This window comes from Streptomyces sp. DSM 41931, assembly GCF_050271085.1.
GTDB lineage: Bacteria > Actinomycetota > Actinomycetes > Streptomycetales > Streptomycetaceae > Streptomyces > Streptomyces albogriseolus.
Window position 1 is genome coordinate 6,194,245 of sequence record NZ_CP189902.1, and the last position, 56,824, is coordinate 6,251,068.

Here is a 56,824-nt window from a genome sequence, read left to right on the forward strand (position 1 = left end):
GCGCGGGAGCTCGACGAGTCGATGGTCGGGACCGCCCCGTCGGACGAGCCGGTCTCCACATGGACCGACCTGGCGCGGGACCAGGGGATGACGGAGCTCGCGCGGGTGACGCTGATCCGCGAACTCGACAGCATCGTCATGGACCAGAGCAGACTCCGCCGCCCATGGGCGCCCCACACCCTGGACACGGCTCCACTGAGCGCGCTCGCCCAGGACTTCGAGGAGCTCGGCGACCTTCCCCAGGCGCTCCGCGCCCAGCGCCTGTACGCCGCTCTCCAGGAGACGGCATGGGACCGGGCCTCGGCCTGGCACACCCTCGCCCGCCTGGAACGGGAGGCGGGCCGGCTGCCGCAGGCGGTGGACAGCCTGGCCACCGTGCGCGAGGCCCTGGCCACCCCGGGCGACGACTCGCTGCGCCACTGGCAGCGGGTCAACCTCGGTCGCTTCATCGCCGAGGAGCACTACCGGCTCACCCTCGCCCTCGTCGACGCGGGCCGCTCCGAGGAGGCCCGTACCCTCCTCACCGCCGCTGACGCCGTACTCGACGAGCTCTCGGACAACGCCGCCAAGGGCGTGCGTGAACTCGCCGAGCGGACCACTGCACGCGTGCGAGAGGCCGGCTGAGGACGGACGCGGCGGGCTGCCGGCCCGCCGGGAAGCGTTGACTGCCGAAACGGCCTCCTCGTCCGCTGCTCCGAGCGACGCACCACCGCCGACGTCGCGTTCTCCGAGCACGCCGACGGGGGAAACGCTTCAATCCGGCAGGGGGCAGGTGAGGGGGAGGACGCGTTCGGTCAGCCGGCCGGTGAGGTGGGTGTCGGTGAGGGCGGCGTCGGTGAGCCAGTCCGCTGCGGTCAGGCGGTCGATCAGGTCCCGCAGTTCGTCGGCGTCGACCGGGACTCGGGTGGTGAGGGCGTCCAGGGTGACGCCCCGGCCGCCGGATCCGAGGCGCCCCACGTCGTCCGTCCACGTGGCCAGCGTCACGGCGAGCAGTCGGGCGCCGGCGGGCGCCTTGGCCTTGCGGAGCTTCTTGTCCGAGACGACTCTCTGAGCCCAGCCGGAGAGCTTGGGCCGTGTCTTCCTGCCGAACGTGAACGGGCCCGTCCCGTCCTTGCCGGGCACCAGGGAGGGGACGGTGATCGGGGTGGGGTTCTCCGGCCGGGAGGCGAGCAGGTCGCCGACGGTGCCGGGGAGGGACAGCCAGCCGCAGCCGGTCAGCTGCTCGACCAGGTCCTCCGGGTCGGTCAGGCCCAGCGCGTTGACGTCCTGGCCGACGAGGTTGCCGGTGCCCGAGTGCGCGGTGCGCAGGGTCAGCATCAGCACCAGCAGCCGTGCTTCCGCTCCGGGCAGCGGCGTGTGGCCGGCCACGTGCGTGAGGACGGAGCGCACGTACTCCCACTGCGGCGGCCCGGTCAGCAGGCGCGCCACGCCCGGTTCCTCGCCGTTCGGGACGCAGCCGGTGCGGTGTTGGTGCTGGCGCCGGATGACGGCGGCGGCCTGCTCGGCGCGCTTGGCCGCCAGCCGCAGGGTGACGTCGCAACTGACGTCGGACCAGGTGAGGAAGGCGCGGGCCTTGCGTTCCTGGAGATCGGCCAGCAGCGCCAGGTCGGGTTCCGGGCGCTTCTGGTAGGCGCGGAAGAGGTCACCGAGTTCGGTGAGTTCGTCCCGCAGGGACACGGGCCGCAGGTCGCGCGGAATGACACGCCGGCCGACCCTCGCCTCCGGCGGGCGACGCCGCGCGGGTCGGGGGCGGGGCGCGGGTACGGGGAGGGGCGCCGGACCTCCCGTCGGGGTGGTGACCTGCTGGTCGGAGAACTGTGGCGTGCCCGCGACGGTGCCCGCCACCGCGGGGGTCGGGCGGCCGGCGGTCCGGGGTGCGGACGGAGAGGAGGCGGCCGCGGTCCGGGCCCCGGGAGTGGCGGCGGCACACCGTGAACAACACTCCAGGGCCTGCCACCAGCGTCCTGCCCGGTCGGTGATCACGGCCAGGACGACAGGACCGCCGCACCGCCAGGGTTGTGCGGTACGCGCATGCCTGTCGGTGTCGGGGAGGTGGGCGCGGCAGCCGTCGGCCCGGCAGGCGCAGTAGGTGTCGGCTCGGGGGGCGGGGGTGGCGCGCAGGTGCGCCGTCAGGTGGGCGAAGGCGGCCGTACGGCCTGCCGCCGCGGAGGGCAGACGCCGCTCGGCGCAGGCGGGTCGGCTGCACGAGACGCGCACCTCCGCGCTGCCTCGGCCGACGGGGTCCAGGCGCACGGTCCACCGGCGCCCCGGCACCCGTTCGTCCGGCTCGCTCCCTGTGGCGGCCTGTGTCATCCCGTTCTTCCTCCGTCTCCCGTGACCTGCGTACCACCGCCGCTCCCCTGTTCTGCCGAGCGGAGTCCGGGCGAGGGCCCACGGTATGCGGCACCGAAGTGAAGGGGAGGGGACATGGCACAGGGTGACGCTTTCGGGTGACAACCCGTCCCTCTCGGTGAGCCCGCGCGCGACGGCCGTCACGACGACGGAGACGCGTCTGAACCGGGTTGTGGGCGCGCGTACTTGGGCGGCTGGGGGGCCTGGGCTGTCGGTCGGCCGCGTTGGTGGATCGTGGTGCGAGGCAGCGTGACGCCGTCGTCCACCAGGGTGGGCCGGTAGCGCGTCCGGTCGCCGGCCGCCCGGCGCCAGGCGCTCGGGTCGCCGCTCGCCGGGGCCACTACGCCTTGCGGGCCAGCCCGGCGACGATGAGGTGCTGCCAGACACTGAGCTCCGGCTGCGCGCCGTCGGCGCTCCAACGGTTGCCGGTCGTGTCGGGACGCCACAGGGGCGCGGGAACGATCCCGGGGTCGAGGATCTCCAGGCCGTCCAGCAGGGAGGCGATCTCCTCGTCGGTGCGCCACCGGCCGCGGCCGAAGGTCCGCTGGAGGACCCGCTCCGCCTCCGCGGTCTCCGGGTTGTGGCCGGAACGGAAGTGGCTGACGAAGAAGTGACTCCCGGACGGCACGTGGTCCCGCCAGTAGCGGACGATCCCGGCCGGCTCCTCCTCGTCGTTGACGTGATGGAGAACGGCGCTGAGGACGACGGCGACGGGACGATCGAAGTCGATCAGTTCCCGGGTGTCCGGGTGGGTGCGGACGTCTTCGGGGGCGCGTACGTCGGCCCGCACGACCCGGGTCCGGTCGTTCTGCTCCAGTAGCGCGCAGCCGTGGACCAGCACCTGGGGGTCGTTGTCGACGTACACGATCCGGGACTCCGGGGCGTGCCGCTGCGCGACCTGGTGGACGTTGTCCGCGGTCGGCAGACCGCTGCCCAGGTCGATGAACTGCCGTATGGCGGTGGTCGTCACGATCTCCTTGATCGCCCGTGTCAGTGCCGCGCGGTTGGCGAAGGCGATGGCCACCGAGCCGGGCAGGTCGCGGAGGAAGACGTCGCCGACCTCCCGGTCCACCGCGTAGTTGTCCTTCCCGCCGAGCAGGTAGTCGTAGACGCGGGCGATACTCGGCCTGGTGCAGTCGATGGAGGGGCCTTCAACCGTCATGCCGGCCATTTTCTCCCGTGAGGCGGCCTCCCCGCGGAAGTTCCGTAATTCCGGGCGGATCCGGGCGGACGGGTTCCGGGACCGCGTCGCCTCGGCGCAGCGCCCTGAACGCCGGTACCCGCTGCCACGCCTGGCAGGCGCCCACCGCGCCGAGGAGCGGGAGTCAGCAGTCCGGGATGACCGCCCCGCCGTTGTCCCGCGCCTCGTCGTTCCCCCATCGCGACAAGTAGTACGCCGACACGTACGCCCCGCGCCCGTTCTTGCCCGCGTAGGTGATGTCGAGGTCCGTCTTCAGCCACCAGTGGTTGTAGGTGCCGTTGGCGCCGCGGATCTCCTGGCCCCACACCTTGCAGTACACGTAGTTGGTGCCCGCATTGAGGACGCCCTGCGCGTCGTCGGTGTTCGGCTGGGCGTAGCCCGTCGCGTCGGCGAAGGTGTCCACCCAGTAACGGCCGCCCCCACCACAGCCGTTGTCGCTGGTCAGGTGGTAACTGCCGTACGAGCCGGGGTAGGGGAGGGCGGTTCCGTTGATGGTGATCCGCTGGCCGACGCCGTTGAGGAGCTGTTCGTAGTGGATGTGGGCGCCGGAGCTGTTTCCGGTGCTGCCCGTCGTCCCGATCTGCTGTCCCTGGCCGACGTAGGCGCCACTGGCGACGGAGAAGGCGTTGAGATGGAAGTAGTAGGTCTTCCAGCCGCTGCCGTGGTCGATCACAATGTAGTTGCCGGCGCCGTTGGCCTCGTAGTGCCGGGTGGCGGTCCCGGCCGCCGAGGCGAGCACGGGCGCGCCGCTGGTGGCGCCGCCGTCGCTGCGGACGAAGTCGAGCGCCTGCCGGACCTCGGCCGAGTGGTGGCTGTACGTCCACTTCTGGCTGCAGGCGAAGGGCGCCTTGAACACGGGCGCCGCCTGGGCGGGGGCCGCCACGAGCAGGCTGCCGACCAGGGCAATGAGGCCGATCAGGGCGAGGCGTATCGATCTCACGGCTGTCTCCGAACTGCGATCTGCGTCGCACGGCGATGTCGACGGACACGGACGGCGATCAGGATGCCGTAGTTGATGCGTCCACGACAGACCGTCCGGCCGTGCTCGCCCCCTACTGCTCGTCGGCGATCTTCTCCGCGATGCGTCCCAGCGCCGCCAGCTCCTCCGGCTCGAGCCGGTCGACGAAGTGCCGCCGTACGGAGTCGAGATGGGTCGGTGCGGCCTGGCGCAGCGTGTCCCACCCCGTCTCGGTCAGGACCAGCAGACAGCCCCTGCCGTCCGCCGGGTCAGGTGCGCGGCGGATGAGGTCGCGTGCCTCCATTCGGGTCGCGTGCCGGGACAGGCGGCTCCTCGACCAGCCCATCTTCGCGGCCTGCTCGTGCAACGTGCTGGTCCCTTCGGGACGTTCGGACAAGGTGCTGAGCACTTCGTAGTCCGGCTCGGACAGACCGTGGGCGGCGAGGTCCTGCACCGTCCGGGTCTGCACCGCGATCACCATGCGGCGGAAGGCCCGCCAGGCCTGCTCCTCCTCGGCCGTGAGCCAGCGGACCTCGTCTTCTCTCCTGTTCGTTGACATGGAACCAATCTAGCGGCTAATTTCGTTTCCATGACAACGAAACGGCTCCGCATACTCGTCCTGACGTGCAGCACCCGGCCCGGCGCGCTCGGCCCCGCCGTCGGCGGATGGCTGACCGACATCCTCGCCCCGGTCGCCAAGGAACTCGACGTGGACCTCGTGCCGATGGCCATCGGCGACGTGAACCTGCCCTTCCTCGACGAGGAGGAGCACCCGTCGACCGGTGTGCACCAGCACGAGCACACCCGCCGGTGGAGCCGGATCGTCGCCGAGGCGGACGGGTTCGTCTTCGTCACGCCGGAGTACAACTACGGCATGCCGGCCACCCTGAAGAACGCCCTTGACTACCTCGGCCCGGAGTGGGCCTGGAAGCCGGCCGGCTTCGTCAGCTACGGCCACACCTCCGCCGGCACCCGCGCGGTCCAGCACGCCAAGCAGGTGGTGACCACCCTGCGCCTGGTCCCGCTGGGGTCGACCGTCGCGATACGGATCACCGACGCGATGAGGGACGACCGGTTCGCCCCCGAGCCGCGCCACGCCGAGGCGGCCGAAGGACTGCTGGCGGAGCTGGTACGGGTCGCCCACGCCCTGAGCCCGATGCGCGAGCGCGAACACGCCGACGCCCTGCCGGGCCCGCTCCCCGGTTCCTACGTCCGGCGTCTGGTTCCGGACGACGCGGCCGAGGTGACCGTGCTGCAGCGCTGCTGCTGGCTGGAGGAGGCGCTGGTCAACGACACCCTCGACATCCCCGCGCTCCACGAGAGCCCGGACGACGTGCGCGCCTGGCTGGCGGAGTGGGACGCCACGGGGCTGTGGCGCGACGGGCGGCTGCTCGGCATGGTCCGCACCCGCCGGGACGGCGACGACCTGCACATCGGGCGTCTCGCCGTCGCCCCCGACCTGCGCGGCCTCGGCGTGGGGCGGTGGCTGCTGGGCCTCGCCGAGTCGGCCGCCGAAGGATGCCACCGCGTCCTCCTGACCACCGGCGCCGCCAGCCACCGCAACCTCGCCCTCTACCGACGGCAGGGCTACGCCGTGCTGCCCGGCGCGCGGGACGACGGGGCGGTGGACCTGGTGAAGGCCGTGACCGTTTGAACGCCAGCCACCGGTGTCTGCCCGCCCCGGACAGGCGGCGCAGGCGGCGCTGGGAGCGCGGTTGAACCAGTCGACCGGTCACGGCCCATGCGGCCTCACTTGATCGAACACTGCTCCACATCCAGCGGCTCGCCGACCCCCGCCGGCCTGCTGCACAGCACCTCCGCCCTCGACAGCCCCTCCGGCGTCCTGCGGACGCGGGCGAGGACGATGCTGTGGCCGTGGCGTTCGCCGTACAGCGGCGCGTCGGTGAAGTCGATCGTGCCGGTGGCCATGCCCTCCAGCTTGACGACCCTGAGATTGACCCAGGTCGCCGCACGGCTCTGGCGTACGTCGCCGAGGCTCGCCGCCCAGTACAGCGCGCGCGTGGCGTCGTGGGCGAGGGCCGTCTGGCCGCTGGCGAAGCCGGGGGCGTCGTAGGTCGCCTCGCCCGGCTCGAGCCAGGGGAGGTGCTGGGCCGCGTCCTGGTAGAAGGCGGTCCCGGACGCCGCCTCCCGCAGTTCCGCCAGCGCCGCGTGGTACAGCGTGATGCGCGGGGCCACGCCGTCCCGGCCGCCCGTGCCGGAGAACTTGGCCTTGCTCAGGTCGTCCCCGGTGAGAATCGATATCTCGCGGTTGGCACAGCCCGGTTCGACCCCCAGCTGGGTCATCAGCGGGCCGATGTCCTCGACGCGTCCCGCGAAGTAGATGACCGAGGGGACGTCCTCACCCCGGCAGATGCTCTCCGCGTGCAGCCGGAGTTCGGGCTTGCCGTTCGCCACCCGGTAGGTCCGCGAGGGCAGCAGCCGGAAGCCCTTCTTACGCAGCATCTCCCCGCCGTAGTACGCCTGTTCGCTGGTGTAGCGGTCCTGCGACGCCTTGGTGTCACGGGCCAGGACGAGGGCGTACGGGGCCGCGCCCTTGCCGCGGAGCTGCTGGGCGACCAGACCGAGCGCCTCCGCCTGGTGCTCGTCCGGGGCCGCGAGGCTGAACCAGTTGGAGAAGTCCTTCGGCAGATACGTCGCCGAGTTGGTGCCGGAGACGATGGGCAGGCCCGCCTCCTGCAGCCGCCGCGTCACGTCGGGGCTGCTCTGCAGGTCGCGACCGAAGCCGACGACACCGACGACCGTCGGATCGCGCTCGGCGTACCGCGCGATCGCGTCGGCGGTGAAGCGCTGGTGTCCCATGTCCGCACCGCCGTTGGCGAGCAACACGCGTAGCTTGACGCGGTAGTTCTCGTTCACCACGCGCTGGGCGAGGTAGACGCCGGCCAGCTCCTCCGCGCCCTTGACCAGGGACGGGTCCACCGTGGCCGAACTCAGCGGGCCCGCGTACACCACCGTGACGTAGGCGCGGGGATTCTCGCGCGACACCTTGGCGTTCTCGGCGTGCACCAGCTTCTCCAGCTCGCGCAGCCGTCCGCCCTCCGAGTCGGACCCGCCCTTCAGGTGGGAACCGAACCGCACGTCGCCCGTCGATATGCCGACGCACTCCGTGCCGCCGCCCGGCGCCGGGCGCAGCTCGGTGTCGCGGTCGGCGGTCAGCAGACCCGCCGAACAGTACGTGCGGTGCAGGTCACGGGCGTGTACGACACCGACGGTGGCGGCCAGCGCGAGGACCAGCGCCAGGCTGTACGCCGACCACACGATCCGGGCCACGGGCGGACGGTGCCTGGCCCGCACGCACCGCCAGTCCGCCTGCCGCAACTGGACCAGCTCCTCGTGGGGGAGGGCTATGCGCAGCACCCAGGGCAGGGCGTTCGTCCGGCTCGGGGACTGGTCGGCGCGCAGGTTCCCGGCCCATTCGTCGTACCAGTGCCGCAGCCGTTGCTGCAGGCGGGCGGGGTGGGAGAGCAGCGGGGAACGGGAGTTGGGCCCGGCGGGGGATGCGCCGGTGTCGGTGCCCCGGTCGAGCAGGGGTGCGTCGACCGCCGCCACGCCGGCCACGATCAGCAGGGGGTCCAGTTCGCTGCGCCGGCTGCGGACGTCGCTGACCGCCTTGATCAGCTCGATGCCGCCGTTCTCCCGGCTCACCTGGCGCAGGATCAGCACCGGCGGCCGCGTCCGCTTCAGGCCGCGCAGGTCCCAGCTCGCGCGCCGGTGGTTGTCCCGCAGGTCCTCGAAGAGCGCCAGCACGTACAGCTGGAGGGGGAAGACGCCGCCCTCGCGCATGGCCTCGGCGACGTCATAGGCGCGGGCGGCGATGGCGCGCCAGGAACGAACGGGCCGCAGCAGCCGCACGCTGGTCGACTGCCGACGGGCCGCGGACTGGAGGAACGTCGTGGTCAGGAACCAGCGGCTCTCCCTGCGCAGCCACAGGAAGAGGGGCGCGCGCCCGGGCACGTGGTTCAGCGCGGCCAGCAGAATCATCAGGCCGATGCCCGCGAGGACGGCGACGTACCACTCGGGGCGGGTCAGCAGGGAGGTGAGCGCGCCCAGGACGCCCGCGGGGAGGAACTGCTGCACGTCGTTCAGCAGCGCCTGACGATTGCGGCGCGCGGGCCTGCGAGGCCGCCAGCGCTGCCGGGCGAGGATGCGGAGCAGCTGGGTCTGGGCCTGTTCGCGCTGGGCGTTGCCGTCCGGAGTGCCTGCCGGGGCGGTCGGCCAGTGCTCGTCCATGTCCGGGTCGTCGGTGGCGTCCTGAAGAGCCCGGACCAGTCCCAGCCGGGGGAAGGAGTAGGGGCGGTAGGAGGCGGAACGGTCGCCCCACTTCCGGCTGTCGCCCAGGTCGCGCAGAAGCCGCACGGCCTGGGCGGTGGGGTCCAGGTCCGGGTCCTCCTGCGGCGGCTCGGTGGGCGCGACGGCCAGACGCGTGCCGTGGCTCTGCTGTCCTTCGCGCAGCTCGTCGACGAGTTCCGTCACGCGGTCGTCGTCGGCCGCGTCCTCCGCGTGCAGCACGATCACCGGCATCGGGGGGTCGCCCGCGCGGAAGTCCTGGATGAGCGACTCCAGTTGCCGCTGGACGTCGATCCCCGCCCCCGTGGACATGCCCTGGTGGCCTCCCGGACAGTCCTGCGGGAACATCTGGTCCCGGCCGTGCATGGACACCCCCCGTTGTCGTACGACACACGTGTCACAAGCGCTCAGCGAGAATAACGCTTGCCTGTGACAACGGGTGGGGCTGAGAGGGGGGATTTCCCGCGGCCGAATCGCCCCGGCACTGCCACGGGGAGTACCGAGGGAAGTGAACAGTGGAGCAGTTCGCCGCGGGCAAGGTCCTGCGCGGCAGGTACCGGCTGGACCGGGTGCTCGGCCGAGGTGCGATGGGGCACGTCTGGGAAGGCACGGACGTGTTCCTGGAGCGTCCGGTGGCGGTCAAGACCGTCGCCTCGGACCTGCTGGCCCTGCCCGACTGGCGCCCCACCGCTCTGGCCCGGTTGGAGCGGGAGGCCAAGGCAACCGCCCGCCTGCACCACGCCAACATCACCACCGTGTACGACGCCGCGGTCACCGAGAACGTCTGCTGCCGTGGTGCGGCGAGCGCGACCGCTGTCCGGGACCCCTGGCACCGGCGCCCGAACTCCTCGGACCGCGCCTTGCGGATGCGGTAGGAAGGGCGGCTTCCGTCCACGTCTCGGTACGCACCCGCCGCGGACGCAACATCGTGCGTCAGCGTATCTGGGAAGGCTGACATCCTTGCCTGTTCGGCGTGATCACGGCCGAGGCTCCATCAGGGTCTTCGCGCGCCTCCGCGCGCCCTCCTGCTGTTCCCGCGCGCCCGTTGCCCGGGCGGGGCGAATGTCGTTGCTCGGTACATGAGGCACACGACCACCGACGACATGAGCCGGGCATATGCAGCCCGTGCCTCCCGGTGTGCGCCGCTCCCCGTGATCCCGCGGGGCGGGTTCTGCCTTTCCCAGTCACAGCACCAGGCGGTTCTCATGACCACGAACAGCAACGACGACAGCACGGCAACGCCCCAGGAACCCTCGGCACAGCCTTCCGCGTCCGCCCCGCACTCTCTCGACTCCCAGCAGCCCGCAGGACGGCGCCGGTTGAGCAACGCGACGAAAGTGGCGTACGCCGTGGCCATCGTCAGTTCCTTGACAGCCGCCATCCTGTCCCCGCTCGGGGAACACCTTCTGAACCGGATGCTGGAGGAGCCGACCTGTCCGGGCGAGGCGTGTGAGGGCAAGAACCCCGGCCGTCAGGGCTGCGACGAGGATGCGCGCACATTCAAGCCGGCCACTGGCAACCCCGCTGTCCTCCAGCTTCGCTACAGCGAGGAATGCCAGGCGGTGTGGGCGAAGATCGAGCACGGCGGCAAGGGTGACTTGGTCACGGTCGAGGTGTCCGGCGGAACCAAACGCGCCGCCGAGATCAACTACGGCGACGACCAGTACACCCCGATGGTGCACGTGGGCGACGACGAGTTCGAGGTCAGCGCCTGTGCGGTCCCCAAGGCCGGCGGCGCCGGCACGTACGAGTACTACTGCATTCACGGCACCGAGGCGACCGCCTGGCGGTGACCGCATCCGGATGCCGCCCGGCTGATCCCGGTGATCCCGGAGGCCCGTGATCCCGTCGAGCGTGCACAGTTCGATCACCGTCCGGGCCGGTACGGGCGTTCCGCTGTCCGTCTGAGGATGCACGTCTCCTGCGCGCCCACCGACCGGTTCGGGGAGTGGCGGTGGAGAGGACACGTCGACTGGGCAGGCAGAGCGTCACGCGTGGGCTCGGAGCGGTGACCGCGCGAGCGCGGTCACCGCGGCGACGCCCTGCGGCGGGTGTTGTCGTGCGGACGGGGTCAGCCCCGGCGACACCGCTCTCGGAGCTCCGCCAGAATCGCCTTTTCGCGGGAGTCGAGGTCGCCGTCCACGGTGGCCACACGCTCGGCGGCGTCGAGCACGTCGCTGAGGTCGCCCGTCTCGTCGGCCACCCGCTTCCACACGTCCGCCGGGTCGACGTCGACGACCTGGGCGAGTCGTTCGTCGGCCACGCCGTGGCGCTCACGGACGGCCCTCACCAGATGCCGCATCAGCAGCGCTTCGTCGTCGGCGATCGCGGGCTTGGCGTTCGCACGGAGGACGAGCCATGCGACCCAGAGCATCAGCTCCGGGTGCCGGCTGCGCTCGCTCAGCCCCTCGGCCAGTTCGATGATCCGCGCCTCGTTCCGGAACACCGCCCGCGCGTGCCGGCCGGCCACGAGGGTGGTGTAGCGGTTCAGCAGGACGGCGAGGGGGACGCCGATCAGAGGGATGCCGATCTTGATGACGTTGCGCTGCAGGAGGTGCCTTCCGACGACGGGAAGCGCCTTGCCGGCGTTGAGCACCGTTCCCGAGTAGAACTTCTTGACCAGCGGCCGCACCACCATCGGGACCGCCTTGACCACGGTCTTGTTGGCCGCTTCCCCGCTCTTGATCGTGAAGGCCACACGGATCAGCTTCCACAGGTCCTCGGGGTCGTGCACGTCGATCGGCACCCGGTAGAGGACGGAGACGTCGTAGGCCAGGCGGAGCTGGAGCTGACTGATGAAGGCGACGTCGACCATCATGGTCGCCACGGCCACGGCCACGGCCACGGCCACGGCCACGGGCACGGTCGCCGGCGAGGCGCCTCCGAGGCTGCCGATGGTCGCGGCGACGGTCGCCGTGTACGCGCCCGCGGAGAGCCCTCCTTCGAGCTCGCCGGTGGCAGGAGGGTGGCCGCCGGCGACGCCGCGACCGGTGAACAGAAGTGGAGGCTGTCCCGGGTGGCCGGGTGGCCGGGTGGCCCCGCCGCTCCGGACCGGCCTGGTCACGGACTTCGTCACCTGCTGGGGGCGGTGCCCCTGGCGGTGACGACGTAGCAGCTGATGTGATCTCCGCCCTGCGTCCATGCGCCAAAGTTCGACCACATGTACCAGTAGTCTCCGGCCTGGCCCGCCTCGGAGAGCCTGGCCGCGGGGGCAGTGTCATGGGGCGGCGCGGCAGGCGGCCTCGGTCTTCTCCCGGGTGGCCTTCTCGCCCGGGTAGGGGCCCGTGCCGAGCTCCGCGAAGCAGGAGGACTTCGACACACTCATGGCGTCGGCGGCCACAGACTGGCAGCGCACGGCGCTCGGGTCGTCGCGCGGATCGTGCAACGCCAGGGCGTCTCGGACGGTGGGCCCGGAAGCTGAGTCCGCCCTACTCCTCGAGAACCCCGCTGGCCTACGGGAAAGTTCGCGAGGTGGCGTCGGCCCGTGACCAGGCCGACGCCGACGCAGTGATTTTCACCGTCTCCCTCACCGAGCGCCAACGGCGCACAATGACAGACATGCTCGGCCGCCCCGCCGTAAGTCTTTCCGACATGCTCACTGCCGAGACGGGCCGCCGGTTCGACCAGACCCAGACACGACCGTAAGTCATTAATTCAGCGGCTTATCTGATGGTCACCCCCGTCGTGTTACGCCATTTCGGGTAACACATCCCCTGTGATCTCATGGATATCGCCGCGGTACGACTCCTCGGCGGTTCCCCATCTCGAGCACCCGGGTCCTGAGATGACGGACGAGGCCCTGGTCCTCCACCAGGAATGTCGAAGGGAGAGGTCACATATGCGCGAGAAGAAGGGGTGGCGCACGTTCCGCTCGGGCTGCGTCATCGTGGCGGGTGTCATGACGGCCACCTACTGGACGCTGCGCACCGTGCAGGCGGGAATCGACCTCTACGGGGCCGTCGGCCCCTGGGTGTGACGATCCGGGACGCCGACGGCCGGCCGAAGCGGTGGGGTCTCGGACGGATGTCACGCCGGAAGGGCCCCGCCGTGGAGCTCATCACCGTGCCGCGCGGCGGCTTGGCCCTTGTCACCCCATGCGCCGAGGGCCGCACTCCCCGCGCGGGGAGTGCGGCCCTCGGTCGTTGCTCGTACCTCATGAGATCGCAACCGGCACTGAAGCCCTGTGGGCTCTCGCAGAACGACTTCAGGCTTGGATTCCGGTCGGGCGGGACGAGAGGTGGCGCCGCCTCAGATGGTCGGGGTGTCGTCGACTACCGGCTTGTGAATCTCAACGACCGGCTTCCACCCCGTGGAGAACTCGATGAAGTCCGCACGGGTGGGGTAGGTGTCGATGGCGCGACGGTCACGCTTGGGGCTGTCGCTCGCCTTGCGGCCCCGGGGGATCTGCTCCTCGAAGATGTCGACCTTCACGTCGGGAACCGCCTTGAGGCCCTGGCGCCAGATCTGCACGACGTCGGCGCCGAACGCCTGTCGGACCGCGGCGTAAAGGGCCGTGAGGGACCCCTTGTCCCCACCGGGGACGAAGAGTGCCAGGTCCAGCACGACACCGGCGGACTGGAGGACCTCGATGGTCACCGGACCGCTCTCGTCGGCCACGTAGATCCCGGCTTCGTTCTCGTCGTCGGGAAGGCAGGAGACCTCTTCCTGGAATACGGTCCTCGCCGTGATCGAGCCGCCCTCGAAATGCTCACCGGGCTTGGTCAGAAAAGCAGGGACATAGCAGTCGGGAAGTTTGAGTTCTTCCGTGTCGGCGGAAACGAAGAGCCTGTCCTTCACGCCGAGTTTCGTCACCTCTTCCAGCGAGAGGCGGCGAGCGGCGATCTTCTCCGTGTTCACGATTTCCCTTTCAGGTTGCACTGTCCCTCTGAGCGAGGACGCTACCACGAAACCCTGAGGTCAACTGCCCAGTAATCGTTGGGTATATGGGCTTCGAGTGGCCCGTGCGGGAGGATATTGCAGCGAGCGCCACTCGGTCGGGAACACGCGCCCGCCAAGCAGTATCCCTCGTCATGGTGCGGGTGATCAACTGGCGGTGCATGTGGGTGCGTTGGGTAGTGCGGAGGAACTAGAAGAGAGTTAACGGTAAATGTCCCCCATATCGCCTTCGGGGGCGAGGTGAGGCGCTCCATTCGTCGTGCATCTCGAAGAGCGCAGCGGAAACACAGCTGAATGGTCCGACAGCATCTCCGCCTGCCCGGCGCCCGCACTCTCGCCTCCGGTCTCCGACGGGCAGCCCGGGACCGAACCAGGCCCCTTGCCTTTCCCGGCCTCACATGATCAGCGCGGACGCCCGTGGTCGAGGTGTCGCCGTCGGACGCGGACTTGTTTTGGAGGGACGCCCATTGGCGTGAGCAGCGGCTCATAGTGCTGGTCGGACCGGCGGGCCATGTGAGCTTGGTGCCGCGTGAGCCCGTCCCCGTTGTTGGTGGAGGCGTGATGCGGTGGCCGTGGGCGGTACCGGCCGTGGTGCTGGGAGTGGCGGCGGCGGTGGGTGTCCAGCGGGGCGTGAATGCCCACTGCTCCGCGGAATCGACCTCCTTGTCGCTCTGTCGCCCGCACAGCCAGCCCTTGGCCGATGTCGCCCGCACCGCGACGACGAGGTGTGCTGCTCCTGGAGGGCACGTTCGGCCGATCCATTACATGGCCGCGGGCCGCCCCTTCTGCTCCGGCAAGCGGCAGAGGCACGGGATGAACGTGCAGGTCCCCGCCGATAGGCAGGTCGGCGGGGGCGGAGTCCTGGCATGAGGGCGTGTACAGGCGGGGGCTGTACGGGGGAGGGCGGACGCTCGTCCCCGGTACGGGCGAAGTGGCACCAAGTGGCGCGAAAGTTACGGTGCGTGCCTTTGCAGTGAGTTGTGAGTGATGGCCGGGTGTGGTGCGGGTGGCGAGGTGAGGGGACCGGTGACGACGACTCACGGTGAGAGCGAGACGGGCATCCTGCGGTGCTTCGGGCAGAACGACCGATGGCTTGATCACCTTCACCGCGGCCGGCTCGCCGCCCAACGACTCGCCGAGGAAGACCTGCCCCATGCCGCCGTGCCCGATCCGTCCCAGAAGTTCGAAGTCGCCCAGCACGGACGGATCCTCGGGGTTCAGGGGCGTGATCCGCACGGTGTCCTCGGCAATCGGTCGTGGGCGAGCGTCTGAGCTGCCGCGATGCGCGCCTGGAGGCACGGCAATGGATGCGCGGGGAGTTGGGACGGGGAGGGAGACACAGGGCATCCGCCCGGAGTTGGGGTGATGGGCGTCACATAATGCCCGTCGTCTCCTCGCGCGAGGGGAAAGGGGCGCGCACGAAGCCGTGAGGGCTGGAGTCGACAGTCCCGAATGACCGCCCGACCGTCGTCCCGCGCCTCGTCGTCCCCCCACCGTGACAAGGGGTGCGCGGATGCGTACGCCCCGCGGATCTCCTGCCCCCCCACGCCCCCGGCTGGTCGGGCCGCCCTGTCCCGGGGACGGCCCGACCGTACGGCCTGGCGGACACGGTGCAGGCCTTGGAGGGCCTGGCGTCCCGCTGAGCACGGGGAGAACAGCGCCGATCAGTTGTCCGGCCGCCGGGCCTCGAACAGGCGGTACGACGCCCGGTTGCTCTCGTCCGGTGCGTCCAGGGCGGTGACGCCGCACACCTCCAGGCCGTGTCGGGTGAGCAGGGACTCCCACAGGTCCGGGGCGAGGACCCACATATGCAGCGTGAGGGTGCCGCCGCCCGCCAGGTGCAGGAGCTCGGGGCGGGGCGACAGTGTCGAACTGGGGCCGTGACCGTCGGAGTTGGTGTGCAACACCGTGAAGTACAGACGGCCGCCGGGGGTCAATGAACCGGCCAGGGCCGGGAAAAGGCGGTGCGGGTCGAAGAAGTGGACCGCGCTGACGGAGTAGATCACGTCGTACGGCTCCGCCTGGCCCAGGTGATCGACGGCGTCCGCGTGGAACAGGCGCAGACCCGGCACGTCGGGGTGGTGGACGCGGGCCCGTTCGATCTGGCTGGGTGAGGCGTCAACGCCGTCGACCCGTGCGCCGTAGGTGCGGGCCAGATGCGCGGCGTGCCGCCCCGTACCGCAGCCCAGGTCGAGGACCCGTAGACCCTCCAGGTCGCCGAGGACCTCGTCGCCCGGTCCGTCCAGGCCGGGGCCCCAGGTGATCCGGTCCAGGTCGGGCGAGGGCGTACCGCGCTTCACATGGTGCTGCCCGTAGGTTTCCCACGCGGAACGCGTCTGCTGTTCGATGTGCGTCACGGCTGCTCCTGTCCCGAGGGCGCCCCTGTTGGGGGCGGATCGTGCAGGTCGGTGAGTGTGTGGTGACCGCCCGCCGGGTTCAACGAGCCGAAACACGTGTTGAACACACGGGTTTCGGTCGTATCGGTAGCCGTGGGATGAAGCGTGCGCCGGATGTGCCCCGCTCGGATCCATGAGGGTTCGCGGTGCCGGACGTGGTGTCGCATCCAGGTGGGGGACCGTCGGCTCTCCCGCCGGGAACAGGGGATTTCGTACCGCCGGGGCTCGTGCTGATGAGAGCTCTGCCGGATCCGTGAGAGGGAAAAGCCGCACCGGAGTACGTCGGTGCGGCTTCTCCGTGAGAGCGGTGCCGGCCTACTCCGGGGGCGTAGGCGTCTCGGAGGTGCGGTACATCGCCTGGACGTCCAGCTCCAGTTGCACGGTCGGACCGACGACCGCGATGCCGCGGGCCAGCATCGAGCGCCAGTTGAGCGTGAAGTCCTCGCGGTGCAGCTCCGTCTTCGCCAGGGCCGCGCAGCGCAGCTCCTGTTCGTAACCGCCGTTCACCGTGCCGAGGTACGTCGTGTCCAGCCCCACGGAGCGGCTGGTTCCGTGCATGGTGAGCGTGCCGTTCAACGTCCACTTGGATCCGCCCTGGTAGACGAACCGGGTGCTGGTGAAGTCGATGTAAGGGTAGTGATCGACGTCGAGGAAGTCGGCGGAACGCAGGTGGTTGTCACGGGTCCTGTTGCCCGTGGTGATGCTGGCGGCATCGATGCGCACCGACACCTGGGAGTCGCGCATGTCCGGCGCGATGCGAATTCCGCCCGTGAAGCGGGTGAAGCGTCCGTGGACGTGGGCCATGCCCACGTGCTTGGCGATGAAGCGGATCGCGGTGTGCGGCGGATCGAACAGCCAGGTGCCGGGTGGCGGCAGTTCCAGCTGGCGTGCGGGCAGCAGCACGACGCGCGCCGGGGGAAGGGCGGTGTCAGCGGCTATGTCGACGTCGCTGCGGGCCGGGGTGAGGCCCTCACCCGTGACCATCACACTGTAGGAACCGGGCGGGAGCGCCGCCATGAACAGGCCGTACGGATCGGTGGTGCCGTGGGCGGCGACCCGGTGGCTGTCCAGGGCGGTCACCGTGACCTCGGCACCGCCCAGGGGCTGTCCCATGGGATCGACGACCTCGCAGCCGTACGCGCCGGCGCCGGCCGGCAGGGTCAGCGGCACGCCCGATGCGGCCGTGGGACCGCTGCGGGAACGTCGGCGCCGGAGCAGTCCGAGGGCCATACGATTCACCTTTCCTCCTGCGTGTCACCGCGACGGGACGCGCACCGACGGATGCGTTCATGGTCACCGGACACCGTCAGGGAGCAGTTGCAAGCGTGATGAAGTCAATTATTGAACGATCATAGAGCAGGTCGAGGGGAGCGGTCCGTCATCGGGGTGGCGTACGAAACGGCTCGTTCACGTGCCGCTATTGAGGTGAACCCCCGTCATTCCGGCCGTCGACGGGGTGTGTCGCTTCGCCGACCGTGATGCTTTGCGGCGGTGCTGTGGTGAACGCCACGCGGCAGCGTGAAGAATTCACACGTGGTCTGCGGTCCCGTCACGCGGCCCACACAGCGCGCGAGCCCCGCCGCCGCGCCTGACGCGTGCGTCGTCCTCCTTCGCCCTCAGGGGCGGCCCGTCCCGGTCCAGCGCTAGCCCGGCCGAGTCACTCCGGACCACCCGGTCGCGGCGGTGGCCGTGCGAGCCGTGGCCGCGAACCGCACGATGGGCCGTGCTGCCGGCCGGCCGCCCGAGCCGGAACCGGTCGGATGCGAAGGAGGCGCCCGCCATGGGTGAGCTGTACATCGACGGCGAGTGGACCACCGCCGCCGGCGGAGGGCGGCGGGAGGTGGTCAATCCGTACGACGCCTCCGTCATCACCACCGTCGACGAGGCCGACGCCTCCGACGTGGACCGGGCCGTGCGGGCCGCCCGCCGTGCCTTCGACGAGGAGGACTGGGCGAACGCCCCCACGCGGCGCCGTGCCGACCTGCTGATGCGGGTGCGCGACCTGCTGCTGCGGGACATCGACGAGATCGCCCGCACCGAGACCCTCGACACCGGCAAGACGCTGGCCGAGGGCCGTTTCGACGTCGAGGACGTGGCCAACGCCTTCCGCTACTTCGCCGAGCTGGCCGGCAAGGACGGCGGACGCGTCGTGGACGTCGGGCCTGACGTGCTCAGCCGCGTCGTTCATCAGCCCGTCGGGGTGTGCGCGCTCATCGCCCCCTGGAACTATCCGCTGCTGCAAGCCTCGTGGAAGGTGGCGCCCGCGCTGGCGGCCGGCAACACCATCGTCCTCAAGCCCAGCGAGATCACCCCGCTCACCACCATCGCGCTGTTCCGGCTGATCGAGGAGGCCGGCGCCCCGCGTGGCGTCGCCAACCTCGTCCTCGGTTCCGGGGCGACGGTCGGCGCGGCCATGACCTCCCACCCCGAGGTCGACCTGGTGTCCTTCACCGGCGGCCTGGCCACCGGGCGCGCCATCATGGCCGCCGCGGCCGAGGGGCCGAAGAACATCGCCCTGGAACTCGGCGGCAAGAACCCCAACATCGTTTTCGCGGACGTCGACTTCGAGGCCGCCGTCGACTACGCGCTCGACGCCGCCTTCCTGCACGCGGGCCAGGTCTGCTCCGCCGGGTCACGCCTGCTGGTGGAGGACTCGCTGCACGACCGGTTCGTCGAGGCCTTCGCCGAACGCGCCCGCCGGATCCGGCTGGGCAACGGCCTGGAGGAGGGCACCGAGAGCGGGCCGCTCAGCTCCGCCGAGCACCGGGAGAAGGTCGAGCGCTACATCGCCCTCGGCAAGGAGGAGGGCGCCCGGCTCGTCACCGGCGGCACCCGCCCCGACGACCCCGCCCTGAGCCGCGGCTACTTCCTGCTGCCCACGATCTTCGCCGACTGCGACCGCTCCATGCGCATCGTGCAGGAGGAGGTCTTCGGGCCGGTCGTCACCGTCGAACGGTTCCGCACCGAGGACGAGGCCGTGGAACTCGCCAACGACACCCGTTACGGACTGGCCGGCGGCGTCTGGACCTCCGAGGCCAGTCGCGCCCAGCGGGTCGCGCAGCGGCTGCGGCACGGCACCGTCTGGATCAACGACTTCCACCCGTATGTGCCGCAGGCCGAGTGGGGCGGCTTCGGACGCTCCGGCGTCGGGCGCGAGCTCGGGCCCACGGGCCTGCGCGAGTACCAGGAGGCCAAGCACATCTACCAGAACCTCACCCCGGGACCCTCCGGCTGGTTCAAGGGCGGGAGCGGTGGCGACTGAGCCGCGACACACCGGCTCGCCCCTCCACCCCACGGTTCCGAAGAAAGGCAGCCCATGGCCTCCACCACCCCTCACGGCGCGGAGTCGGCCTACGACTACGTCATCGTCGGCGGCGGCACCGCCGGCTGTGTGCTCGCCGCCCGCCTGAGCGAGGACCCCGACTGCCGCGTCTGCGTCATCGAGGGCGGACCCAGCGACGTGGGCGACGACCGCATCCTGCGCCTGCGCAACTGGATCAACCTGCTCGGCTCGGAGTTCGACTACGGCTACACGACCGTCGAACAGCCGCGCGGCAACTCCCACATCCTGCACTCGCGGGCCCGCGTCCTCGGCGGCTGCTCCTCCCACAACACCCTGATCAGCTTCCTGCCGCTGCCGCAGGACCTCGACGACTGGGTGGCCGCCGGCTGCACCGGCTGGGACCCGGGCACGATCCTGCCGTACCGCGACCGGCTGCAGACCACCATCGTGCCGGTGGCGGAGGCCGACCGTAACCCCATCGCCAAGGACTTCGTCACCGCCGCCGCCCGCGCCACCGGCGTCCCCGTCATCGACGACTTCAACGCCGAACCCTTCGCCGACGGCACCGGCTTCTTCTCCCTCGCCTACGAGCCGGAGGGCAACAAGCGTTCCTCCGCCTCCGTCGCGTATCTGCACCCCGTCCTCGACCGCCCCAACCTCACGCTCAAGCTGGAGACCTGGGCGCATCGGCTGCTCACCGACGAGGCGGGACGGCTCACCCGGGTCGCGGTGCGCGGCGCGGACGGCGAGCCCGCCGCCGTCCGCGCGACCCGTGAACTGCTGCTGTGCGCCGGGGCGATCGACACCCCGCGGCTGCTGATGCTGTCCGGCATCGGACCGGCCGACGACCTGCGCCGCCTCGGCATCGACGTGAAGATCGACCTGCCCGGCGTGGGCGAGAACCTGCTGGACCACCCCGAGTCGGTGATCGTCTGGGAAACCCGCGGCCCGCTGCCGCCCAACTCCGCGATGGACTCCGACGCCGGCCTCTTCCTGCGCATGGACAAGAACCAGCCGCGGCCCGACCTGATGTTCCACTTCTACCAGGTGCCGTTCACCGTCAACACCGAACGGCTCGGCTACCCGGTCCCCGAGCACGGGGTGTGCATGACGCCGAACGTGCCCCGCGCCCGCTCCACCGGCCGCATGTGGCTGCGCAGTGCGGACCCGTCCGAGCATCCCGCCCTGGACTTCCGCTACTTCACCGACCCCGAGGGCCACGACGAGCGCACCATCGTGGAAGGACTCAAGCTGGCCCGCGAGGTCGCGGCGACGGATCCGCTGAAGGAGTGGCTGGTCCGCGAGGTCGCGCCCGGCCCGGACGTCACCTCCGACGCCGGCCTGTCGGAGTACGGCCGCCGCGCCGCCCACACCGTCTACCACCCGGCGGGCACCTGCCGGATGGGCGCCGCCGGCGACCCGATGGCCGTGTGCGACCCGGAGATGCGGCTACGCGGCGCCGAAGGCGTGCGTGTCGTCGACGCCTCGGTGTTCCCGACGATGCCCACCATCAACCCCATGGTGACGGTGCTGCTCGCCGCCGAACGCGCCGCCGACCTCATCACCGGGCGCCCCGGCCCGGCCGGCGGGGCGGCGGCGCGGTGACCGGTCCGCGGCCCGCCGCGACACATGAGAACTCCGGCGGCTGCGGTGTCGTGGTCACGACGGGCCTGTGGGGTATGTGCGCCTCGGTGACCGGACGTCATCCGGGCGCCCGCGCCGCGGACCGGACATCCGGTGCGGCGGCCGGCAGCCGAGGCCGAGAAGGAGTGCGACGTGTCGACCGTTGGTGAGAAGGGCCCCGGAACGCCGGAGGAACTGCCACCCGAGGACGGGCCGACCGGCCCGGTGCGGATCAAGCCCGTCGTCTTCTTCGGCGCGGCGGTCCTCGTCCTCGCGATCTCCCTCTGGGCGATCATCACCCCGTCGGGCGCCGAGGACGCGATCGGGGTCGTCGTCGGCAAGATCTCCAGCTGGTTCGGCTGGTACTACTTCCTCGCGGCCACCCTGTACCTGCTGTTCGTCGTCTTCATCGCCGCGTCCAAGTACGGCACCATCAAGCTGGGTCCCAAGCATTCCAAGCCCGACTACGGCCTGTTCACCTGGGGTTCGATGCTGTTCGCGGCGGGCATCGGCATCGACCTGATGTTCTTCTCGGTGTCGGGCCCGGTCAGCCACTACCTCGCGCCGCCCGAGGGCGACCCGAAGACCCTGGAGGCCGCCCGGCAGGCGGTCGTCTGGACGCTGTTCCACTACGGCATCACCGGCTGGGGCATGTACGCGCTGATGGGCATGGCGCTCGGCTACTTCTCCTTCCGGTACCGGCTGCCGCTCGCCATCCGCTCCGCGCTGTACCCGATCATCGGGCGCCGCATCCACGGCCGGATCGGCGACACCGTCGACCTCGCCGCCATCATCGGCACCGTCTTCGGCATCGGCGTGACCCTCGGCATCGGCGTGGTGCAGCTCAACTACGGCCTCAAGGCGCTCTTCGACATCCCCGAGGGGCTGACCGCGCAGATCGCGCTCATCGTCGTCGCGGTGGGCATGGCCACCGTCTCCGCGGTGTCCGGCGTCGACAAGGGCATCCGCCGGCTGTCGCAGCTCAACATCCTGCTCGCCGCGCTGCTGATGTTCTACATCCTCGTCGTCGGCGAGCCCTTCAGGCTGCTCAACGCCATCGTCCAGAACGTCGGCGACTACGTCAGCGGCTTCCCGTCGATGACCCTGAACACCTTCGCCTACGACCAGCCCACCGAGTGGCTCGACGCGTGGACGCTGTTCTTCTGGGCGTGGTGGGTGGCCTGGGCGCCGTTCGTCGGGCTGTTCCTGGCGCGCATCTCCCGCGGCCGCACCCTGCGCGAGTTCGTCGCGGCGACGCTGGTCATCCCGTTCCTCTTCACCGGGCTCTTCCTGGCGATCTTCGGCAACAGCGCCCTGTTCCTGGTGCGCGACGGCAACACCGAGTTCGGCGAGACCGCCATGAACGTCCCCGAACAGGGCTTCTACACCCTGCTCGAACAGTTCCCCGGCTTCATGTTCAGCGCCGGACTCGCCACCTTCGTCGGTCTGCTGCTGTACGTCACCTCCGCCGACTCCGGCGCCCTGGTGATGGGCAACCTCAGCGCCGACCTGCCCACCCCGATGACCGACGCGCCGACGTACCTGCGCATCTTCTGGGCGCTGGCGACCGGTCTGCTCACCCTCGCCATGCTCATCGTCGGCGGTGTGCAGGCGCTCACCAACGCCACCATCATCATGGGCCTGCCGTTCTCCTTCGTGATGTTCCTGATCATGGCGGGTCTCTATCTCGCCCTGAGAACCGAGCGGATGAAGGTCGAGGCGCGTGTCACCACGCTGCCCGGCTCGCTCTCCGGACGCACGCTGCAGCACGGCCTTCCCGGCGCGCCGAACTGGCGGCACCGGCTGGCGCGCGCCATGTCGTTCCCCGGCCCGCGTGCCGCGGCACGGTTCGTGGACCACGTCGCCCGGCCCGCCTTCCAGGAAGTCACCTACGAGCTGCGGCAGCAGGGAGCCGAGGCGGAGATGCTGGAGGGGACCGTCGAGGAGAACGGTCTCACCCACGTCGGACTGCGCGTGCCGGTCGGCGAGGGCGACGTGTTCCTCTACGAGGTGTGGCCCGTCGAGCGCCCCACCCCCGCGTTCGCCACCCGGTCGGTCGAGGAGCGCGACACCTACGTACGGTTCGAGGTCCGTCTCGCCGAGGGCAACCAGGACTACGACGTGATGGGCTACACCCAGGAGCAGCTCATCGCCGACGCCCTCGACCAGTACGAGCGGTACATGGAGTTCCTGCGGGTGCGCCACGAGGCGTCCACCAGGTCCAACCTTCCCGACCACCGCCCGGACGCACCGGACGCGCACCTGCCGTCGGAGTGAGCGGCGGGCGGGGCGGTTCGCTTCGGCTCCCTGTCCCGCCCGGACGTTCCGTACCGCCGCCTCAGCCGGTGACGGGCGGCAGCTCGGCCTGCGGGGTGAGGCGGGCGAGGTCCGGGTCGCCGAACTCGTCGCGCAGGGCCCGGAAGGCGGTCACCTTCTGCTCGCCGAAGCGGCGGACGTGGTGGGCGTAGGCGTCGGGGGAGAGGAACCGGCCGGGGTGCGACTTCGAGTGGAACTTGTCCGCGTACATCACCAGCCGTTCCTCCGCCGTCTCCGCCAGATAGTCGGCGGGCGGGACGGGGAGGTTCTGGCTCACGACGTCCTGCCGGGTCAGTCCGACGCCGGTGTGGTGGGAGCAGAAACGGCACAGGGTGGCGGGGAAGCCCTCGCTCTCCAGGAGCTCCTGGCCGAGCAGTCCGTGCCGGATGTAGTTCTCGTGATCCAGCCGTCCTGCGTCGTCGTAGAGGCGGTAGACGCCGATGTCGTGCAGGAGGCAGCCGGCCCGGACCAGTTCGGCGTCGAGGTGAGCGAGGCGCGGTGCTGCCAGCAGCTGTTCGGCGACGCTCCAGACGAGCTCACAGTGGCGGTGCACGGAGGTGAACGCCTCGGCCGTCGGCGCGTGCTTCTCGTGCAGCGCGCGGATCTCTTCTGGTCCCGGAATCCTCACCCGGGGAGCGTAACAACGGGACAGGTGAGGGCGGGCGGGGAGTTCCCGAGTCGGCGGAAGAGGTCCTGAGAATGCGGAAGAGTTCCCGCCACCGCCCCTCTTCACGCGATCCGGTGATAACGCCCGAAGCGGGCACGTGGCGGTCGTGCGGACCGTTCGACGGGGTGACGGGGGCGGTCGTCGCCCCCGCGAGGCACCGACGACGGGGGAGACACCATGAGCCTGCAGTTCCTGCGGAACGCCGACGGCACGGTCACCGGGCACAACGAGACCAACGGCTTCACCGTGACACACGCCGACGAGGAGGAGGTGAAACGGCAGTTGTACGAGGACGCGGGCTGGGCGTACACGCCCCCGCCGTCCCCGGTCCCGCCGGGACATCACCGCTTCCTGCTGGTGCACGAGGAGGACGGGACCTGCGGCTTCGACGACGAGCGGTACGCGGCGCTTCGGGCGAGGCCGCCCGAGGGGTGCGTGCCGGCCGACCACGGGCACTTCGCCCTGGAGTGCGAGCGTCGGGGAAAGACACTGCTGGACGCCGTCGCCTGCACGGTCGCGGAGGTGCGGCGCGAGCACGGGGTGGTGATGAACGGCCTGGGGGTGGCCGGGAGACCGGGGGAGTGGCCCGGCACGGACACCGACGCCTGTGCCGACGCCGACGGGCGGGACGGTGACGCGGCCGGGAGGGTGGCGCACCTGGTGCTGACGGCCGCGTACCGGTCGAGACGGCTCGGGTACGGGCGGAAGGAACTGGTGCGGCTGCTGGACGCCACGGGGATCGAGTAGCCGGGTGCCGGCAGCAGAAGGGGGTGCGACTCGAACTGTCGGCGCGCGGACGTCAGCTCGTCACCAGTTCCCGCCGCGCCCTGCGCCCCGCCGCGGCCGGGGCCGCCTGCGTCGCCCGGTGCGTGCGGTGCAGCCACAGCACGTCACGGCCGAACGACCACACCAGCAGGCCGAGGGCCAGCGCCACGACGCCGAAGTTCACCACGTGAGGAAGGAACGCGGAGGCCGTCACCAGCAGCAGTACGCCCTGGAGGGCCGCGACCGTCTTGCGGGCCGTGCTCGGCGGGAGCGGCGCGGTCAGCCACGGCCACACCCGGGCGGCAGCGACGAACACGTAGCGCATAACCCCGATCAGCAGCACCCAGGGGCCCATCACCATCGACACGTACACGCTGAGCACCAGGATCAGGAAGGCGTCGACCTCCATGTCGAAGCGGGCGCCCAGCGGGGTGGAGGTGCCGGTCCTGCGGGCGACCTTGCCGTCGACGCCGTCCAGGATCAGGGCCACGGCCGTCAGGCCGACGAAGAGGGAGACAGGAGGTGAGTCCTGGAACGAGTCCGCGACCAGCGCGGTCACCCCGCCGACCAGGGTGGCCCGGCCGAGGGTGACCCGGTTCGCCGGACCGAAGGTGCGCGACCCCGCCCGGTGCAGGGCCCGGGACAGCACCGCCCAGGTGGCGATCGCGAACACGAGGCCCGTGACCCAGCCCGCGGGGCCCATGCCGATCGCGGTACCGATCAGGGCCAGCAGCAGGATCTGCAGGCCCGCCCCCACAGCGGTCTCCTGCTGGACGAGCCTCGCGTCGTACGTGTTGTTCAGGGCCACCGAACACCCTCCGGCCGTGTGACAGAGTCGATCAACGCCGCTACCTTGTGCGCGGCCTGTGCACCACTCGGTACGCGCGCAGGATCCCGATCGTTCAGGAGGACCTCGATGAACCACGCCGCACGTGCGTTCTGGCTCGACTCGCCTGGCCGGGGGGAGATCCGTGAGGTGGACCTGCCGGAGCCGGGCCCGGACGACGTCGTGGTGCGCGCCCTCTACTCGGGAGTCAGCCGTGGCACGGAGACGCTCGTGTTCCGCGGAGGGGTGCCGGAGAGTCAGCACACCGCGATGCGGGCGCCGTTCCAGGAAGGCGACTTCCCGGGGCCGGTGAAGTACGGCTACCTGAGCGTCGGCGTGGTGGAGGAGGGGCCCGCGTCGCTCACCGGACGGACGGTGTTCTGCCTGTACCCGCACCAGACGCGGTACGTGGTGCCGGCGGCGGCCGTGACGCCGGTGCCCGAGTCGGTGCCGGCCGGGCGGGCGGTGCTCGCCGGCACCGTGGAGACCGCCGTCAACGCCCTCTGGGACGCGGCGCCCCTGGTCGGCGACCGGATCGCCGTGGTCGGCGGCGGGATGGTCGGCTGCTCGGTGGCCGCGCTGCTCGCCCGCTTCCCCGGCGTGCGCGTGCAGCTCGTGGACGCCGACCCGGCGCGGGCCGCAACCGCCGAGGCCCTGGGTGTGGGCTTCGCCCTGCCCGCGGACGCCGACGGGGAGTGCGACCTGGTGGTGCACGCCAGCGCCACCGAACAGGGACTCGCCCGCGCGCTGGAGCTGCTGCGGCCCGAGGGCACGGTCGTCGAGCTCAGCTGGTACGGCGACCGGACGGTGGGGGTGCCGCTGGGCGAGGCGTTCCACTCCCGCCGGCTCACCATCCGCGGCAGCCAGGTCGGCACCGTCTCCCCGGCCCGCGCGCACCGTGGTTACGGGGACCGTCTCGCCCTCGCCCTCGACCTGCTCGCCGACCCCGCCCTCGACGCCCTCGTCACCGGCGAGTCGCCCTTCGAGGAACTGCCCGACGTCATGCCCCGCCTCGCCTCCGGCGACCTCCCCGCCCTGTGCCACCGGGTGCGCTACGACGACCCCGGAGCGGGCACACACGCCTGACCTGAGAAAAGACACGACAGACGCTGAACACGGGAAGGAAGCCAGCCGTACTACTCGACATCCCCGCCTCCCAGACCGGCGGGGAACAGACGCGCCGCACCTGGAGGGTCGTCCGTTGTTCAGCATCACCGTCCGCGATCACATCATGATCGCCCACAGCTTCCGCGGCGAGGTCTTCGGACCGGCCCAGCGCCTGCACGGGGCCACGTTCCTCGTGGACGCCACCTTCCGGCGCGAACAGCTGGACGAGGACAACATCGTCGTCGACATCGGCCTGGCCACGCAGGAACTCGGGGCCGTCGTGGGAGAGCTGAACTACCGCAACCTCGACAACGAGCCCGACTTCGCCGGGGTGAACACGTCCACCGAGTACCTGGCCAAGGTGATCGCCGACCGGCTCGCCGAGCGCATCCACAAGGGCGCGCTCGGGGAGGGAGCCAAGGGCATCGCGCGGATCGCCGTCACCCTGCACGAGTCGCACATCGCCTGGGCGAGTTACGAGCGTGCGCTGTGACCGACACGACGATCGACATGACCGCCAGGACGGCAGGCCGCGGAGGCGGCCGCCTGGACTACGTGCCCGTACAGGCGTCCTTCCGGAGGAACGGCGGAATCATCCCCATGTCCCTGCGCTCCGTGCACTTCGTGATGCCGGGCGGGGTCGACGACCGGTCCGCCCCGAGCGGCGGCAACGCCTACGACCGGCGTGTGTGCCTGGACCTGCCCGGCTTCGGCTGGCAGGCGCACCGGCACCCGGTCGCCGGTGACTGGCCCCGCCCCGACGCGGCCGCCCGCGACGAACTCGCCCGCACCCTGCGGGAACTGCCCGACGGCGCGGTCGTCCTGCTCGACGGGCTGGTCGCCTGCGGGGTGCCCGAGATCATCGTGCCCGAGGCGGAGGAGGGGCGCCTGCACATGGCGGTGCTCGTCCATCTGCCGCTCGGCGACGAGACCGGCCTGGACGCGACCGTCGCAGCCGAACTGGACGCCCGCGAGCGCGCGGTGCTGAGGGCCGTGCCCGCCGTCGTCGCCACCAGCGAGTGGGCGGTGCGCCGGCTCGTCGCCCACCACGGACTCGCCCCCGAGCGGGTCCATGCCGCCGCCCCCGGCGCCGACATCGCGCCCCTCGCCCCGGGCACCGACGGCGTCTCGCACCTGGTGTGCGTCGCCGCGGTCACCCCGCGCAAGGGCCAGCACCGGCTGGTGGAGGCGCTGGCGGCGGTGACCGACCTGCCGTGGACCTGTTCCCTGGTCGGCGGCCTCGGACACGACCCCGAGTACGTCGCCCACCTCCGCCGCCTCGTTAGCGAACACGGCCTGGAGGACCGGCTGGAACTGACCGGCCCCAAGTCCGGCGCCGAACTCGACGCCGCCTACGCCGCCGCCGACCTGATGGTCCTCACGTCGTACGCCGAGACCTACGGCATGGCCGTCACCGAGGCCCTGGCCCGCGGCATCCCGGTGCTGGCGACCGACGTCGGCGGACTGCCCGAGGCCGTCGGCCGCGCCCCCGACGGCGGGGTGCCCGGCATCCTCGTGCCGCCGGAGAACCCGGCCGCGATCGCCGCCGAACTGCGCGGCTGGTTCGGCGAGGCCGACGTACGGCGGCGGCTGAAGGCGGCCGCCCGCGGCCGGCGGGCCGCGCTCGGCGGCTGGGCGGGCACCGCACAGAGCCTCGCGGGAGTCCTGCGCCGGCTCCCCACCGCGTCCGGGAGGGCGGCATGACACGACCGACCACCACTCGACCCGCCGCCGCGATCCCGGCCCAGCCCGGCCCTCGGGACGTCACCGACGCGGCGCCAGCGACACCAGGGGGCGACATGGCAGCCACCGGTTCCACGGACGGCGCGTCGGTCATCCCCGGCGCCGGACCGTCCGGACCCCGCCCCGGCGAGCGGGCCACCGTGCGGCTGCGGGACACCGGCGAGGAGGAGCCGCCCCGCTACGCGCCCGAGTGGCTCCAGCTGCGCGAACCGGCCGACGCCGCCGCCCGCTCCTACGACCTGCTGGACCCGCTGCGGATCCGGCTCGCCAACCTGCCCGGACGGGCCGGCGGCGGTCTCGTCGTGCACGACATCGGCTGCGGCACCGGCTCCATGGGCCGCTGGCTGGCGCCCCGTCTGGACGGCACCCAGCACTGGGTGCTGCACGACCGCGACCCCTATCTGCTGCACTTCGCCGCCGTCGCCTCCCCGCGCTCCGCGGCCGACGGCAGTCATGTCACCGTCGAGACCCGGCGCGGTGACGTCGCCCGGCTCACCCCGGACGCGCTGGCCGGCGCCTCCCTGGTGACGGCGTCCGCCCTGCTCGACGTCCTCACCCGCGAGGAGGTCGGCGTGCTGGCCGCCGCCTGCGCGGGAGCCGGCTGCCCCGCGCTGCTCACCCTGTCGGTGGCCGGGCGCGTCGAGCTGACGGAGCCGCACCCGCTGGACGCGGAGATCACCGAGGCGTTCAACGCCCACCAGCGCCGCGGGGGACTCCTCGGCCCGGACGCGGTCACGGCCGCCGCCGAGGCGTTCACCGAGCACGGCGCGACCGTACGGCTCAACCCCAGCCCGTGGCGGCTCGGCCCGGAGAAGGGCGCGCTCACCGAGCAGTGGCTGCGCGGCTGGGTCGGCGCGGCGGTGGAGGAGCGGCCGGAGCTGGCGGAGCGCGCCGGCGCCTATCTGGCCGAGCGTCTCGAAGCCTGCGCGGCGGGGACGCTCCGGGTGATCGTGCACCACACCGACCTGCTCGCCCTGTGCCACCCGGTGGACGGCGGCGCATGAGCAGGCACACGGGGGAGACGGCCGAGGCGGAGGCGCCCTCGGCGGGACCGGCGGCCGGGGGCGGCGTCCGCCGTCTGCTCGGGCGGCTCGGCGGTCCCGCCGTGCGCACCCGCCTCGGCACGCTCGCCGGTGTGGTCATCCTCGCCGTGCTGTTCTGGCGGCTCGGCACCGGCGCCTTCGTGGACGGGGTACGGCGCATCGACGCGCCCACGCTGGCCGCCGCCCTCGGCATCGGGCTGGTGACCACCGTGTTCAGCGCCTGGCGCTGGGCACTGGTGGCGCGCGGCATCGGCATACTGCTGCCCTTCGGCGCGGCCGTGGCGGACTACTACCGCGCCCTGTTCCTCAACGCGGCACTGCCCGGTGGTGTCCTGGGCGACGTGCACCGGGCCGTGCGGCACGGGCGGGACGCCGGCGACCTCGGGCGGGGGGTACGGGCGGTGGTGCTGGAGCGGACCGCCGGGCAGCTCGCGCTGTTCGCCGCCGGGGGAGTGGTTCTGCTGACCATGCCCTCCCCCGTCCGTGACCAGATCAGGCAGGCCGCCCCGGCGGCCACGTTGGGGGTGGTGGGCGCCTGCGCAGTGGTGCTGGCCCTGCGGATGAACCGGGCGCCGTCCGGGGGGAAGCCCCGCGAGGTGCGCGGGATGCTCGGCGAGGCGCGGCAGGCGCTGTTCTCGCGGTCCACCGCGCCGGGCGTCCTCGTGTCGTCCGTGGTCGTGCTCGCCGGGTACGTGGCCATGTTCGTCCTCGCCGCGGACGTCGCCGGGGCCGGGGCGTCGGTGGCGGAGCTGCTGCCGCTCGCGCTGCTGGCGCTGCTGGCGATGAGCCTGCCGCTGAACGTGGGCGGCTGGGGACCGCGGGAGGGCGTCGCCGCGTGGGCGTTCGGGGCGGCGGGGCTCGGTGCGGGACGGGGGCTGACGGTCGCCGTGGTGTACGGGGTGTTCAGCCTGGCGGCCAGCCTGCCGGGAGCGGTGGTGCTGGTGGCCCGGTGGTACGCCGCCACCCGTGACCGCCGTACGGCGGACCCCGCGGGGCCGGTACCGGCGTCATGGGGCTTCCGCCCGCCCGCCCCGCGCGCACCGGCCCCGGTCGTCCGGATTCCCGCTCAGCTGTCGGAGGTCAGAAGCGAGAAATACGCGCCGAAGGAATCCGCGAGGCTCGCGAGAAGTTCCTTGCCCTTTTCCGCGGTGCCCAGCGAAGGCCGGCCGATGACGCCGGAATCCGTATAGGCGGACATTCCGGTGGTGAGCAGATGACGCCGGTCGTCCGAAACGTGGTCGGACGTCTCGTAACCGGGACGGAGAACCTCGGGAGAGGTGTGCAGAAGAATGGACGTCTCGATTTCGCCCGCGTGCATGTCCGTCAGCAGCGACGTGACGACCCCGGCGCGCGCCCGCGCCGCCTCCCAGTCCTCCGGGGCCGGGAAGAGCGCCATCCGCTCATCGCGCGCGGAGGCCTCCTGGACGACGTTGCCCAGCACGTAGTTGCCGCCGTGCCCGTTGACCAGCACCAGCGTGTCGATGCCCGAGCGGCGCAGCGAGTCGGCGATGTCCCGCACCACCGCGTGCAGGGTCACGGCGGAGATGGACACCGTGCCCGGCCAGGCCGCGTGCTCGTGCGAGCAGGAGATGGTCACCGGAGGAAGGAGGTGCACGGGGTAGGAGTCGGCGACCGCCCGTGCGATCGCGCAGGCGACCAGGGTGTCCGTCGCCAACGGCAGGAAGGGACCGTGCTGTTCATGACTTCCGACCGGAAGTACCGCGATCTGACGTGAGACGCCGGCTCCCCGCGTCCGTACATCCTCTGTAGTATCCGCCGGCAACAGACCGTGCACCGGGCCGTATGCCGCCGACCGCTCGTGTGAACCACCCATATCCGTCACGGCCTTTCGTCTCTGCTTAGGAACTCGAGAATCATGACAGAAAAAATAGGCGTACTCGGCAAGCAGCCTCAGCGGCGGACCGGTGTGGAACGCGTCGTGAATGCGCCGCTGCCCACGGTGTACGGGAAGTTCCAGGCGATCGGTTACCTGGACCACGACCGCGGTGACGAACAAGTGGCTCTGGTCCACGGCGACCTGGGCGCGGACCGGGTGCTGACCCGGCTGCACTCGGAGTGCCTCACCGGTGACGCCTTCGGCTCCCAGCACTGCGAGTGCGGCGACCAGCTGGCCGCGGCGCTGCGCGCGGTCGTCGCCGAAGGGGCGGGCGTCGTCGTCTACTTGAGGGGGCACGAGGGCCGCGGCATCGGACTGCTCGCCAAGCTGCGCGCGATGGCGTTGCAGGCGGAGGGTCTGGACACCGTGGAGGCGAACCTGGCGCTCGGACTGCCGGTCGACGCCCGCGACTACGCCGTCGCCGCCGGGATGCTGAAGGACCTGGGTGTGCGGTCGGTGCGGCTGATGTCCAACAACCCGCGCAAGCGTGAGGCGCTCGAGCGGCACGGCGTGGAGGTCGACGAGCAGGTGCCGCTGCTGATCGAGCCGTGCGAGAGCAACATCACCTACCTGCGCACCAAGCGGGAGCGGCTCGACCACCACCTCCCGCACCTGGACGCGGTGGGGCACCTGTCCTGACGCCCCGCCGGCCGGCGGAACCGTCGCCGGACGGAGGTCAGTCGGCGAGTGCCTCGTGCACCAGCCGTTTGAGGTCGCGGTAGACGGTGTGGGAGGACCTGGGCCGCACCTGCGTGTAGAACTGCACGGTCAGGTCGCGGCCGGGGTCGACCCAGAAGGTGGTGGTGGCCACCCCGCTCCAGCCGTAGGCGCCGAGGCCGGACGGCTCCCTCGTGCGTGACGGGTCGACGACCACGGAGACGCCGAGGCCGAACCCGACGCCCTCGTTGCCGGGGGCGTCGTGCGGGGGGACGCCGACGGTGCGCAGATCGGCGCCGCCGGGGAGGTGGTTGCGGGTCATCAGATCGACCGTCTCCGGGCGGAGCAGCCGTGTGCCGTCCAGTTCGCCGTGCCGGCGCAGCAGTTCCATGAAGCGGTGCATGTCGTGGGCGGAGGCGACCATGCCGCCGCTGCCGGACAGGAAGCGGGGGCGGCCCCGCAGCGGCAGCCCGTCGATCGGCTCGATGCCCCCGTCGTCCGTCTCGCCGTACAGCTCCGCCAGCCGCTCCGCCTGCGCGTCGGTCACCTCGAACCCGGCGTCCTCCATGCCGAGCGGCCGGAACACACGCTCGGCCAGGTAGGTGTCGAGGGGGCGCCCTGAGACGACCTCGATGATCCGGCCGAGCACGTTCGTGGCGACCGAGTAGTTCCACCGCGTGCCCGGGTCGAACTGGAGCGGCAGGCTCGCGTACACGTCCGTCGTCCCGGCGAGGTCCGTGCCCGGCGCCACCGACGAGTCCAGTCCGGCCGCGCGGTACAGCGCGTCGACCGGATGGGCGTGGTAGAAGGCGAACGTCAGCCCGGCGGTGTGCGTCATCAGATGCCGTACCAGCAGCGGGCCGGCCGCCGGGCGGGTCCGCACCTGGTCGCCCGAGCCGTCCACGTGGACACGCGGCTCCGCGAACGCCGGGAGGTGGCGGCCCACCTCGTCGTCCAGCGACAGCAGCCCGTCCTCCACCAGCATCAGCGCGCCCACGGTGGTCACCGGCTTGGTCATGGAGTAGATACGCCACAGGGTGTCGCTCTCCACGGGCAGCCCGGCCGCCAGGTCCCGCGCCCCGTACGCCGTCAGGTGCGCGACGCGCCCCGCGCGGGCGACGGCGACCAGGAACCCGGGCATCTCCCCGTCGTCGACCCGGCGGGCCAGCTCCCGGTCGAGCCGTTCCAGCGCGTCCGGGTCCAGTCCCGCCTCGCCGGGATCGGCCTCCTGCCGCAGCACCGCCATCGCACACCTCCGGGGAACGCCGGCCCGGTGCGGGCCGTTGATCGAAGCATGACCCAGGACGCAGAACAGAACGCACTGCTCGCCCTGCTCTCCGAGGGGCACGGCGGAGTGCTCGTCACGATCAAACGCGACGGACGGCCCCAGCTGTCCAACGTCATGCACGCCTATTACCCCGACGAGCGGGTCATCCGCGTCTCCCTCACCGACGACCGGGCGAAGACCCGCAACCTGCGGCGCGACACCCGGGCGTCCTACCACGTGACCACCCCGGACCGCTGGGCCTACACGGTGGCCGAGGGCACCGCCGAGCTGACGCCGGTCGCCGGGCAGCCGTACGACGAGACGGTGGAGGAGCTGATCCGGCTCTACCGGGACATCAACGGCGAGCACCCGGACTGGGAGGAGTACCGGGCGGCGATGGTCCGCGACCGCCGGCTGGTGCTGCGGCTGCACGTCGAGCGGGCGTACGGCATCCCGCGCCGGGGCGCCGGGGTCTGACGGAGCACCCCGGCGCGCCCGGCCCGCGGTCAGGCGCCCACGTACTGCGCGAGGTGCTCGCCGGTCAGGGTGGAGCGGGCGGCGACCAGCTCGGCCGGGGTGCCCTCGAAGACGATCCGCCCGCCGTCGTGGCCGGCGCCGGGGCCCAGGTCGATGATCCAGTCGGCGTGCGCCATGACGGCCTGGTGGTGCTCGATGACGATCACCGACTTGCCGGAGTCGACCAGCCGGTCCAGCAGCCCGAGCAGCTGCTCGACGTCGGCGAGGTGCAGACCGGTGGTCGGCTCGTCCAGCACGTACACGCCGCCCTTGTCGCCCATGTGGGTGGCGAGCTTCAGCCGCTGCCGTTCACCGCCGGACAGGGTGGTGAGCGGCTGGCCGAGGGTGAGGTAGCCGAGCCCGACGTCCGCCATCCGCTGCACGATCTTGTGGGCGGCCGGCAGCCGCGCCTCGCCCTCCCGGAAGAACTCCTCCGCATCGGTCACCGACATCCCGAGCACCTCGCTGATGTCGCGTCCGCCGAAGCGGTACTCCAGCACCGACCCGTCGAACCGCTTGCCGCCGCAGTCCTCGCAGGTGGTGGAGACGCCGGCCATCATCCCCAGGTCGGTGAAGACGACCCCGGCGCCGTTGCAGGTGGGGCAGGCTCCCTCGGAGTTGGCGCTGAACAGCGCGGGCTTGACGCCGTTGGCCTTGGCGAACGCCTTGCGGATCGGCTCCAGCAGGCCTGTGTAGGTCGCCGGGTTGCTGCGCCGTGAGCCGCGGATCGGGGTCTGGTCGACCGCGATCACGTCCTGGTCGGCGGGGATCGAACCGTGCAGCAGGGAACTCTTGCCCGAGCCGGCCACGCCGGTGACGACGGTGAGCACGCCGAGCGGGATGTCGACGTCGACGTCTCGCAGGTTGTTCGCCGTGGCGCCGCGGATCTCCAGGGCGCCGGTGGGCTTGCGGACGGTGTCCTTGACCGAGGCGCGGTCGTCGAGGTGGCGGCCGGTGATCGTGCCGCTGGCCCGCAGCCCTTCGACGGTGCCCTCGAAGCAGACCGTGCCGCCCTCGGTGCCGGCGCCGGGCCCCAGGTCGACGACATGGTCGGCGATCGCGATGGCCTCCGGCTTGTGCTCGACCACGAGCACCGTGTTGCCCTTGTCGCGCAGCCGCAGCAGCAGGTCGTTCATCCGCTGGATGTCGTGCGGGTGCAGCCCGATGGTGGGTTCGTCGAAGACGTACGTGACGTCGGTGAGCGAGGAGCCGAGGTGGCGGATCATCTTGACCCGCTGCGCCTCGCCCCCGGACAGGGTGCCGGACGGCCGGTCCAGCGAGAGATAGCCGAGGCCGATCTCCACGAACGAGTCGAGGGTGTGCTGCAGCGCGGTGAGCAGCGGCGCCACGGACGGCTCGTCCACGCCGCGCACCCACTCGGCGAGGTCCCTGATCTCCATGGCGCAGGCGTCGGCGATGCTGATGCCCTTGATCTTCGAGGAGCGGGCGCCCTCGGTGAGCCGGGTGCCGTCGCACTCGGGGCAGGTGGTGAAGGTGACCGCCCGGTCCACGAAGGCCCGGATGTGCGGCTGCATCGACTCCCGGTCCTTGCTGAGCATCGACTTCTGCAGCTTCGGGATCAGCCCCTCGTAGGTGAGGTTGGCGCCGCCGACCTTCACCTTGGTGGGCTCGCGGTACAGGAAGTCGTGGCGTTCCTTCTTGGTGTACTCGCGGATCGGCTTGTCCGGGTCGAAGAAGCCCGACTCGGCGATGACCCGCACCACCCAGCCTCCGCCGGTGTAGGTGGGGATGGTGAACGGGTCCTCGTTGAGCGACTTGGAGTCGTCGTAGAGCTGGGTGAGGTCGATGTCGGTGACGGTGCCGCGCCCCTCGCAGCGGACGCACATGCCGCCGGTGCGGGAGAAGGAGACCTTCTCGGTCTTGGTCTTGTCGGCGCCGCGCTCGACGGTGAAGCCGCCGCTCGCCGACACCGAGGCCACGTTGAAGGAGAACGCGCCGGGCGGGCCGAAGTAGGGCTTGCCCAGGCGGCTGAAGAGGATGCGCAGCATCGCGTTGGCATCGGTGGCGGTGCCGACCGTGGAGCGCGGGTCGGAGCCCATCCGCTGCTGGTCGACGGTGATCGCCGTGGTCAGCCCTTCCAGCACGTCGACCTCGGGACGGGCCAGCGTCGGCATGAACCCCTGCAGGAAGGCGCTGTACGTCTCGTTGATCAGGCGCTGCGACTCGGCGGCGATGGTGTCGAAGACCAGCGAGCTCTTGCCCGAGCCGGACACACCGGTGAACACGGTCAGGCGGCGTTTGGGCAGTTCGACGCTGACGTCCTTGAGGTTGTTCTCGCGCGCCCCGTGCACGCGGATCAGGTCGTGGTTGTCGGCGACGTGTCCGCCCGGCCGCTGCGGGTCCGTGCTCGTGACCATGGTCGTGGTTCTCCATCCGTCGGGCGGGCCCGCCATCGCGGTCCCCGCCGGCGTTCCCCGGTTCGGTCCGGCCGGCGGCAGGGTGCGTCCGGCCGGCCCGTGGCGGCGCGCCCACGGCCGCGTCCCGGCCGGCCCGTACGGCGTCCCCCGCCCCGGGCGTCGCGCGCCACCGACAGCCTAGGCGGACGGCGCCCGCCGGTGCTTCTCCATTCCTGATCGGCCGCTGACGCGGCGCCGTCACGCGTCCGGAACGGGCGAGGCGCGCCCCGCCGGGCGGCGGGACGCGCCGAAGCCGATGGACTGCGGGACGCGCCGAATCTGACGGACGTCGGCAACGTCACGCGGGCGCAGGCCCGACCGAGGGCGGTCAGCTCTGGGCGGGTGCGCTCGACCTTGCGCGGGGGCGGTCGCCCTTGCGTGGGTGCGGTCAGTCCCGCATGGACGGGGTCGGCTTGCGTGGGTGCGGTCGGCCCTGCGCGAGGGGCGGTCAGCCCTGCGCGGGTGCGCTCGGTCTTGCGCGGGGGCGCTCAGTCCCGCATGGACGGGGTCGGCTTGCGTGGGTGCGGTCGGCCCTGCGCGAGGGGCAGTCAGCCCTGCGTGGGCGTGGTCGCCCTTGCGCGAGGGGCGCTCAGTCCCGCACGGATGCGGTCAGCCTTGCGTGGGCGCGGTCAGTCCGGCACGGATGCGGTCAGCCTTGTGTGGGCGCGGTCAGTCCGGCACGGATGCGGTCGGTCCCGCGCGGATGCGCTCAGTCCCGCGCGCGTCCCGTCCCGTGCGCGGGCATGGGCGGTCGTGTGTTCCACTCCGCGATCACCGGCGAGCCGTGCTCCAGGGACAGTCGGCTCAGGGTGCCCGTCTCCAGCCGGAAGAGACGTCCGTGGGACGGGGGCAGGCCCAGGCGGCGCGCGGTGAGGACCCGCAGCAGATGACCGTGCGCGACCAGCATCACGTCCCCCCGCTCCAGCGCCCCCGCGACCCGGGCCAGCACCCGGTCGGCGCGGGCGCCCACCTGCTCCGGGGACTCGCCGGGGAACTCCTCGCCGGGCGGCACCCCGTCGGTCCACAGGTCCCAGCCCGGACGGGTGGTGCGGACGTCGGCGGTGGTCACGCCCTCGTACGCGCCGTAGTCCCATTCGCGCAGGTCCGGCTCCGGCTCCGCGCCGGTGAGGCCCGCCAGCTCGGCGGTGCGGCGGGCGCGGGCCAGCGGGCTGGTGAGGACCAGGGCGAAGGCACGGTCGGCCAGCAGCGGGGCCAGGGACCTGGCCTGGGCCTCGCCGGCCGGTGTCAGCGGCAGGTCGGTGCCGCCGGTGTGGCGGCCCGACCTGCTCCACTCCGTCTCCCCGTGCCGCGCGAGCAGCAGATCCCCCATGAGGCGCTACGCCTTCTTCCTCTCGACGGCGTGGCCGCCGAACTGGTTGCGCAGCGCCGCGACCATCTTCATCTGCGGCGAGTCCTCCTGCCGGGAGGTGAACCGGGCGAACAGCGACGCGGTGATCGCGGGCAGCGGCACGGCGTTGTCGATGGCCGCCTCCACCGTCCAGCGGCCCTCGCCCGAGTCCTCGGCGTACCCGCGCAGCTGCCGGAGGTGCTCGTCGTCGTCGAGGGCGTTGACCGCGAGGTCGAGCAGCCAGGAGCGGATGACGGTGCCGTCCTGCCAGGAGCGGAACACCTCCCGCACGTTGTCCACCGAGTCGACCTTCTCCAGCAGCTCCCAGCCCTCGGCGTAGGCCTGCATCATGGCGTACTCGATGCCGTTGTGGACCATCTTCGCGAAGTGCCCGGCACCGACCTTGCCCGCGTGGACGTACCCGTACGGACCGTCCGGCTTGAGGGCGTCGAAGATCGGCTTGAGCCGCTCCACGTACTCCGTCTCGCCGCCGACCATGAGGGCGTAGCCGTGCTCCAGGCCCCAGACGCCGCCGGAGACACCGGCGTCGACGAAGCCGATGCCCCGGGCCGCCAGCTCCTTGGCGTGCTTCTCGTCGTCGGTCCAGCGGGAGTTGCCGCCGTCCACCACGATGTCGTCGTGTTTGAGGAGGCTCGCCAGCTGGTCGACGACCTGCTGGGTGGCGGCGCCCGCGGGGACCATCACCCACACCGCGCGCGGCCCGTCGAGCTGGTCGACCAGGTCGGACAGGTGGGGCACGTCGGACACCGCGGGATTGGTGTCGAAGCCGATGACGGTGTGGCCTGCGCGGCGCAGCCGCTCGCGCATGTTGCCGCCCATCTTGCCGAGACCAACAAGACCGATCTGCATGTCAGTTCACTTCCTGCGTTCGCGGTAGGCGGCCACCAGCGCGGCCGTGGACGGGTCGAGGCCGGGGACGTCGGCGCCCTCGGTGAGGGCGGGCTCCACACGCTTGGCGAGGACCTTGCCGAGTTCGACGCCCCACTGGTCGAAGGAGTCGATGTTCCAGATCGCGCCCTGCACGAACACCTTGTGCTCGTACAGCGCGACCAGCTGGCCCAGCACCGACGGGGTCAGCTCGGTGGCCAGGATCGTCGTGGTGGGGCGGTTTCCCTGGAAGGTCTTGTGCGGGACGAGCTCCTCGGGCACGCCCTCGGCGCGCACCTCGTCCGGGGTCTTGCCGAAGGCCAGCGCCTGTCCCTGCGCGAGCAGGTTGGCCATCAGCAGGTCGTGCTGCGCCTTCAGGCCGTCGCTCAGCTCGGCGACCGGACGGACGAAGCCGATCAGGTCGGCGGGGATGAGCTTGGTGCCCTGGTGGATCAGCTGGTAGTAGGCGTGCTGCCCGTTGGTGCCCGGGGTGCCCCACACGACCGGACCCGTCTGCCGGCTCACGGGCCTGCCCTGGCGGTCCACCGATTTCCCGTTGGACTCCATGTCGAGCTGCTGGAGGTAGGCGGTGAACTTCGACAGGTAGTGCGAGTACGGCAGCACGGCGTGCGACTGCGCGTCGTGGAAGTTGTTGTACCAGACCCCCAACAGACCCATCAGCAACGGCGCGTTGGCCTCCGGCGGGGCGGTGCGGAAGTGGTCGTCGACGATCCGGAACCCGTCCAGCATCTCCCGGAACCGGTCCGGACCGATCGCGATCATCAACGACAGCCCGATCGCCGAGTCGTACGAGTACCGCCCCCCGACCCAGTCCCAGAACTCGAACATGTTCGCCGTGTCGATCCCGAACCCGGCGACCTTCTCCGCGTTCGTCGACAACGCCACGAAGTGCCGCGCCACCGCCTTCTCGTCCCCGCCCAGACCCTCCAGCAGCCAGGCGCGGGCGGACGTGGCGTTGGTGACCGTCTCGATCGTGGTGAACGTCTTCGACGCCACGACGAACAGCGTCTCCGCAGGATCCAGATCACGGACCGCCTCGTGCAGATCGGCGCCGTCGACGTTGGAGACGAACCGGAACGTCATGTCCCGCGCGGTGTAGGCGCGCAGCGCCTCGTAGGCCATCGCCGGGCCCAGGTCCGAACCGCCGATGCCGATGTTGACGACGTTGCGGATCCGCCGGCCCGTGTGACCCGTCCACTCACCGGAACGCACCCGGCGGGCGAAGTCGGCCATCCGGTCCAGCACCGCGTGCACGGCCGGGACGACGTTCTCCCCGTCGACCTCGATCACCGCGTCCCTGGGCGCCCGCAGCGCGGTGTGCAGCACCGCCCGGTCCTCGGTGGTGTTGATCCGCTCCCCGCGGAACATCGCGTCCCGCAACCCGAACACGTCCATGGCCGCGGCCAGTTCACGCAGCAGCCGCAGCGTCTCGTCGGTGACCAGATGCTTGGAGTAGTCGATCCGCAGGTCGCCGACGTACACGACGTACCGCTCGGCGCGGGACGGGTCGTCGGCGAACAGCTCGCGCAGGCCCGGCAGCCCCTGCGCGCGGTGCTGCTCCAGGGCGTCCCACTCGGGGCGGCGGGCCGGTTCGGGGACGTCAGACATGGGCGGGAATCTCCTCGGGGGCCTCGCCGCGCAGGGCGACGGCGTACATCTCGTCCGCGTCGAGGCGCCGGAGCTCCTCGGCGATGAGCTCGGCGGTGGAGCGGACCTTCAGGGCCAGCCGGCGCGGTGGCTGGCCGGGCAGGGTGAGCGTGGCCAGGGGGCCCTCGGGGCGGTCGATCACGATCTCGCCGTCCTCGGTGCCCAGCCGGACCGCGGTGACCGCGGGGCCCGCGGTCACCACCCGGTCGACGGGGACCCGCAGCCGGGCCTCCAGCCAGCGCGCCAGCAGTTCCGCGGCCGGGTTCTCCGTCTCGGCCTCGACGGTCGCCGACGTGACGGGGGTCCGGGCCTGGTCCAGGGCGGCGGCCAGCATGGAGCGCCACAGGGTCAGCCGGGTCCAGGCCAGGTCGGTGTCGCCGGGCGCGTAGGCGCGCTCCCGGGCGCGCAGGACCGCCATCGGGTCCTCCGCCGCGTACAGGTCGGTGATCCGGCGCTGGCCGAGCGCGCCGAGCGGGTCCCGGGAGGGGTTCTCGGGCGCGTCGGTCGGCCACCACACCACCACGGGTGCGTCGGGCAGCAGCAGCGGCAGCACCACCGAGTCGGCGTGTTCGGACACCTCGCCGTAGGTGCGCAGCACCACCGTCTCGCCCGTGCCGGCCTCCGACCCCACCCGTACCTCGGCGTCGAGCCGGGAGCGGGTGCGCTCGCGCGGGTTGCGGGCGTGCCGCTTGATGACGACCAGGGTGCGCGAGGGGTGCTCGTGCGAGGCCTCCTCGGCCGCCTTGATGGCGTCGTAGGCGTTCTCCTCGTCCGTGACGATCACCATCGTCAGGACCATGCCCACGGCAGGGGTGCCGATGGCGCGGCGGCCCCGCACCAGCGCCTTGTTGATGTTGCTTGCCGTGGTGTCGGTCAGATCGATCTTCATGGCCTGCGCCAGCTCCGTCCGTCTCGTGCGAGCATCTCGTCGGCTTCCGCGGGTCCCCAGCTGCCCGATGTGTACTGCGCAGGCGTGCCGTGCGACGCCCAGTACTCCTCGATCGGATCGAGGATCTTCCAGGACTCTTCCACTTCCTGGTGACGGGGGAACAGGTTGGCGTCCCCCAGGAGGACGTCCAGGATGAGCCGTTCGTAGGCCTCCGGGCTCGACTCGGTGAACGACTCGCCGTAGGCGAAGTCCATCGTCACGTCCCGCAGCTCCATGGAGGTTCCGGGCACCTTGGAGCCGAACCGCACCGTCATGCCCTCGTCGGGCTGGACACGGATCACGACGGCGTTCTGGCCGAGCTCCTCGGTGGCGGAGGTGTCGAAGGGGGAGTGCGGCGCCCGCTGGAAGACGACGGCGATCTCGGTGACCCGGCGGCCGAGCCGCTTGCCGGTGCGCAGGTAGAACGGCACGCCCGCCCAGCGGCGGTTGTCCACCCCGAGCTTGATCGCCGCGTAGGTGTCGGTGGTCGAGGACGGGTCGATGCCGTCCTCCTCGAGGTAGCCGCGCACCTTCGCGCCGCCCTGCCAGGCGGCCGCGTACTGGCCGCGCACCGTGTGCCGTCCCAGGTCCTCGGGGAGCCGCACGGCACGGAACACCTTCAGCTTCTCGGTGAGCAGCGACGCCGCGTCGAAGGAGGCCGGTTCCTCCATCGCGGTGAGCGCCATGAGCTGGAGGAGGTGGTTCTGGATGACGTCGCGGGCGGCGCCGATGCCGTCGTAGTAGCCGGCCCGGCCGCCGATGCCGATGTCCTCGGCCATGGTGATCTGCACATGGTCGACGAAGGAGCGGTTCCAGATGGGCTCGAACAGCTGGTTGGCGAACCGCAGCGCCAGGATGTTCTGGACGGTCTCCTTGCCCAGGTAGTGGTCGATCCGGAAGACCTGCTCCGGGTCGAACACCTCGTGCACGATCGCGTTGAGCTCCTGCGCGGACCGCAGGTCGTGCCCGAACGGCTTCTCGATGACCGCACGGCGCCAGGATCCCTCGGACGCGTCCGCGAGGCCGTGCTTCTTGAGCTGCTGCACCACCTTCGGGAAGAACTTCGGCGGCACGGAGAGGTAGAAGGCGTGGTTGCCGCTCGTGCCCCGGGAGGCGTCCAGCTCGTCGACGGCCTTGCGCAGCTGGTCGAAGGCGTGGTCGTCGTCGAAGTCGCCGGGCACGAACCGCATGCCCTCCGAGAGCTGCTGCCAGACCTCCTCACGGAAGGGCGTGCGCGCGTGCTCCTTGACCGCCTCGTGCACCACCTCGGCGAAGTCCTGGTCCTCCCAGTCGCGACGGGCGAAGCCCACCAGCGAGAAGCCCGGCGGCAGCAGCCCCCGGTTGGCGAGGTCGTACACGGCCGGCATCAGCTTCCTGCGGGACAGGTCGCCGGTCACCCCGAAGATGACCAGACCGGACGGGCCCGCGATCCGGGGGAGCCGGCGGTCCCGCGGGTCGCGCAGCGGGTTGGCCCAGCCGGGCGGGGGCGCGGTGAGGGCGGTGAGGGCGTCCGCCCGCTCCTCCTGCGCCGCCTCAGGGGCGTCCACCGCCGGTTCGGTGGTCTCGTCGGTCATTCCGCGTCAACTCCCTCGCTGTCGGACGCCGCCGCCTGGCGCGGCCACGGCCCGGCGTCCACGAACCTCGCCCTGCCCGGGTTCCCCGGCTGCCGTGCCACCTCGCCGTACGCGCTCCCGGCCGTCGCGGAGCGGTCCTCCCCATACAGGGTGTCCTCGTCCGCGGGGTCCTTCACCCCGGTGCCCGCCCGCGGGGGCGGCTGGGCGCGGGCTCCGGACCCGCCGGACGTATCGAACACTTCTTCGTGCATCGTGCGGATCACGCTGATCGTCTTCTTTCTCGCGCTCGCGTCAACCGCGGCCGGCGTCCGCCGATTCCCGCCGGCCGGCCGAGCCGGTCCGCCGTGGGTGCTCGTCTCCACGTGGTCCTCGGTCCGGACGGAAGGAACTCTGCGGCACGTTCACAAGTAAAAGTCTGACTTATTCGCGATGCGCGATGAGGTTCCGGTGTGCGGGCCTGCGGTCGCGGCGGGGACGGACACCGGAGACATGGCAGGCGGATTCCCCCAAGGGGGTGACGGCGGCGCCCGGACGGCGGACGGGGGCGACGGCAGCGGCATCAACACCTTTCCCTTCCCGGTCGAGCGGAGCGTCCGCGGGGCCCGGGACGCCGGGTACCGCGGAACCGTCCTCGCCATGCAGCCCGGCCCGGACCGCCCCGGCTCGCCGCGCTCCGCCCCGCGTCCTGCCGTCTCTGCGCCGCGAGCACGAGGACACCGTCACCCTGCCGCCGAGCCTGCACACGGCCGTGCCGCGCCACGCGTCGACCGCGTCCCTGCTGCGGCTCGTGGAGCGGGGCTTCGCCACCCGCCACCGCGTCACCGCGTCCGCGGACGCCTTCGGCTGCTCCCTGCGCACCCTGGCCCGTGTGGTGCTGGAGGCCAAGCGGCTCCTCGCGCACACCGAGCTGCCGGCGGCGCGGGGCGGGGCCGCGGTCGGCTTCCCGGACGCGGCGGGCGTTCCGCGCGGAACGCCGCTGAACGACGGGGCCGGTACGCCGACGAGGGCCCCGCGCGGGGTGCGCGGGGCCCTCGTCACCGGCCGGGAGAGCCGGGTGTGGGGGGTGGGGCAGGCGGGTCAGGAGGCGGTGAGCACCTGCACGTAGTCCACGAGCATCGAGTGGCCGGGCTGGGTGCCCGCGTCGGGGCCGCCGCCGAACGCGTCGGGGAAGCCGCCGCCCATCGCCACGTTGAGGATGACGAAGAAGCCGTGGTCGGTGGCGTTCGACCAGGTCGTCGCGTCGACCTGGTTCTCCCGGACGGTGTGGAAGGTGTGGTCGTCGAGGGAGAAGCGGATCTCCTCCACGTCCGAGGAGCGGTCCCACTCCATCCGGTAGGTGTGGAAGCCGGCCTGACAGGTCGTGCCCTGGCAGGTGGTCTGGCCGCCGATGCCGCTGGTCTCGTTGCACGGGCCGCCCGGCGAGGTGCCGCAGTGCATCGTGGCGAACACCGTGTTCATGCCCTGGGTGTTCTCCATGATGTCCAGCTCGCCGACGGCGGGCCAGTTCCAGTAGTCGCCCCGGTACGGGGCGCCGAGCATCCAGAACGCGGGCCAGTAGCCCTTGGCCGCGTCGCCGGTGACGTTCGGGACCTGGATGCGGGCCTCGACCCGCAGCGTGCCGCCGGCCGGGGGCTGGAAGTCGTCGCGGGCGGTCTCGATGCGCCCCGACGTCCAGTTGCCGGCGCCGTCGCGCCGCGGGGTGATGCGCAGGTTGCCGTTGCCGTCGAGGGAGACGTTCTCCGGGTTCGACGTCATCGTCTCGATCTCGCCGGTGCCCCAGTTGGAGGGGCCGCCGGGGTAGCCGGTGCCGGTGGCGTACCGCCAGTCGCCGGTGTCGACGCCGCTGCCCTCGGGGCCGTCGAAGTCGTCGGCGAAGACCTGGGTCCAGCCCGACGGCGGGGGCGGCACGGAGGCGCTGGCGGTGGGGCCGGTGAGGGTGAGGGCGCCCGCCCCGAGCGCCAGTGCGCCCGCGAGGGCGACGAGCGTGCGCCTCAGCCGCCGCCGTGCGTGGGGGGATCGGGGGGTGCCGGAGGTGTCGTTCATGTGGGGGATGACCTCTCGGTGCTGATGGTTGTGCGGACAGGCCCTGAGAGCCCGGAACATCGCGTGAGAGCGCTCTCACGGTCCCGCCAATGTGCTCCGGAGCCCCTTCGGGGTCAAGAGGTGTAACCGTGAAAGTCTCTCCCCCGCACGGGAGTTCACCTCTCGAATGGGCGCGAACCGGGGAAACCGGGCCGGGGTGTGCGCACACGGGCGCGGTGCCCGGGGCCGGAGCCCTGGGCACCGCGGCAGGGGTGGGCGGGGTCAGACGCCCGACGGCACCTTCTCCCGGGGGAGTTCGGTCTGCTCCTCCCGCAGACCGAACCGGTCGTGGACGCGGCGCAGCGGGGCAGGGGCCCACCAGGCGTGGCGGCCGAGCAGCGCCATGGTCGCCGGCACCAGCAGCATGCGCACGACGGTCGCGTCGATCAGCACGGCCAGCGTGAGCCCCAGGCCGATCTGCAGGATGGGCGAGAAACCGCCCGTCATGAACGCCGCGAACACCACCGCCAGCAGCAGCGCCGCGCAGGTGACCACCCGGCCCGAGCGGCTCAGCCCCGTCACCACGGCCTCCCGGTCGTCGCCGGAGCGCAGCCGCGCCTCCCGCATCCGGGCCAGGATGAACAGCTCGTAGTCCATGGCCAGTCCGAACGCGATCGCGACGATCAGCGGTGGCGCGGTGAGGCTCAGCGCGCCCAGGCCCTCCGCGCCCAGCAGCCCGGCGAGATGACCGTCCTGGAAGACCCACACCACCACGCCCAGAGCGGCGGCCAGGCTGAGCAGCGTGGTGACGACGGTGCGCAGCGGCAGCAGCACCGAACCGGTGAACGCGAACAGCAGCAGCACGATGCCGGCCAGCACGGTCAGCGCCGCCCACGGCGCCCGCTCCGCGAGCATCTGCCGGAAGTCGACCAGACGGGCCGCCGTGCCGGTCACCTCGACCGGCGCGTCGCCGCGCATCTCCCGCACCCGCTCCACCAGCGCCGTCGCCTCCGCGCCGTCCGCCTCGCCGGGCGGCCGGATCTCGATCACCGCACCGCCGCCCGGCAGTTCACGCGTCGTGACGCCCGGCGCCAGCGCCCGGATCCGGTCGGCGGTCGCGGCGTCCGTGCCCGGCTTGGCGACCACCACGACGGGGGAGACGCCGGTGCCCGGCGGGAAGTGGGCGGCGACGGTGTCCTGGAGCTGCCGCGCCTCGCTGTCCGCGGGAAGCTGCCGCGCGTCCCCGACGACGATGCTCATCCCGGCCACGGGCAGGGCCAGCACCAGCAGCACCGGCACCACCACCGCGAGGACGGCCACCTTGCGCCGGGCGGCGAAGCGGGCGACGCGGGCGAAGAACCGGCCCTCCTCCTCGCCGTTCCCGGGCGACTTCGCCGGCGGGATACGCCCGCCGAACCGGGCCAGCAGCGCGGGCAGCAGCGTCAGGGCGGCCAGCATGTCGATGACGACGACCGCCGCCACCGCGAGACCCATGCTGCGCAGGAACACGCTGGGGAACACCAGCAGCCCGGTCAGGCTGACGGCGACGGTCAGTCCCGAGAACAGCACCGTCCGCCCGGCCGCCGCCACCGTGCGGTGCACCGCCTCGACGACGTCCTCCGTGGTCCGGCGCTCCTCACGGAACCGCACCAGCATCAACAGGGCGTAGTCCACGGCGAGTCCGAGGCCGAGCATCGTCGTCACCTGGATCGCGTACACCGAGATGTCGGTGACCTCGCTGAACAGGAACAGCGCCAGGAACGCCCCCGCGATACCGCTGACCGCCACGACCAGCGGCAGCAGCGCCGACCGCAGCCCGCCGAACACCACCAGCAGCAGCGCCAGCACCACCGGCAGGGAGATCAACTCGGCGTTCTTCACGTCCTGCGCGGCCCGCTCGCCCATCTGCAGCCCCAGCAGCGGCCCTCCGCTCACATGGACGTCGGGCGCGTCGATCTCCCGGATCCGCTCGGCCGCCGCGTCGAGCGTGCGCTCCTCCGCGTCGTCGTCGAGGCCGCCCTCCAGGGTGACGGGGACGATCAGCGCGTGGCCGTCCTCGGCGATCATCCCGGGCGTGGCGTACGGGTCCGGCACGGCGGCGACCCCGGCGACCTTCCGCACGTCGGCCACGGCGCGCTCGACCTCCGCGCGCAGACCGGCGTCCGCGACGGGCGTGCCCGCCACCACCCCGGTGATCGAGGACCCCGCCGGATCCATTTCGTCGAGGTACCGTGCGGCCGACTCGGACTCGGTGCCGGGGACTTCCGGCACGTTGTCGGAGAGGCGCGCGAAGACGCCCGTCCCCAGGCCGAAGCCCAGCAGCAGGAAGAGCCCCCACAGGAGCATCACGGTCAGTGGACGGCGGGTGGCCGTCCGGGCGAGTGCGGTGAGCACGATCCCTCCCCGGCGTTGACGTTCGTCGACGCCTCAAGACTCGTGCCACGGGGTGCCCCGGCGGATCGCCGGGAGGAGCGGTTCGTGTCCCTCGCCCGTACGGGGGAGACGGCCCGCCGGCTCCCCCCTCAGAGGGATCCGGGGGCACCCGAGGGGGAGCCCGGAGTGACCTCAGGGGGCTCCCGGGGCGACGAGACCGGTCTCGTACGCGCAGATCACCGCCTGCACCCGGTCCCTGAGACCGAGCTTCGACAGCACGTTGCTCACATGCGTCTTGACGGTGTGCTCGCTGACGAACAGGGTGCCGGCGATCTCCGCGTTGGACAGGCCGCGGGCCAGCAGCCGCAGCGTCTCCACCTCGCGGGCGGTGAGCGCGTCCAGGCTCGGCGGGGGAGGGCCGTCGGCGGCGGCCGGCTGTTCCCGGCGGCGCTTCACCAGGTCCGCCACCAGCCGCCGGGTCACCGTCGGGGCGAGCAGCGACTCGCCGGCCGCGACCACCCGCACCGCGTGCACCAGGTCGTCGCGGCGCACGTCCTTCAGCAGGAAGCCGCTGGCGCCCGCGTACAGCGCCTCGTACACGTACTCGTCCAGGTCGAACGTGGTCAGCATGACCACCTTGCAGCCCGACTCCGCGCACACCAGACGGGCCGCCTCCAGGCCGTCCATCACCGGCATGCGGATGTCAAGCAGCAGCACGTCGGGGCCGTGCCGGCGCACCGCCGACACGGCCTCCCGCCCGTCCGCCGCCTCGGCCACCACCTCGATGTCGTCCTGGGCGTCGAGGATCATGCCGAAACCCGCGCGGACCAGCTCCTGGTCGTCCGCCACCACCACCCGGATGCTCAACCGAGCGCCCCCTCCCTGTCCGCCGCCACCGGCAGCCGTACGACGACCCGGAAACCGCCGCCCGGAGCCTCGCCGGTCTCCGCGCTGCCCCCGCAGGCCGCGGCCCGCTCCCGGATGCCGATCAGCCCGTGCCCGCCCGGCCCGCCGGACGGCCCCCGCCCGTCGTCCGTCACCGTGAGGGACACATGGTCGTCCGCCCAGTCCAGCCGCACCAGCGCGCGGGAGGCGCGGGCGTGCTTCACGGTGTTGGTGAGCGCCTCCTGCACCACCCGGTACGCCGCCACCTCCGTGTCCGAGGACAGCGGACGCGGCTCCCCGGAGGTCCGCAGCTCGGCGCGCAGACCCGTGGAGCGCCGCACCAGCCGGACCAGCTCCGGCAACGCCGTCACGCCCGGCTGCGGCAGCCGGGGCGACCCGGAGTCCCCGTCCGGCGGTTCCTCCTTCAACACGCCGAGGATACGACGAAGTTGAGCCATCGCGTCGCGTCCGGCGGCGGCGATGGTGTCGAACGTCGCCTCCGCGCGGTCCGGGTCCTTGCGCACCACCACCGGACCGGCCTCCGCCTGCACCACCATCAGGCTCACCGCGTGCGCCAGGATGTCGTGCATGTCCCGCGCGATCCGGGCACGCTCCTCCGCCCTGGCCCGCGCCGTGTCCGCGGCACGCTCCCGCTCCAGCCGGCGGGCCCGGTCCTCCAACTCGGCGGTGTAGGCGCGCTGCACCCGGGCGAGCATCCCCAGCGCGTACGCGGCGACGAGGCCCATCAGGTGGAAGGCGTACTCGAAGGGGGCCTGGTGCGCTTGGTGCTGCATGGTGATGACGACGCCGACGATCCATCCGGTGAGCATCAGCCGCCGCTGCCAGGGGCGCGCCTGGGCCGCCATGGTGTACAGGACGACCATGCCGCCGTACATCACGTCCGGCGGGGGCGCGTGGTAGAGCGCCTGCGCGGGGGTGGCGACGGAGACCGCCCAGGCGGCGGCGCAGGGGGCTCTGCGCCGCCAGATCAGGGGGACGGCGGTGGCGGCGCCGAGGAGCCAGCCCTGCCAGGACAGGGGGTCGTCGCCCTCGTCGGGGAAGATCCATTGGAGGGAGACGGCGAAGAGGGTGAGTGCGGCCAGCGCCGCGTCAAGTACGTAGGGGTTGGTGGGGCGCCAGCGGGTCGTCGCCTCGGCGAAGGTGGAGCGGAGGGTCATGAGGGGGGCTCCTCAGGGCGGGGGTTTCAGTATCGGGAGGGGGTGGGGGGTGTCGCCTCACCGGTGAGAGGGATTTCGGGGCGGGGCGCCTACAGGGGTGGGGGGGGGCTTGTGGCGGGTGCCGCGGGGTGGGGGTTGATCGCGCAGTTCCCCGCGCCCCTTCGGGGGGCGAGTGTGGAAAGGTGTCGGTGTGAAGCTGGCGATTCTTGGCGGCGGCGGGTTCCGGGTGCCGCTCGTGTATGGGGCGTTGCTCAAGGACCGGGGCGCGGGGCGGGTGACCCGGGTCGTGCTGCACGACGTGGACGCCGGGCGCCTGCGGGCCATCTCCCGGGTGCTGGCCGAGCAGGCCGCCGGGGTGTCCGACGCGCCCGAGGTCTCCACGACCACCGATCCGGACGAGGCGCTGCGTGGCGCGGACTTCGTGTTCTCCGCCATCCGCGTCGGCGGCCTGGAGGGCAGGGCGAACGACGAGCGGGTGGCCCTCGCCGAAGGCGTGCTCGGGCAGGAGACCGTGGGCGCCGGAGGCATCGCCTACGGGCTGCGCACCGTGCCCGTCGCCGTGGACATCGCCCGCCGGGTGGCCCGCCTCGCCCCCGACGCCTGGGTCATCAACTTCACCAACCCGGCGGGCCTGGTCACCGAGGCCATGTCCCGTCATCTCGGCGACCGCGTCATCGGCATCTGCGACTCGCCGGTCGGACTCGGCCGCCGTGTCGCCCGGGTCCTGGGCGCGCGGCCGGACGAGGCGTGGATCGACTACGTCGGCCTCAACCACCTCGGCTGGGTGCGCGGCCTGCGCGTGGCAGGCCAGGACCAGCTGCCGCGCCTCCTCGCCGACCCCGCGCTGCTCGGCTCGTTCGAGGAAGGCCGCCTCTTCGGCGCGGACTGGCTGCGCTCGCTCGGCGCGATCCCCAACGAGTACCTGCACTACTACTACTTCAACCGCGAGGCCGTGCGGGCGTACCAGCGGGCGGACCGGACCCGCGGCGCCTTCCTGCGGGACCAGCAGGAGAGCTTCTACGCCGGGACGGCCGACCCTGACGTGTCCGCGCTGGAGTTGTGGAACCGCACCCGCGAGGAGCGGGAGGCGACCTACATGAGCGAGAACCGGGAGGCGGCCGGCGCGGGGGAGCGCGAGGCGGACGACCTGTCGGGCGGCTACGAGAAGGTGGCGCTCGCGCTGATGCGGGCCATCGCCCGGGACGAGCGCACCACCCTGATCCTCAACGTCCGCAACCGCGGAACGCTCTCACCGCTGGACGAGGACGCCGTGATCGAGGCTCCCTGCCTGGTGGACGCCAACGGGGCGCACCCCGTCTCGGTCGATCCGCTCCCGGGGCACGCCGTCGGTCTGGTCTGCGCCGTGAAGGCCGTGGAGCGCGAGGTGCTGGCCGCCGCCCGGTCGGGGTCCCGCGCCACGGCGGTCAAGGCTTTCGCCCTGCACCCGCTGGTGGACTCGGTGAGCGTGGCCCGCCGGCTCGTGGACGCCTACACGGCCGTCCACCCCGGACTCGCCTACCTGGGCGGATAGCGGGGGAAACCGGCTTCGGGCCGGCCGGTCGCCCCCCGTGACAGCGGCCGACCGACCCGAGCTCCCCCCGGTCCCCCGTGCTCCCCCCGGCGGCTTCCCCAGTCGCCGTTCACCATCAAGAGCACGCACTCCGGGGTCTGATACACCCTGGCGACAAATTTCTTTCGGAAGAATCCGGAAGCCCGTCGCCGGCCCGCCGTCACGGCCTTCCCGCCGTCACGGCCGGCGCGGCGGCCGCTACCGGATCTATTCGCAGGGCACCGGGCTTCAGCCCGGTGGTGAAGCGAATCTGAGGTTTGCTCTGACCTCAGCTGTGGGCACGGATCTGCACTGTTCACCTCAGTCCGGGTCAGAGCGGCCGGTTCTGCTGCTCGATGTACTGCTTCACGATGCTGAGTGGTGCGCCGCCGACGGACCCGGCGAAGTACGAGCCGGACCACAGGCGTTGTGCCCGCCAGTAGTGGCGGACGAGGTCGGGGAACTCCTGGCGCAGCCGCCGGGAAGAGACGCCTTTGAGGCTGTTGACCAGCTTGGACACGGCGACCTTTGGCGGGAAGTTCACGAGCAGGTGGACGTGGTTGTCCTCGCCGTTGAACTCGACCAGTTCGGCCTCGAAGTCCTCGCACACGGCCCGCATGATCTCCTCGCACCGCGTCAGGTGTCGGTCGGCGAAGACCCTGTGCCGGTACTTCGTCACGAAAACCAAGTGGACGTGCATACGGAAGACACAGTGACGACCAGTACGAATGTTCTCATCGATACCCATAAACCAATTGTGTAGCGTGATCCGTATGCAGCTCAGGTACTCGTTCCGGGTGTACCCGAGCGCCGGTCAGCGCACGGCGCTGGCGAGGGCGTTCGGGTGCGCGCGGGTGGTCTACAACGACGCGCTTCGCGCTCGGGAGACCGCCCGCAGCGAGGGGCTGCCGTTCCCGAAGACCGGCGACCTGTCCAAGACGCTGATCACCGAGGCCAAGCAGACGTCCGAGCGGGCGTGGCTCGGCGAGGTGTCGGCGGTCGTGCTCCAGCAGTCCCTCAGAGACCTGGACACCGCGTACCGGAACTTCTTCGACGGCCTGAAGGGCAAGCGCCCGCGTACGGGCGCGCCCCGGTACAAATCCCGCAAGGACACCCGGCAGGCCGTCCGGTTCACGGCGAACGCCCGCTGGTCGATCACGACCGGCGGGAAGCTGCGCCTGCCGAAGATCGGCGACCTGAAGGTGAAGTGGTCGCGCGCGCTGCCCTCCGTTCCGTCCACGGTGACCGTGGTCAAGGACTCGGCGGGCCGGTACTTCGCGAGCTTCGTCGTCGAGACCGGCCCCGAGGAACTGCTGCCGGAGACGACGCCCGAAATCGGTATCGACCTTGGCCTCGGGCACTTCGCCGTCCTTTCCGACGGCCGGAAGGTCCACAGCCCGCGCTTCCTGCGCCGGGCCGAGAAGCGCCTGAAGAAGGCGCAACGCGCCCTCTCCCGCAAAAAGAAGGGCTCCAGCAACCGGAACAAGGCCCGGCTGAAGGTCGCCCGCGCACACGCGAAGGTGACCCACGCGCGCCGCGAGTTCCACCACCAGCTCTCCACGAAGCTGATCCGCGAGAACCAAGCGGTCGCCGTGGAGGACCTGGCGGTGAAGGGACTCGCCCGCACGCGCCTGGCCAAGTCCGTCCACGACGCCGGATGGTCGGCGTTCGTGAGCATGCTGGAGTACAAGGCCGCCCGGTACGGGCGCGCCTTCCACCGGATCGGCCGCTTCGAGCCCACCAGTCAGGTGTGCTCGCAGTGCGGCGTCAAGGACGGCTCCAAGCCGCTGAACGTCCGCGTGTGGACGTGTCAGGCGTGCGGGGCGGTCCTGGACCGGGACATCAACGCGGCGGTCAACGTCGCCAAGGCCGCCGGACTGGCGGTATCAGCCTGTGGAGCGCAGGTAAGACCGGGACTCGTCCCGGCACCGCGCAGCGAAGCAGGAACCCACCCGACACCGCAGCCTTCAACGGCGCGGTAGGCGGGAATCGCCGTCCTTCAGGGCGGCGAGGATGTCAATGCAGCGCCCCCGACGCCGCCCGCGGCCCGGCGGGCGTCGTCTGCGCCGGCAGAGCGTCCAGCGTGCCCGTGACCGTGGACGAGCCGGTCCGCTGCCGTGGCACGGTCACCGGCAGCAGCGGGCGAGGACCGGACACCACCGTGTAGTCCTGGCCCAGGAACGGCGGGCTGATCTCGCCCGGGTCGTCGCCGAGCGCCAGCCGCACCGCGGCCCAGGGCACGTTGATCCCGCAGAGCGAGAGCTGGTGCAGCCCGCCCGCGGGGCGGGTGTTGACGTCCATCAGCACCGGCCGGTCGCCGAGCATGCGGAACTGGATGTTGGACAGGTGGTGCAGGCCGAATCCCTCGGCGATCCGCCGGGCCGGCTCCAGCCACCGCTCGTGCAGCGTGAAGCCCCGGCGGCGGCCGTGCTTGGTGCGGCCGATCGCCAGCCGGACCCGGTTGTCCGGCCCGGTGAGACAGTCCACGGACACCTCCGGCTGCTCCAGCCGCGGCATCACCAGCCAGTCGACCGGCTCCTCGGCCCGCCGCAGGGACTCCAGCACCAGGTCGAGCGGGACCTGCGGGCCGGGGAAACCCTTCAGCTGGGAGAGCGAGAAGGGCTCGCGGGTGATCATGCGGAAGCCGACCCCGCCCGCGCCGGCCGCGGGCTTGAAGCAGGCCCGGTGTCCCAGCCGCTCCAACTCCTCGACAGCGGCGAGGAGTTCGTCGGCGTCACGGACCCGCCACCACGGCGGCACCGGCACGCCGATCGACTCGACCGCCTGGTAGGCGACCACCTTGTCCTCGAACACGGCCACCGCCTCGGGCGGAGGCGCCAGCAGCGCGGTCCCGGCCGCCTCGAACTCGGCGCGGTGCGCGACGATCGCCGCCTGGTGCAGCCGGGGCACGAACACGTCGATCCCGCGCCGCTCGCACTGGGTGAGCGCGTACTCGACGTACGCAGCGGGGGAGAGCCCCTCCGGTTCCAGCTCGGCCGTGTCGGCCGCGGCGAGGACGGGGGAGTCGGGGTCGCCGTGGGTGGCATGGATCTCGACGGCCCGGTCGCTGGGATTTCGCCGCAGCTGATCCATGAAGAACACGTTCTCCGCGTACGTGCGGTTGAGCCAGACGCGTACGCGAGAGACCATGCAGGCCGCCTTTCAAGGGTGTGCGGGCAGGGCGGAGCGGCCCGTGCCCGGGCATGACGTAGGGAGGTGCACCGAACCGCCGTGCGGGAAGGACGTGTCCATGGCGGTGGTGTCGGGCAGATCATACGACCAAGAAGGGCCGTCCTGATACCACGGCCGGGTGACGGTCCGCGGTTGTTGCGGCGGGGCGGATGTGATCTCGTGGTGAGGTCCGGCGGCTGCTGAAGGGACGAAGGAGATGGCGACGGGTGGAGACGGCCCCCAGCTGTGGGCCATCAGCGATCTGCACATCGGCTATGCCGAGAACCGCGACCTCGTCGAGGGCATGCGGCCCGGGTCGGACGAGGACTGGCTGCTGGTGGCCGGCGACGTCGCGGAGACGGTGGAGGACGTCCGCTGGGCCTACAAGACCCTCGCCGGCCGCTTCGCCCGCGTGATCTGGACGCCCGGCAACCATGAACTGTGGACCCACCCGAGTGACGCCGTCACCCTGCGCGGCGTCGCCCGCTACGACCATCTGGTCGAGCAGTGCCGCGACCTGGGCGTGCTCACCCCCGAGGACCCGTACCCGGTCTGGGAGGGCCCCGGCGGCCCCGTCGCCGTCGCGCCCCTCTTCCTCCTGTACGACTACTCGTTCCTCCCGCCCGGGTGCACCACCAAGGAGGAGGGACTGGAGTACGCGTACGGCACCGGGGTGGTCTGCACCGACGAGCGTCTGCTGCACCCCGACCCGTACCCGACCCGCGAGGACTGGTGCCGCGCCCGGGTCGCCGAGACCGAACGGCGCCTCGCGGAACTCCCCGAGGACCTCCCCCTGATCCCCGTCACGCACTGGCCGCTGCACCGCCACCCGACCGAGGTGCTCCGGTACCCCGAGTTCGCCATGTGGTGCGGCACCGTCCTCACCGGTGACTGGCACCGCGCCTACCCCGTCCGGACCATGGTCTACGGCCATCTGCACATCCCCCGGACGACCTGGCAGGACGGCGTCCGCTTCGAGGAGGTCTCGGTGGGCTACCCCCGCGAATGGCGCGAACGCCCGGTCCCACCGGGCCGCCTCCGCCGCATCCTGCCCGAGATGGCTGACCCGCAGGGGTGAGTACGTGCCCGGCACGCGCCGTCGGGCGATCGGCTGTGCGGCGGGGTGCCCCGCAACGGGCGCGGGGAACCGCGCGACAAGCCCCACCACGCCGCAGCCGCCCGACCCCCGGGCCGTCCCGGGCGCGACGCGCCGGAGAACACAAGCGAGCCGCGCCCGAGCGGCACCCCCTAGCCGGCGGGCTGCCAGTCGCGCACCATCCGGAAGAACTCCTCTTCGTTCCCCGCCAGCCCCGCCCCCTCCAACGCGGCCTCCGCCTCCGCGAGAACGGAAGGCGGGACAACGGGCAGCACAGCAGGCCCCGCAGGGCCACGCCCGTCGTCGCCGAAGGCGGCCCTCACGGTGTGCAGCAGTCTGAGATAGGCCTGGACGGCGGTGCGCTCGCGGTCGGTCAGTACGGCGGTGGGCATCGCTCGGCTCTCCCCGTGTCGTCGTCGTGGGTCCCCGCACCCCCGGCACAAACGGGGGCGCACCACCAGCTTGCCGCCCACCACTGACAATCGCCCCGAGCCGCCGCCCGCTCAGGGCGCCCGCACAGCCGCGACCGCCCGGAGGGCCTCAGCTCTGCGGCCCCAGGTACCCCAGCGACGCCTCGATCCGCCCCGCCAGATGATCCCGCTGCACCGGCCCGCGCAGCGGTGAACCGGCCAGGTACGTGCGGCACTTGCTGGCCAGCAGCAGCCCGAACGCCTCGGCCTCCTTCTCCTCGTCGAGGTCGAACCGCGTGCGCGCGGCGACCCGCAGCACGGTCGCCCGCAGCGCGTCGTCGTCGAGGGAGGCGCCCCATAACCGGGTCGCGACCTCCGCGCCCGCGCCCGCCACGTGGTGGCCGCAGTGGCCGGCCTTCATGTGCCACAGCTCGTGGCCGAGGATCACCAACTGGTGGTCGGGCGCGGTGCGTTCCTCGACCACGACGAGGTCCTGGTCCGCCATGTCGAGCCACAGCCCGCTCGCGGTGCCCGGCGGGAAGGCCGCCGTGCGGAACAGCACCGGCCGCCCGCGGCGCCGGCTCATCGCCCCGCACAGGGCGGCGTAGAGATCGGCGGGCCGCGCCGGGACGGGAAGCGTCAGCTCCGTGACCAATTCGCCGCACAGGCGGCGCATTTCCCTACCGATGCCCACAGTTCTCCCCGGGTCACGACTTGGGCCGCTGGACGCTCTCCAGGAGCATGTCCAGCCATTCCGCGACTTTGTCGCGATGCTGGTCGGTGGGCAGCTGCGCGGCCCGCCAGGCGATGCCCCGCACCCCGTGGTCCTGCAGCAGCCGCTCCAGTGGATCGTCGGCCGCCGTGGCCGACTCCCGCTCCGCGAGCTTCTGGAGCAGTTCCTGCTCGGTGTGCTGGAGGGCGCTCGCCAGCGCCTCCGGGTCCTCGGCGGTGAGGAAGCCGGCGTGCACCCGGAAGAACCGCTGGAGGGCGTCGCAGTGCTCCATGGTGGGCCGCCGGTCGCCGTTGATGAGCGCGCCGGCCTGCTGCCGGGACATGCCCGCGCCGTCGGCGATCTCCTGCTGGGTGTACTTGCGTCCGTTCGGCTTCAGCCGGGTACGGCGCAGCAGGTCCAGCCGCTGCAGGAAACGCGCCTGCACATCGGGCTCGCCCGCGGGCTGCCCGCTCAGCAGTGCTCTGACCACGGGCTCCGGGACGCCGGACGCCACGGACAGCCGGCCCACGTCGAAGACCTCGCTGTGCGCCACGCCGAGCCGGTCGGCGAGTGCGGTGACGCGGGCGACGACGGCGGGCAGCGCGTTCGTCGGCGCGGTGCCCGGACCCTCGAAGCCACCCGTCACCGAAAGATCTCCTACGTCTCTCACAGGCTTCTCACAAGCGATTGCCGTGAACCTCACGGAGACTAGCCGGTGTATCGAACTCGCATCCAGGTCTCGCCACAACTGTGGCCAATTTCGGCCGTCAATCGCCGTGGAATG

Annotated in this window: 48 protein-coding genes and 2 pseudogenes (1 of these 50 cut by a window edge); 20 read left to right on the top strand and 30 right to left on the bottom strand. The window is 71.8% G+C overall.

Annotation, left to right across the window (positions count from 1 at the left end; all coding sequences use genetic code 11):
- A protein-coding gene (locus tag ACP7TJ_RS28310; protein ID WP_427766334.1) for a hypothetical protein crosses the window boundary here: on the top strand, window positions 1-624 show its 3' end. 903 nt of this gene lie to the left of the window's left edge; the window shows 624 of its 1,527 coding nt (coding positions 904-1,527); its start codon lies beyond the left edge, outside the window; the stop codon is at window positions 622-624.
- Between the two features lie 129 nt (window positions 625-753).
- Here the strand turns inward: ACP7TJ_RS28310 and ACP7TJ_RS28315 are convergent, their stop codons facing one another.
- The 4 genes from ACP7TJ_RS28315 to ACP7TJ_RS28330 form a co-directional block, all read right to left on the bottom strand.
- Window positions 754-1,677 carry a hypothetical protein gene (locus ACP7TJ_RS28315; RefSeq protein ID WP_427766337.1) on the bottom strand — a complete coding sequence of 308 codons (924 nt, stop codon included), beginning with the start codon at window positions 1,675-1,677 and terminating at the stop codon, window positions 754-756.
- A gap of 1,015 nt (window positions 1,678-2,692) precedes the next feature.
- Window positions 2,693-3,523, bottom strand: a complete 831-nt coding sequence (locus ACP7TJ_RS28320; RefSeq protein ID WP_427766340.1) for an SAM-dependent methyltransferase — start codon at window positions 3,521-3,523, stop codon at window positions 2,693-2,695.
- 154 nt (window positions 3,524-3,677) lie between these two features.
- Window positions 3,678-4,493, bottom strand: coding sequence for a M23 family metallopeptidase (locus tag ACP7TJ_RS28325; protein ID WP_427766343.1), 816 nt, complete (start codon window positions 4,491-4,493; stop codon window positions 3,678-3,680).
- Between the two features lie 112 nt (window positions 4,494-4,605).
- On the bottom strand, window positions 4,606-5,070 hold the full coding sequence (locus tag ACP7TJ_RS28330; protein WP_189912683.1) for a MarR family winged helix-turn-helix transcriptional regulator: 465 nt from the start codon (window positions 5,068-5,070) through the stop codon (window positions 4,606-4,608).
- A gap of 30 nt (window positions 5,071-5,100) precedes the next feature.
- Here ACP7TJ_RS28330 and ACP7TJ_RS28335 point away from each other — a divergent pair, with 30 nt between their 5' ends.
- Window positions 5,101-6,165, top strand: coding sequence for a GNAT family N-acetyltransferase (locus ACP7TJ_RS28335; protein ID WP_427766346.1), 1,065 nt, complete (start codon window positions 5,101-5,103; stop codon window positions 6,163-6,165).
- 95 nt (window positions 6,166-6,260) lie between these two features.
- Here ACP7TJ_RS28335 and ACP7TJ_RS28340 read toward each other — a convergent pair whose 3' ends face one another.
- Window positions 6,261-9,131 (bottom strand): ABC transporter substrate-binding protein, encoded by a 2,871-nt coding sequence (locus ACP7TJ_RS28340; RefSeq protein WP_427766349.1) that lies wholly within the window; start codon window positions 9,129-9,131, stop codon window positions 6,261-6,263.
- Window positions 9,132-9,334: 203 nt separating this feature from the next.
- Here ACP7TJ_RS28340 and ACP7TJ_RS28345 point away from each other — a divergent pair, with 203 nt between their 5' ends.
- Window positions 9,335-9,694, top strand: coding sequence for a hypothetical protein (locus ACP7TJ_RS28345; RefSeq protein ID WP_401540598.1), 360 nt, complete (start codon window positions 9,335-9,337; stop codon window positions 9,692-9,694).
- 492 nt (window positions 9,695-10,186) lie between these two features.
- Entirely contained in the window at window positions 10,187-10,612 is a 426-nt protein-coding gene (locus tag ACP7TJ_RS28350) for a DUF2690 domain-containing protein (RefSeq protein ID WP_244353697.1), read from the top strand.
- 278 nt (window positions 10,613-10,890) lie between these two features.
- Here the strand turns inward: ACP7TJ_RS28350 and ACP7TJ_RS28355 are convergent, their stop codons facing one another.
- A complete protein-coding gene (locus ACP7TJ_RS28355; RefSeq protein WP_427766353.1) occupies window positions 10,891-11,883 on the bottom strand; it encodes a hypothetical protein in 993 nt (330 codons plus the stop codon).
- 153 nt (window positions 11,884-12,036) lie between these two features.
- Window positions 12,037-12,204 (bottom strand): hypothetical protein, encoded by a 168-nt coding sequence (locus ACP7TJ_RS28360; RefSeq protein ID WP_176710854.1) that lies wholly within the window; start codon window positions 12,202-12,204, stop codon window positions 12,037-12,039.
- Window positions 12,205-12,657: 453 nt separating this feature from the next.
- Here ACP7TJ_RS28360 and ACP7TJ_RS28365 point away from each other — a divergent pair, with 453 nt between their 5' ends.
- The gene (locus ACP7TJ_RS28365; protein ID WP_163080232.1) at window positions 12,658-12,795 is read left to right on the top strand and encodes a hypothetical protein; all 138 of its coding nucleotides are present in this window, start codon (window positions 12,658-12,660) and stop codon (window positions 12,793-12,795) included.
- A 272-nt stretch (window positions 12,796-13,067) separates the two neighbouring features.
- Here ACP7TJ_RS28365 and ACP7TJ_RS28370 read toward each other — a convergent pair whose 3' ends face one another.
- On the bottom strand, window positions 13,068-13,676 hold the full coding sequence (locus ACP7TJ_RS28370) for a hypothetical protein (RefSeq protein ID WP_093767531.1): 609 nt from the start codon (window positions 13,674-13,676) through the stop codon (window positions 13,068-13,070).
- Between the two features lie 1,065 nt (window positions 13,677-14,741).
- Here ACP7TJ_RS28370 and ACP7TJ_RS28375 point away from each other — a divergent pair.
- On the top strand, window positions 14,742-14,987 hold the full coding sequence (locus ACP7TJ_RS28375; RefSeq protein WP_401540607.1) for a hypothetical protein: 246 nt from the start codon (window positions 14,742-14,744) through the stop codon (window positions 14,985-14,987).
- Window positions 14,988-15,379: 392 nt separating this feature from the next.
- Here the strand turns inward: ACP7TJ_RS28375 and ACP7TJ_RS28380 are convergent, their stop codons facing one another.
- Entirely contained in the window at window positions 15,380-16,072 is a 693-nt protein-coding gene (locus ACP7TJ_RS28380; protein ID WP_093767529.1) for a class I SAM-dependent methyltransferase, read from the bottom strand.
- 354 nt (window positions 16,073-16,426) lie between these two features.
- The gene (locus ACP7TJ_RS28385; protein WP_427766360.1) at window positions 16,427-17,341 is read right to left on the bottom strand and encodes a YceI family protein; all 915 of its coding nucleotides are present in this window, start codon (window positions 17,339-17,341) and stop codon (window positions 16,427-16,429) included.
- A gap of 550 nt (window positions 17,342-17,891) precedes the next feature.
- Here ACP7TJ_RS28385 and ACP7TJ_RS28390 point away from each other — a divergent pair.
- From ACP7TJ_RS28390 to betT, 3 genes are all read left to right on the top strand, one after another.
- The gene (locus ACP7TJ_RS28390; protein ID WP_427766363.1) at window positions 17,892-19,373 is read left to right on the top strand and encodes an aldehyde dehydrogenase family protein; all 1,482 of its coding nucleotides are present in this window, start codon (window positions 17,892-17,894) and stop codon (window positions 19,371-19,373) included.
- 54 nt (window positions 19,374-19,427) lie between these two features.
- Complete coding sequence (locus ACP7TJ_RS28395) at window positions 19,428-20,999, top strand: GMC family oxidoreductase (RefSeq protein ID WP_367559686.1); 1,572 nt, start codon at window positions 19,428-19,430, stop codon at window positions 20,997-20,999.
- A gap of 171 nt (window positions 21,000-21,170) precedes the next feature.
- The gene (betT, locus tag ACP7TJ_RS28400; RefSeq protein ID WP_093767541.1) at window positions 21,171-23,294 is read left to right on the top strand and encodes a choline BCCT transporter BetT; all 2,124 of its coding nucleotides are present in this window, start codon (window positions 21,171-21,173) and stop codon (window positions 23,292-23,294) included.
- Between the two features lie 61 nt (window positions 23,295-23,355).
- Here the strand turns inward: betT and ACP7TJ_RS28405 are convergent, their stop codons facing one another.
- On the bottom strand, window positions 23,356-23,961 hold the full coding sequence (locus ACP7TJ_RS28405) for an HD domain-containing protein (RefSeq protein WP_427766367.1): 606 nt from the start codon (window positions 23,959-23,961) through the stop codon (window positions 23,356-23,358).
- A 216-nt stretch (window positions 23,962-24,177) separates the two neighbouring features.
- Here ACP7TJ_RS28405 and ACP7TJ_RS28410 point away from each other — a divergent pair, with 216 nt between their 5' ends.
- Entirely contained in the window at window positions 24,178-24,747 is a 570-nt protein-coding gene (locus tag ACP7TJ_RS28410) for a hypothetical protein (RefSeq protein WP_367542510.1), read from the top strand.
- 52 nt (window positions 24,748-24,799) lie between these two features.
- On the opposite strand, the gene ACP7TJ_RS28415 is transcribed toward ACP7TJ_RS28410, so the two are convergent.
- The gene (locus ACP7TJ_RS28415) at window positions 24,800-25,573 is read right to left on the bottom strand and encodes a CDP-alcohol phosphatidyltransferase family protein (RefSeq protein WP_427766370.1); all 774 of its coding nucleotides are present in this window, start codon (window positions 25,571-25,573) and stop codon (window positions 24,800-24,802) included.
- Window positions 25,574-25,681: 108 nt separating this feature from the next.
- Between ACP7TJ_RS28415 and ACP7TJ_RS28420 the strand changes: the two genes are divergently transcribed.
- From ACP7TJ_RS28420 to ACP7TJ_RS28440, 5 genes are all read left to right on the top strand, one after another.
- Complete coding sequence (locus tag ACP7TJ_RS28420; protein WP_093767522.1) at window positions 25,682-26,677, top strand: zinc-dependent alcohol dehydrogenase; 996 nt, start codon at window positions 25,682-25,684, stop codon at window positions 26,675-26,677.
- 115 nt (window positions 26,678-26,792) lie between these two features.
- Window positions 26,793-27,191 (top strand): 6-pyruvoyl trahydropterin synthase family protein, encoded by a 399-nt coding sequence (locus ACP7TJ_RS28425; protein ID WP_093767521.1) that lies wholly within the window; start codon window positions 26,793-26,795, stop codon window positions 27,189-27,191.
- 17 nt (window positions 27,192-27,208) lie between these two features.
- Window positions 27,209-28,402, top strand: a complete 1,194-nt coding sequence (locus ACP7TJ_RS28430) for a glycosyltransferase family 4 protein (RefSeq protein WP_376724526.1) — start codon at window positions 27,209-27,211, stop codon at window positions 28,400-28,402.
- Between the two features lie 95 nt (window positions 28,403-28,497).
- Complete coding sequence (locus tag ACP7TJ_RS28435; RefSeq protein WP_266551642.1) at window positions 28,498-29,445, top strand: class I SAM-dependent methyltransferase; 948 nt, start codon at window positions 28,498-28,500, stop codon at window positions 29,443-29,445.
- A complete protein-coding gene (locus ACP7TJ_RS28440; RefSeq protein ID WP_266402600.1) occupies window positions 29,442-30,674 on the top strand; it encodes a lysylphosphatidylglycerol synthase transmembrane domain-containing protein in 1,233 nt (410 codons plus the stop codon). The genes ACP7TJ_RS28435 and ACP7TJ_RS28440 overlap by 4 nt, the downstream gene beginning before the upstream one ends.
- On the opposite strand, the pseudogene ACP7TJ_RS28445 reads toward ACP7TJ_RS28440, so the two are convergent.
- Window positions 30,557-31,318: pseudogene (locus ACP7TJ_RS28445) on the bottom strand (creatininase family protein); the annotation flags it as partial. The gene ACP7TJ_RS28440 and the pseudogene ACP7TJ_RS28445 sit on opposite strands and share 118 nt — an antisense overlap.
- 42 nt (window positions 31,319-31,360) lie before the next feature.
- Between ACP7TJ_RS28445 and ribA the strand changes: the two are divergent.
- Window positions 31,361-32,020 carry a GTP cyclohydrolase II gene (gene ribA / locus ACP7TJ_RS28450; protein WP_093767517.1) on the top strand — a complete coding sequence of 220 codons (660 nt, stop codon included), beginning with the start codon at window positions 31,361-31,363 and terminating at the stop codon, window positions 32,018-32,020.
- Between the two features lie 37 nt (window positions 32,021-32,057).
- Here the strand turns inward: ribA and ACP7TJ_RS28455 are convergent, their stop codons facing one another.
- Window positions 32,058-33,284, bottom strand: coding sequence for a serine hydrolase domain-containing protein (locus ACP7TJ_RS28455; RefSeq protein WP_427766376.1), 1,227 nt, complete (start codon window positions 33,282-33,284; stop codon window positions 32,058-32,060).
- A 48-nt stretch (window positions 33,285-33,332) separates the two neighbouring features.
- Here ACP7TJ_RS28455 and ACP7TJ_RS28460 point away from each other — a divergent pair, with 48 nt between their 5' ends.
- Window positions 33,333-33,782, top strand: coding sequence for a PPOX class F420-dependent oxidoreductase (locus tag ACP7TJ_RS28460; protein WP_367452859.1), 450 nt, complete (start codon window positions 33,333-33,335; stop codon window positions 33,780-33,782).
- A gap of 29 nt (window positions 33,783-33,811) precedes the next feature.
- Here ACP7TJ_RS28460 and ACP7TJ_RS28465 read toward each other — a convergent pair whose 3' ends face one another.
- The 11 genes and pseudogenes from ACP7TJ_RS28465 to ACP7TJ_RS28515 all read right to left on the bottom strand — a co-directional run bounded on the left by ACP7TJ_RS28465 (window position 33,812) and on the right by ACP7TJ_RS28515 (window position 49,102).
- A complete protein-coding gene (locus ACP7TJ_RS28465; RefSeq protein ID WP_427766378.1) occupies window positions 33,812-36,199 on the bottom strand; it encodes an ATP-binding cassette domain-containing protein in 2,388 nt (795 codons plus the stop codon).
- A gap of 748 nt (window positions 36,200-36,947) precedes the next feature.
- Window positions 36,948-37,568 (bottom strand): histidine phosphatase family protein, encoded by a 621-nt coding sequence (locus ACP7TJ_RS28470; protein ID WP_266550661.1) that lies wholly within the window; start codon window positions 37,566-37,568, stop codon window positions 36,948-36,950.
- 6 nt (window positions 37,569-37,574) lie between these two features.
- Window positions 37,575-38,456, bottom strand: coding sequence for a phosphogluconate dehydrogenase (NAD(+)-dependent, decarboxylating) (gnd, locus tag ACP7TJ_RS28475; RefSeq protein WP_367462873.1), 882 nt, complete (start codon window positions 38,454-38,456; stop codon window positions 37,575-37,577).
- A 6-nt stretch (window positions 38,457-38,462) separates the two neighbouring features.
- Complete coding sequence (gene pgi / locus ACP7TJ_RS28480; RefSeq protein WP_427766383.1) at window positions 38,463-40,103, bottom strand: glucose-6-phosphate isomerase; 1,641 nt, start codon at window positions 40,101-40,103, stop codon at window positions 38,463-38,465.
- On the bottom strand, window positions 40,096-41,031 hold the full coding sequence (gene opcA / locus ACP7TJ_RS28485; protein ID WP_093765582.1) for a glucose-6-phosphate dehydrogenase assembly protein OpcA: 936 nt from the start codon (window positions 41,029-41,031) through the stop codon (window positions 40,096-40,098). The genes pgi and opcA overlap by 8 nt, the downstream gene beginning before the upstream one ends.
- A complete protein-coding gene (gene zwf, locus ACP7TJ_RS28490) occupies window positions 41,028-42,644 on the bottom strand; it encodes a glucose-6-phosphate dehydrogenase (protein ID WP_093765583.1) in 1,617 nt (538 codons plus the stop codon). The genes opcA and zwf overlap by 4 nt, the downstream gene beginning before the upstream one ends.
- A complete protein-coding gene (locus ACP7TJ_RS28495) occupies window positions 42,641-42,907 on the bottom strand; it encodes a hypothetical protein (protein ID WP_367491177.1) in 267 nt (88 codons plus the stop codon). The genes zwf and ACP7TJ_RS28495 overlap by 4 nt, the downstream gene beginning before the upstream one ends.
- 786 nt (window positions 42,908-43,693) lie before the next feature.
- Window positions 43,694-44,687 (bottom strand): annotated as a pseudogene (locus ACP7TJ_RS28500) (glycoside hydrolase family 16 protein); the annotation flags it as partial.
- 261 nt (window positions 44,688-44,948) lie between these two features.
- On the bottom strand, window positions 44,949-47,060 hold the full coding sequence (locus ACP7TJ_RS28505) for an MMPL family transporter (protein WP_427766387.1): 2,112 nt from the start codon (window positions 47,058-47,060) through the stop codon (window positions 44,949-44,951).
- Window positions 47,061-47,231: 171 nt separating this feature from the next.
- Window positions 47,232-47,906, bottom strand: a complete 675-nt coding sequence (locus tag ACP7TJ_RS28510; RefSeq protein ID WP_427766390.1) for a response regulator — start codon at window positions 47,904-47,906, stop codon at window positions 47,232-47,234.
- Window positions 47,903-49,102, bottom strand: coding sequence for a sensor histidine kinase (locus tag ACP7TJ_RS28515; RefSeq protein WP_427766393.1), 1,200 nt, complete (start codon window positions 49,100-49,102; stop codon window positions 47,903-47,905). The genes ACP7TJ_RS28510 and ACP7TJ_RS28515 overlap by 4 nt, the downstream gene beginning before the upstream one ends.
- Before the next feature lie 190 nt (window positions 49,103-49,292).
- On the opposite strand from ACP7TJ_RS28515, the gene ACP7TJ_RS28520 reads away from it, so the two are divergent.
- On the top strand, window positions 49,293-50,633 hold the full coding sequence (locus ACP7TJ_RS28520) for a 6-phospho-beta-glucosidase (RefSeq protein ID WP_380877712.1): 1,341 nt from the start codon (window positions 49,293-49,295) through the stop codon (window positions 50,631-50,633).
- A gap of 349 nt (window positions 50,634-50,982) precedes the next feature.
- On the opposite strand, the gene tnpA is transcribed toward ACP7TJ_RS28520, so the two are convergent.
- A complete protein-coding gene (gene tnpA / locus ACP7TJ_RS28525) occupies window positions 50,983-51,399 on the bottom strand; it encodes an IS200/IS605 family transposase (protein WP_427766396.1) in 417 nt (138 codons plus the stop codon).
- A 25-nt stretch (window positions 51,400-51,424) separates the two neighbouring features.
- Between tnpA and ACP7TJ_RS28530 the strand changes: the two genes are divergently transcribed.
- The gene (locus tag ACP7TJ_RS28530; RefSeq protein WP_228918052.1) at window positions 51,425-52,633 is read left to right on the top strand and encodes an RNA-guided endonuclease InsQ/TnpB family protein; all 1,209 of its coding nucleotides are present in this window, start codon (window positions 51,425-51,427) and stop codon (window positions 52,631-52,633) included.
- 34 nt (window positions 52,634-52,667) lie between these two features.
- Here the strand turns inward: ACP7TJ_RS28530 and ACP7TJ_RS28535 are convergent, their stop codons facing one another.
- Entirely contained in the window at window positions 52,668-53,801 is a 1,134-nt protein-coding gene (locus ACP7TJ_RS28535; protein ID WP_266402628.1) for an ATP-grasp domain-containing protein, read from the bottom strand.
- Between the two features lie 238 nt (window positions 53,802-54,039).
- On the opposite strand from ACP7TJ_RS28535, the gene ACP7TJ_RS28540 reads away from it, so the two are divergent.
- On the top strand, window positions 54,040-54,900 hold the full coding sequence (locus ACP7TJ_RS28540; RefSeq protein ID WP_427766401.1) for a metallophosphoesterase family protein: 861 nt from the start codon (window positions 54,040-54,042) through the stop codon (window positions 54,898-54,900).
- Window positions 54,901-55,070: 170 nt separating this feature from the next.
- On the opposite strand, the gene ACP7TJ_RS28545 is transcribed toward ACP7TJ_RS28540, so the two are convergent.
- The 3 genes from ACP7TJ_RS28545 to ACP7TJ_RS28555 all read right to left on the bottom strand — a co-directional run bounded on the left by ACP7TJ_RS28545 (window position 55,071) and on the right by ACP7TJ_RS28555 (window position 56,686).
- Complete coding sequence (locus ACP7TJ_RS28545; RefSeq protein ID WP_189912039.1) at window positions 55,071-55,310, bottom strand: hypothetical protein; 240 nt, start codon at window positions 55,308-55,310, stop codon at window positions 55,071-55,073.
- A 148-nt stretch (window positions 55,311-55,458) separates the two neighbouring features.
- Entirely contained in the window at window positions 55,459-56,004 is a 546-nt protein-coding gene (locus tag ACP7TJ_RS28550; protein WP_427766404.1) for a toxin-antitoxin system, toxin component, read from the bottom strand.
- A 31-nt stretch (window positions 56,005-56,035) separates the two neighbouring features.
- Window positions 56,036-56,686, bottom strand: coding sequence for a helix-turn-helix domain-containing protein (locus ACP7TJ_RS28555; protein WP_093764124.1), 651 nt, complete (start codon window positions 56,684-56,686; stop codon window positions 56,036-56,038).
- Window positions 56,687-56,824: the final 138 nt, after the last annotated feature.

Bases quoted from the DNA above. Each gene is read 5' to 3' on its own strand.
- ACP7TJ_RS28365 (WP_163080232.1), top strand. From the start codon at position 12,658: ATGCGCGAGAAGAAGGGGTGGCGCACGTTCCGCTCGGGCTGCGTCATC.
- ACP7TJ_RS28440 (WP_266402600.1), top strand. From the start codon at position 29,442: ATGAGCAGGCACACGGGGGAGACGGCCGAGGCGGAGGCGCCCTCGGCG.
- ACP7TJ_RS28385 (WP_427766360.1), bottom strand. From the start codon at position 17,341: ATGGCCCTCGGACTGCTCCGGCGCCGACGTTCCCGCAGCGGTCCCACG.
- ACP7TJ_RS28540 (WP_427766401.1), top strand. From the start codon at position 54,040: ATGGCGACGGGTGGAGACGGCCCCCAGCTGTGGGCCATCAGCGATCTG.
- opcA (WP_093765582.1), bottom strand. From the start codon at position 41,031: ATGAAGATCGATCTGACCGACACCACGGCAAGCAACATCAACAAGGCG.
- ACP7TJ_RS28320 (WP_427766340.1), bottom strand. From the start codon at position 3,523: ATGGCCGGCATGACGGTTGAAGGCCCCTCCATCGACTGCACCAGGCCG.
- ACP7TJ_RS28330 (WP_189912683.1), bottom strand. From the start codon at position 5,070: ATGTCAACGAACAGGAGAGAAGACGAGGTCCGCTGGCTCACGGCCGAG.
- ACP7TJ_RS28335 (WP_427766346.1), top strand. From the start codon at position 5,101: ATGACAACGAAACGGCTCCGCATACTCGTCCTGACGTGCAGCACCCGG.
- ACP7TJ_RS28430 (WP_376724526.1), top strand. From the start codon at position 27,209: ATGACCGCCAGGACGGCAGGCCGCGGAGGCGGCCGCCTGGACTACGTG.
- tnpA (WP_427766396.1), bottom strand. From the start codon at position 51,399: ATGGGTATCGATGAGAACATTCGTACTGGTCGTCACTGTGTCTTCCGT.
- ACP7TJ_RS28465 (WP_427766378.1), bottom strand. From the start codon at position 36,199: ATGGTCACGAGCACGGACCCGCAGCGGCCGGGCGGACACGTCGCCGAC.
- ACP7TJ_RS28435 (WP_266551642.1), top strand. From the start codon at position 28,498: ATGGCAGCCACCGGTTCCACGGACGGCGCGTCGGTCATCCCCGGCGCC.
- ACP7TJ_RS28460 (WP_367452859.1), top strand. From the start codon at position 33,333: ATGACCCAGGACGCAGAACAGAACGCACTGCTCGCCCTGCTCTCCGAG.
- ACP7TJ_RS28420 (WP_093767522.1), top strand. From the start codon at position 25,682: ATGAACCACGCCGCACGTGCGTTCTGGCTCGACTCGCCTGGCCGGGGG.
- gnd (WP_367462873.1), bottom strand. From the start codon at position 38,456: ATGCAGATCGGTCTTGTTGGTCTCGGCAAGATGGGCGGCAACATGCGC.
- pgi (WP_427766383.1), bottom strand. From the start codon at position 40,103: ATGTCTGACGTCCCCGAACCGGCCCGCCGCCCCGAGTGGGACGCCCTG.
- ACP7TJ_RS28550 (WP_427766404.1), bottom strand. From the start codon at position 56,004: ATGCGCCGCCTGTGCGGCGAATTGGTCACGGAGCTGACGCTTCCCGTC.
- ACP7TJ_RS28530 (WP_228918052.1), top strand. From the start codon at position 51,425: ATGCAGCTCAGGTACTCGTTCCGGGTGTACCCGAGCGCCGGTCAGCGC.
- ACP7TJ_RS28535 (WP_266402628.1), bottom strand. From the start codon at position 53,801: ATGGTCTCTCGCGTACGCGTCTGGCTCAACCGCACGTACGCGGAGAAC.
- ACP7TJ_RS28390 (WP_427766363.1), top strand. From the start codon at position 17,892: ATGGGTGAGCTGTACATCGACGGCGAGTGGACCACCGCCGCCGGCGGA.
- ACP7TJ_RS28340 (WP_427766349.1), bottom strand. From the start codon at position 9,131: ATGTCCACGGGGGCGGGGATCGACGTCCAGCGGCAACTGGAGTCGCTC.
- ACP7TJ_RS28515 (WP_427766393.1), bottom strand. From the start codon at position 49,102: ATGACCCTCCGCTCCACCTTCGCCGAGGCGACGACCCGCTGGCGCCCC.
- ribA (WP_093767517.1), top strand. From the start codon at position 31,361: ATGACAGAAAAAATAGGCGTACTCGGCAAGCAGCCTCAGCGGCGGACC.
- ACP7TJ_RS28395 (WP_367559686.1), top strand. From the start codon at position 19,428: ATGGCCTCCACCACCCCTCACGGCGCGGAGTCGGCCTACGACTACGTC.
- ACP7TJ_RS28455 (WP_427766376.1), bottom strand. From the start codon at position 33,284: ATGGCGGTGCTGCGGCAGGAGGCCGATCCCGGCGAGGCGGGACTGGAC.
- zwf (WP_093765583.1), bottom strand. From the start codon at position 42,644: ATGACCGACGAGACCACCGAACCGGCGGTGGACGCCCCTGAGGCGGCG.
- ACP7TJ_RS28470 (WP_266550661.1), bottom strand. From the start codon at position 37,568: ATGGGGGATCTGCTGCTCGCGCGGCACGGGGAGACGGAGTGGAGCAGG.
- ACP7TJ_RS28410 (WP_367542510.1), top strand. From the start codon at position 24,178: ATGAGCCTGCAGTTCCTGCGGAACGCCGACGGCACGGTCACCGGGCAC.
- ACP7TJ_RS28545 (WP_189912039.1), bottom strand. From the start codon at position 55,310: ATGCCCACCGCCGTACTGACCGACCGCGAGCGCACCGCCGTCCAGGCC.